At 71.3% G+C, this 55,162-nt stretch carries 57 protein-coding genes and 1 tRNA gene (1 of these 58 running past the window's edge); 27 read left to right on the top strand and 31 right to left on the bottom strand.

Annotated elements, in window-relative coordinates:
- The 4 genes from ABEB28_RS24330 to ABEB28_RS24345 all read left to right on the top strand — a co-directional run.
- Positions 1–349, top strand: a 349-nt coding sequence (locus ABEB28_RS24330; RefSeq protein WP_345730505.1) for an FMN-binding protein, incomplete at its 5' end; no start/stop codon positions are given.
- A gap of 122 nt (positions 350–471) precedes the next feature.
- Positions 472–1,197 (top strand): FAD:protein FMN transferase, encoded by a 726-nt coding sequence (locus tag ABEB28_RS24335; protein ID WP_345730506.1) that lies wholly within the window; start codon positions 472–474, stop codon positions 1,195–1,197.
- A gap of 85 nt (positions 1,198–1,282) precedes the next feature.
- Positions 1,283–2,530 carry a sensor histidine kinase gene (locus ABEB28_RS24340; RefSeq protein WP_345730507.1) on the top strand — a complete coding sequence of 416 codons (1,248 nt, stop codon included), beginning with the start codon at positions 1,283–1,285 and terminating at the stop codon, positions 2,528–2,530.
- Complete coding sequence (locus ABEB28_RS24345; RefSeq protein ID WP_345730508.1) at positions 2,527–3,210, top strand: response regulator; 684 nt, start codon at positions 2,527–2,529, stop codon at positions 3,208–3,210. The genes ABEB28_RS24340 and ABEB28_RS24345 overlap by 4 nt, the downstream gene beginning before the upstream one ends.
- A 9-nt stretch (positions 3,211–3,219) precedes the next feature.
- Here ABEB28_RS24345 and ABEB28_RS24350 read toward each other — a convergent pair whose 3' ends face one another.
- Positions 3,220–4,212 (bottom strand): helix-turn-helix transcriptional regulator, encoded by a 993-nt coding sequence (locus ABEB28_RS24350; protein WP_345730509.1) that lies wholly within the window; start codon positions 4,210–4,212, stop codon positions 3,220–3,222.
- Positions 4,213–4,286: 74 nt separating this feature from the next.
- Here ABEB28_RS24350 and ABEB28_RS24355 point away from each other — a divergent pair, with 74 nt between their 5' ends.
- Both ABEB28_RS24355 and ABEB28_RS24360 read left to right on the top strand, forming a co-directional pair.
- Positions 4,287–5,282, top strand: a complete 996-nt coding sequence (locus ABEB28_RS24355) for an ATP-binding cassette domain-containing protein (RefSeq protein ID WP_345730566.1) — start codon at positions 4,287–4,289, stop codon at positions 5,280–5,282.
- On the top strand, positions 5,279–6,031 hold the full coding sequence (locus ABEB28_RS24360; protein ID WP_345730510.1) for an ABC transporter permease: 753 nt from the start codon (positions 5,279–5,281) through the stop codon (positions 6,029–6,031). Before ABEB28_RS24355 ends, ABEB28_RS24360 begins: the two co-directional genes overlap by 4 nt.
- Before the next feature lie 50 nt (positions 6,032–6,081).
- On the opposite strand, the gene ABEB28_RS24365 is transcribed toward ABEB28_RS24360, so the two are convergent.
- The 4 genes from ABEB28_RS24365 to ABEB28_RS24380 form a co-directional block, all read right to left on the bottom strand.
- Positions 6,082–6,906: an SDR family oxidoreductase gene (locus ABEB28_RS24365; protein WP_345730511.1), complete on the bottom strand. Its 825-nt coding sequence runs from the start codon at positions 6,904–6,906 to the stop codon at positions 6,082–6,084.
- A gap of 130 nt (positions 6,907–7,036) precedes the next feature.
- Positions 7,037–7,945, bottom strand: a complete 909-nt coding sequence (locus ABEB28_RS24370) for a hypothetical protein (protein ID WP_345730512.1) — start codon at positions 7,943–7,945, stop codon at positions 7,037–7,039.
- Complete coding sequence (locus tag ABEB28_RS24375; protein WP_376980733.1) at positions 7,942–8,532, bottom strand: RNA polymerase sigma factor; 591 nt, start codon at positions 8,530–8,532, stop codon at positions 7,942–7,944. Before ABEB28_RS24375 ends, ABEB28_RS24370 begins: the two co-directional genes overlap by 4 nt.
- 43 nt (positions 8,533–8,575) lie before the next feature.
- A complete protein-coding gene (locus ABEB28_RS24380; RefSeq protein ID WP_345730513.1) occupies positions 8,576–10,486 on the bottom strand; it encodes a diguanylate cyclase domain-containing protein in 1,911 nt (636 codons plus the stop codon).
- Positions 10,487–10,760: 274 nt separating this feature from the next.
- On the opposite strand from ABEB28_RS24380, the gene ABEB28_RS24385 reads away from it, so the two are divergent.
- Positions 10,761–11,945, top strand: a complete 1,185-nt coding sequence (locus tag ABEB28_RS24385) for a zinc-dependent alcohol dehydrogenase (protein WP_345730514.1) — start codon at positions 10,761–10,763, stop codon at positions 11,943–11,945.
- Between the two features lie 78 nt (positions 11,946–12,023).
- Here the strand turns inward: ABEB28_RS24385 and ABEB28_RS24390 are convergent, their stop codons facing one another.
- Together ABEB28_RS24390 and ABEB28_RS24395 are read right to left on the bottom strand one after the other, a co-directional pair.
- Positions 12,024–12,836, bottom strand: a complete 813-nt coding sequence (locus ABEB28_RS24390; protein ID WP_345730515.1) for an SDR family NAD(P)-dependent oxidoreductase — start codon at positions 12,834–12,836, stop codon at positions 12,024–12,026.
- A gap of 82 nt (positions 12,837–12,918) precedes the next feature.
- A complete protein-coding gene (locus tag ABEB28_RS24395; protein WP_345730516.1) occupies positions 12,919–13,704 on the bottom strand; it encodes a CAP domain-containing protein in 786 nt (261 codons plus the stop codon).
- A 385-nt stretch (positions 13,705–14,089) separates the two neighbouring features.
- Here ABEB28_RS24395 and ABEB28_RS24400 point away from each other — a divergent pair, with 385 nt between their 5' ends.
- Genes ABEB28_RS24400 through ABEB28_RS24410 form a run of 3 tightly spaced genes read left to right on the top strand, consistent with a single transcriptional unit; the run spans position 14,090 to position 18,050 of the window.
- On the top strand, positions 14,090–15,097 hold the full coding sequence (locus ABEB28_RS24400) for a quaternary amine ABC transporter ATP-binding protein (RefSeq protein WP_345730568.1): 1,008 nt from the start codon (positions 14,090–14,092) through the stop codon (positions 15,095–15,097).
- Positions 15,094–17,067: an ABC transporter permease gene (locus tag ABEB28_RS24405; protein WP_376980731.1), complete on the top strand. Its 1,974-nt coding sequence runs from the start codon at positions 15,094–15,096 to the stop codon at positions 17,065–17,067. Before ABEB28_RS24400 ends, ABEB28_RS24405 begins: the two co-directional genes overlap by 4 nt.
- A gap of 56 nt (positions 17,068–17,123) precedes the next feature.
- Positions 17,124–18,050 carry an ABC transporter substrate-binding protein gene (locus ABEB28_RS24410; protein ID WP_345730517.1) on the top strand — a complete coding sequence of 309 codons (927 nt, stop codon included), beginning with the start codon at positions 17,124–17,126 and terminating at the stop codon, positions 18,048–18,050.
- A 46-nt stretch (positions 18,051–18,096) separates the two neighbouring features.
- Here ABEB28_RS24410 and ABEB28_RS24415 read toward each other — a convergent pair whose 3' ends face one another.
- Together ABEB28_RS24415 and ABEB28_RS24420 are read right to left on the bottom strand one after the other, a co-directional pair.
- Positions 18,097–18,729, bottom strand: coding sequence for a hypothetical protein (locus ABEB28_RS24415; protein WP_345730518.1), 633 nt, complete (start codon positions 18,727–18,729; stop codon positions 18,097–18,099).
- Positions 18,726–19,214: a MarR family winged helix-turn-helix transcriptional regulator gene (locus ABEB28_RS24420; RefSeq protein WP_345730519.1), complete on the bottom strand. Its 489-nt coding sequence runs from the start codon at positions 19,212–19,214 to the stop codon at positions 18,726–18,728. The genes ABEB28_RS24415 and ABEB28_RS24420 overlap by 4 nt, the downstream gene beginning before the upstream one ends.
- 114 nt (positions 19,215–19,328) lie before the next feature.
- Between ABEB28_RS24420 and ABEB28_RS24425 the strand changes: the two genes are divergently transcribed.
- Positions 19,329–20,168, top strand: a complete 840-nt coding sequence (locus ABEB28_RS24425; protein WP_345730520.1) for an SDR family oxidoreductase — start codon at positions 19,329–19,331, stop codon at positions 20,166–20,168.
- Positions 20,169–20,311: 143 nt separating this feature from the next.
- Here the strand turns inward: ABEB28_RS24425 and ABEB28_RS24430 are convergent, their stop codons facing one another.
- Positions 20,312–21,532 (bottom strand): amidohydrolase family protein, encoded by a 1,221-nt coding sequence (locus ABEB28_RS24430; RefSeq protein WP_345730521.1) that lies wholly within the window; start codon positions 21,530–21,532, stop codon positions 20,312–20,314.
- 77 nt (positions 21,533–21,609) lie between these two features.
- Between ABEB28_RS24430 and ABEB28_RS24435 the strand changes: the two genes are divergently transcribed.
- Positions 21,610–22,107 (top strand): MarR family winged helix-turn-helix transcriptional regulator, encoded by a 498-nt coding sequence (locus ABEB28_RS24435; RefSeq protein ID WP_345730522.1) that lies wholly within the window; start codon positions 21,610–21,612, stop codon positions 22,105–22,107.
- Between the two features lie 63 nt (positions 22,108–22,170).
- Here ABEB28_RS24435 and ABEB28_RS24440 read toward each other — a convergent pair whose 3' ends face one another.
- Together ABEB28_RS24440 and ABEB28_RS24445 are read right to left on the bottom strand one after the other, a co-directional pair.
- Positions 22,171–22,926 carry an SDR family NAD(P)-dependent oxidoreductase gene (locus ABEB28_RS24440; RefSeq protein ID WP_345730523.1) on the bottom strand — a complete coding sequence of 252 codons (756 nt, stop codon included), beginning with the start codon at positions 22,924–22,926 and terminating at the stop codon, positions 22,171–22,173.
- Between the two features lie 35 nt (positions 22,927–22,961).
- Positions 22,962–23,801, bottom strand: coding sequence for a helix-turn-helix transcriptional regulator (locus ABEB28_RS24445; protein ID WP_345730524.1), 840 nt, complete (start codon positions 23,799–23,801; stop codon positions 22,962–22,964).
- A 209-nt stretch (positions 23,802–24,010) separates the two neighbouring features.
- On the opposite strand from ABEB28_RS24445, the gene sigK reads away from it, so the two are divergent.
- The 4 genes from sigK to ABEB28_RS24465 are packed head-to-tail and all read left to right on the top strand — an operon-like array spanning position 24,011 to position 26,240.
- The gene (gene sigK, locus ABEB28_RS24450; RefSeq protein WP_345730570.1) at positions 24,011–24,616 is read left to right on the top strand and encodes an ECF RNA polymerase sigma factor SigK; all 606 of its coding nucleotides are present in this window, start codon (positions 24,011–24,013) and stop codon (positions 24,614–24,616) included.
- Positions 24,613–25,332 (top strand): anti-sigma factor, encoded by a 720-nt coding sequence (locus ABEB28_RS24455; protein ID WP_345730525.1) that lies wholly within the window; start codon positions 24,613–24,615, stop codon positions 25,330–25,332. The genes sigK and ABEB28_RS24455 overlap by 4 nt, the downstream gene beginning before the upstream one ends.
- On the top strand, positions 25,333–25,887 hold the full coding sequence (locus ABEB28_RS24460; protein WP_345730526.1) for a rhomboid family intramembrane serine protease: 555 nt from the start codon (positions 25,333–25,335) through the stop codon (positions 25,885–25,887).
- A complete protein-coding gene (locus ABEB28_RS24465; RefSeq protein ID WP_345730527.1) occupies positions 25,878–26,240 on the top strand; it encodes an MmcQ/YjbR family DNA-binding protein in 363 nt (120 codons plus the stop codon). Before ABEB28_RS24460 ends, ABEB28_RS24465 begins: the two co-directional genes overlap by 10 nt.
- A gap of 37 nt (positions 26,241–26,277) precedes the next feature.
- Here the strand turns inward: ABEB28_RS24465 and ABEB28_RS24470 are convergent, their stop codons facing one another.
- The 6 genes from ABEB28_RS24470 to ABEB28_RS24495 form a co-directional block, all read right to left on the bottom strand.
- The gene (locus ABEB28_RS24470; RefSeq protein WP_345730528.1) at positions 26,278–28,377 is read right to left on the bottom strand and encodes a xanthine dehydrogenase family protein molybdopterin-binding subunit; all 2,100 of its coding nucleotides are present in this window, start codon (positions 28,375–28,377) and stop codon (positions 26,278–26,280) included.
- The gene (locus ABEB28_RS24475) at positions 28,374–29,354 is read right to left on the bottom strand and encodes an FAD binding domain-containing protein (protein ID WP_345730529.1); all 981 of its coding nucleotides are present in this window, start codon (positions 29,352–29,354) and stop codon (positions 28,374–28,376) included. The genes ABEB28_RS24470 and ABEB28_RS24475 overlap by 4 nt, the downstream gene beginning before the upstream one ends.
- Positions 29,351–29,860, bottom strand: coding sequence for a 2Fe-2S iron-sulfur cluster-binding protein (locus ABEB28_RS24480; RefSeq protein ID WP_345730530.1), 510 nt, complete (start codon positions 29,858–29,860; stop codon positions 29,351–29,353). Before ABEB28_RS24480 ends, ABEB28_RS24475 begins: the two co-directional genes overlap by 4 nt.
- A 28-nt stretch (positions 29,861–29,888) precedes the next feature.
- Positions 29,889–30,722, bottom strand: a complete 834-nt coding sequence (gene ppk2, locus ABEB28_RS24485) for a polyphosphate kinase 2 (protein ID WP_345730531.1) — start codon at positions 30,720–30,722, stop codon at positions 29,889–29,891.
- A 76-nt stretch (positions 30,723–30,798) separates the two neighbouring features.
- Positions 30,799–31,767: a 2-hydroxyacid dehydrogenase gene (locus ABEB28_RS24490; protein WP_345730532.1), complete on the bottom strand. Its 969-nt coding sequence runs from the start codon at positions 31,765–31,767 to the stop codon at positions 30,799–30,801.
- A gap of 45 nt (positions 31,768–31,812) precedes the next feature.
- Positions 31,813–32,397: a TIGR03086 family metal-binding protein gene (locus ABEB28_RS24495; RefSeq protein ID WP_345730533.1), complete on the bottom strand. Its 585-nt coding sequence runs from the start codon at positions 32,395–32,397 to the stop codon at positions 31,813–31,815.
- A 77-nt stretch (positions 32,398–32,474) separates the two neighbouring features.
- On the opposite strand from ABEB28_RS24495, the gene ABEB28_RS24500 reads away from it, so the two are divergent.
- Positions 32,475–33,236 (top strand): AraC family transcriptional regulator, encoded by a 762-nt coding sequence (locus tag ABEB28_RS24500; RefSeq protein ID WP_345730534.1) that lies wholly within the window; start codon positions 32,475–32,477, stop codon positions 33,234–33,236.
- Here the strand turns inward: ABEB28_RS24500 and ABEB28_RS24505 are convergent.
- Positions 33,224–33,781 (bottom strand): flavoprotein, encoded by a 558-nt coding sequence (locus tag ABEB28_RS24505; RefSeq protein ID WP_345730535.1) that lies wholly within the window; start codon positions 33,779–33,781, stop codon positions 33,224–33,226. The genes ABEB28_RS24500 and ABEB28_RS24505 overlap by 13 nt on opposite strands.
- A gap of 44 nt (positions 33,782–33,825) precedes the next feature.
- Between ABEB28_RS24505 and ABEB28_RS24510 the strand changes: the two genes are divergently transcribed.
- Entirely contained in the window at positions 33,826–34,248 is a 423-nt protein-coding gene (locus ABEB28_RS24510) for a hypothetical protein (protein WP_345730536.1), read from the top strand.
- 9 nt (positions 34,249–34,257) lie between these two features.
- Here ABEB28_RS24510 and ABEB28_RS24515 read toward each other — a convergent pair whose 3' ends face one another.
- On the bottom strand, positions 34,258–34,491 hold the full coding sequence (locus tag ABEB28_RS24515; protein WP_345730537.1) for a hypothetical protein: 234 nt from the start codon (positions 34,489–34,491) through the stop codon (positions 34,258–34,260).
- Between the two features lie 181 nt (positions 34,492–34,672).
- On the opposite strand from ABEB28_RS24515, the gene ABEB28_RS24520 reads away from it, so the two are divergent.
- Positions 34,673–35,251, top strand: a complete 579-nt coding sequence (locus tag ABEB28_RS24520; protein WP_345730538.1) for a DUF4203 domain-containing protein — start codon at positions 34,673–34,675, stop codon at positions 35,249–35,251.
- A 6-nt stretch (positions 35,252–35,257) separates the two neighbouring features.
- Here ABEB28_RS24520 and ABEB28_RS24525 read toward each other — a convergent pair.
- Positions 35,258–35,330, bottom strand: a tRNA-Arg gene (locus tag ABEB28_RS24525).
- A gap of 201 nt (positions 35,331–35,531) precedes the next feature.
- The gene (locus ABEB28_RS24530; RefSeq protein ID WP_345730539.1) at positions 35,532–36,800 is read right to left on the bottom strand and encodes a multidrug effflux MFS transporter; all 1,269 of its coding nucleotides are present in this window, start codon (positions 36,798–36,800) and stop codon (positions 35,532–35,534) included.
- 104 nt (positions 36,801–36,904) lie between these two features.
- Between ABEB28_RS24530 and ABEB28_RS24535 the strand changes: the two genes are divergently transcribed.
- Entirely contained in the window at positions 36,905–37,342 is a 438-nt protein-coding gene (locus tag ABEB28_RS24535; protein WP_345730540.1) for a MarR family winged helix-turn-helix transcriptional regulator, read from the top strand.
- Here the strand turns inward: ABEB28_RS24535 and ABEB28_RS24540 are convergent.
- Entirely contained in the window at positions 37,286–37,921 is a 636-nt protein-coding gene (locus tag ABEB28_RS24540; RefSeq protein WP_345730541.1) for a hypothetical protein, read from the bottom strand. The two genes, ABEB28_RS24535 and ABEB28_RS24540, sit on opposite strands and share 57 nt — an antisense overlap.
- 161 nt (positions 37,922–38,082) lie before the next feature.
- Here ABEB28_RS24540 and ABEB28_RS24545 point away from each other — a divergent pair, with 161 nt between their 5' ends.
- The 4 genes from ABEB28_RS24545 to ABEB28_RS24560 all read left to right on the top strand — a co-directional run bounded on the left by ABEB28_RS24545 (position 38,083) and on the right by ABEB28_RS24560 (position 42,244).
- Positions 38,083–38,559, top strand: coding sequence for a MarR family winged helix-turn-helix transcriptional regulator (locus tag ABEB28_RS24545; protein ID WP_345730542.1), 477 nt, complete (start codon positions 38,083–38,085; stop codon positions 38,557–38,559).
- A 123-nt stretch (positions 38,560–38,682) separates the two neighbouring features.
- Positions 38,683–40,284, top strand: coding sequence for a phospholipase D family protein (locus ABEB28_RS24550; RefSeq protein ID WP_345730543.1), 1,602 nt, complete (start codon positions 38,683–38,685; stop codon positions 40,282–40,284).
- A 68-nt stretch (positions 40,285–40,352) separates the two neighbouring features.
- The gene (locus ABEB28_RS24555) at positions 40,353–41,483 is read left to right on the top strand and encodes a glycosyltransferase (RefSeq protein ID WP_345730544.1); all 1,131 of its coding nucleotides are present in this window, start codon (positions 40,353–40,355) and stop codon (positions 41,481–41,483) included.
- 5 nt (positions 41,484–41,488) lie between these two features.
- Positions 41,489–42,244 carry a class I SAM-dependent methyltransferase gene (locus ABEB28_RS24560; protein WP_345730545.1) on the top strand — a complete coding sequence of 252 codons (756 nt, stop codon included), beginning with the start codon at positions 41,489–41,491 and terminating at the stop codon, positions 42,242–42,244.
- A 187-nt stretch (positions 42,245–42,431) separates the two neighbouring features.
- Here the strand turns inward: ABEB28_RS24560 and ABEB28_RS24565 are convergent, their stop codons facing one another.
- The 5 genes from ABEB28_RS24565 to ABEB28_RS24585 all read right to left on the bottom strand — a co-directional run bounded on the left by ABEB28_RS24565 (position 42,432) and on the right by ABEB28_RS24585 (position 47,983).
- Positions 42,432–43,619 (bottom strand): lysylphosphatidylglycerol synthase transmembrane domain-containing protein, encoded by a 1,188-nt coding sequence (locus ABEB28_RS24565; protein WP_345730546.1) that lies wholly within the window; start codon positions 43,617–43,619, stop codon positions 42,432–42,434.
- 70 nt (positions 43,620–43,689) lie between these two features.
- The gene (locus ABEB28_RS24570) at positions 43,690–44,703 is read right to left on the bottom strand and encodes a glycosyltransferase family 2 protein (RefSeq protein ID WP_345730547.1); all 1,014 of its coding nucleotides are present in this window, start codon (positions 44,701–44,703) and stop codon (positions 43,690–43,692) included.
- A gap of 210 nt (positions 44,704–44,913) precedes the next feature.
- Positions 44,914–45,198, bottom strand: a complete 285-nt coding sequence (locus ABEB28_RS24575; RefSeq protein ID WP_345730548.1) for a hypothetical protein — start codon at positions 45,196–45,198, stop codon at positions 44,914–44,916.
- A gap of 219 nt (positions 45,199–45,417) precedes the next feature.
- A complete protein-coding gene (locus ABEB28_RS24580) occupies positions 45,418–46,740 on the bottom strand; it encodes a D-arabinono-1,4-lactone oxidase (protein WP_345730549.1) in 1,323 nt (440 codons plus the stop codon).
- 31 nt (positions 46,741–46,771) lie between these two features.
- On the bottom strand, positions 46,772–47,983 hold the full coding sequence (locus tag ABEB28_RS24585; protein ID WP_345730550.1) for an amino acid deaminase/aldolase: 1,212 nt from the start codon (positions 47,981–47,983) through the stop codon (positions 46,772–46,774).
- A 1,107-nt stretch (positions 47,984–49,090) separates the two neighbouring features.
- Between ABEB28_RS24585 and ABEB28_RS24590 the strand changes: the two genes are divergently transcribed.
- Positions 49,091–49,825 carry a TetR/AcrR family transcriptional regulator gene (locus tag ABEB28_RS24590; protein ID WP_345730551.1) on the top strand — a complete coding sequence of 245 codons (735 nt, stop codon included), beginning with the start codon at positions 49,091–49,093 and terminating at the stop codon, positions 49,823–49,825.
- A 159-nt stretch (positions 49,826–49,984) separates the two neighbouring features.
- Here the strand turns inward: ABEB28_RS24590 and ABEB28_RS24595 are convergent, their stop codons facing one another.
- Positions 49,985–50,986, bottom strand: coding sequence for an MBL fold metallo-hydrolase (locus ABEB28_RS24595; RefSeq protein ID WP_345730552.1), 1,002 nt, complete (start codon positions 50,984–50,986; stop codon positions 49,985–49,987).
- 196 nt (positions 50,987–51,182) lie between these two features.
- Between ABEB28_RS24595 and ABEB28_RS24600 the strand changes: the two genes are divergently transcribed.
- Both ABEB28_RS24600 and ABEB28_RS24605 read left to right on the top strand, forming a co-directional pair.
- Complete coding sequence (locus tag ABEB28_RS24600; RefSeq protein ID WP_345730553.1) at positions 51,183–53,837, top strand: penicillin acylase family protein; 2,655 nt, start codon at positions 51,183–51,185, stop codon at positions 53,835–53,837.
- 105 nt (positions 53,838–53,942) lie between these two features.
- Positions 53,943–54,113 carry a hypothetical protein gene (locus tag ABEB28_RS24605; protein ID WP_345730554.1) on the top strand — a complete coding sequence of 57 codons (171 nt, stop codon included), beginning with the start codon at positions 53,943–53,945 and terminating at the stop codon, positions 54,111–54,113.
- 186 nt (positions 54,114–54,299) lie between these two features.
- Here the strand turns inward: ABEB28_RS24605 and mscL are convergent, their stop codons facing one another.
- Both mscL and ABEB28_RS24615 read right to left on the bottom strand, forming a co-directional pair.
- Positions 54,300–54,701, bottom strand: coding sequence for a large conductance mechanosensitive channel protein MscL (gene mscL, locus ABEB28_RS24610; RefSeq protein ID WP_345730555.1), 402 nt, complete (start codon positions 54,699–54,701; stop codon positions 54,300–54,302).
- Positions 54,702–54,847: 146 nt separating this feature from the next.
- Positions 54,848–55,162, bottom strand: the end of a protein-coding gene (locus ABEB28_RS24615) for a hypothetical protein (RefSeq protein WP_345730556.1). Its footprint extends 396 nt past the window's final position; 315 of the gene's 711 nt are visible here — the last part of the coding sequence; its start codon lies off the right edge, out of view; it ends in the stop codon at positions 54,848–54,850.

A 55,162-nucleotide genomic window follows, 5' to 3' on the forward strand; every position in this document is an offset into this window, starting at 1 on the left:
GGGGGCCCCCCCCGACCCCACGGCCCCGGCCGACGCTCCCGCGGGCGACGCCCCGGCGGCCGACGCCGGCCCGGCGAAGACGGCGACCGGGAAGCTCGCCACCAACCAGTACGAGTCGCTCCAGGTCAAGGTCACGGTCTCCGGCACCAAGATCACCAAGGTCGAGATCGCCGCGCTGAACCCCAAGGACAAGAAGTCGGAGCAGATCGCGACCGGCGCGCTTCCCAAGCTCCAGCAGGCGACGCTCGATGCCAACAGCGCCGACGTCGACACGGTGTCCGGCGCGACGTACACGACGAAGAGTTACAAGGAGTCACTGCAGAGCGCCCTCGACGAGGCGGGCCTGTGATGCTCACCGCCGCCGCTCCCGCCAGCCCGGCCCTCCTGGCGACGCTGGCGCCGGCCGACCGACGGGGGATCCCCGCCGAAGGCGGCCAAGTCCCTTCTCCCGCGCGTCGCGTGGAGGAGTGCATGGGGACGGTGTTCTCGCTCGACGTCCGCGGGGCCGGCGTTCCGGCGCACGTGCTGGACGCCGCGATCGAGTGGCTGCACTGGGTCGACCGCACGTTCTCCACCTACCAGCCGGACAGCGTCGTCTCCCGGCTGAGCCGCGGCGAACTGACCGCCGACGAGTGCCCGGCCGAGGTGCGCGAGGTGCTCGGACTGGTGCGGGCAGCGTCGGCGGCCAGCGACGGCTACTTCTCCGAGGCGCCGCACGGATTCCTCGACCCCACCGGCATCGTCAAGGGCTGGGCCGTCGAGCGGGCCAGTGATCTGCTGGTCGCGGCCGGATCTACCAGCCACGTCGTGAACGGCGGCGGCGACGTCCAGGTGGTCGGCGAGGCCGCCGCCGGGCGTCCGTGGCGGGTCGGGGTCGCGCACCCGGTGCGTCCGCGCCAACTGGTCGCGGTGGTCAGCGCCCACGACGCCGCGGTCGCGACGTCGGGCACCGCCGAGCGCGGGCGGCACATCGTCGACCCGCTCCGGGGCGTGCCCGCCGACGGTCTGGCGAGCGTCACCGTGGTGGGTCCCCGGCTGGCCTGGGTCGACGCGGTGGCGACGGCGGCGTTCGCGATGGGGCTGGAGCGGGGCCTGGCTTGGGTGGAGCGCTTGCCCGACCTGGAGGCGCTCGCGGTCACCCCGAACGGTCGCACCCACCACACCAGTGGCTTCCTGCAGTGGGGCGCGCTCACCTAGCGTCTTGACCCGTCCGACGGGAGTGGGGGCGGACTTCGACCTTCGTCGGTATCGACGTGCCCGACCCCCGACCTAGCCTGACGCCATGACAGCCACCGACTGCGCCGACGTCGGCCACGCCTGGGGTCGCGGACGCGGCCCCGGACTACCGGTCGAAGCCACCATCGTCGTCGCGCTGACCCTCCTGGTCGGCGCGACGATCTACGGCCTCCCCACCGAGGCCCAGCAGCTACTCGTCCTCGACGTGCTCGTCGGCGTGCTCGGCTTGGCCTTGGTGCCGGTGCTGCTGCGCTGGCCGGTGCCGGCCGCGATCGCGCTGACCGTGCTGGCCGTGATCTCTCCGGCGGCGACGCCGACCGCGTCGGCCGCGGCGATGCACGTCGCTGAGTGCCGCCCGTTCCGGCTGGCCGCGTTGATCGGGACGGCGGGGGTCGCGGCGCAGGCGGTCCAGGGTGCGTGGCGCCCGCACGGGGGCCTCGGTTACCTGTGGTGGCTCGTGCTGATCACGGCCGCGTACGCCGCTCTGGTCGGCTGGGGAACGGTGGCGCGGATCCGCCGGGAGTTGGTGGCCTCGCTGCGCGAGCGGGCGCGGCGGGCCGAGGCCGACCAGGAGCGGCGGGTGGCGGAGGCCCGGCTGGCCGAGCGCACCCGGATCGCACGGGAGATGCACGACGTGCTCGCACACCGTCTCACGCTGCTGGCCACGTACGCCGGTGCGCTGGAGTACCGCCCGGATGCCGCACCGGAGAAGCTCTCGGCGGCGGCCGGGGTCGTCCGGGCCGGCGTCCACGAAGCCTTGGACGAACTGCGTCAGGTGATCACCGTGCTGCGCGACGACGATCCGGTCGGCGAGGTCGAGACCCGGCCGCAACCCGGCCTGCACGACCTCGACCGACTGGTCGACGAGTCCCGGGACGCCGGCACCCCGGTCGCCTTCGACAACCACCTCGGGGACGGCCGGCTGCCGGCGGCCACCGGCCGGACCGCCTACCGCATCGTCCAGGAAGGCCTGACGAACGCTCGGAAGCACGCGCCGGGAGCGCCGGTCACCGCCGTGCTCGACGGAGCGCCGGGGGAGGGGCTCCGGATCGAGCTGCGCAACCCGGTTCCGGTACGGACGCCCGCGGCGGCGCTGCCCGGCGCGGGGCAGGGGTTGCTCGGCTTGACCGAACGGGTCCACCTGGCCGGCGGCGAGCTGGAGCACGGCTCCGGCCCGGACGGGGACTTCCGGCTGCGGGTCTGGTTGCCGTGGCCGGTGAATTCTTTTCGACCGACCGCTGCGGACGGTGTTCGACCTGCGCGGATACCTGAGGTTGAAAAGAGTTCAGCGTGACGCCTACCGAGGCCTCGCGCCCTCCGGTCCGCGTCCTGATCGTGGACGACGACGCGATGGTCCGGGCCGGGCTGACGCTGATGCTCGACGGTGTCGCCCGGGAGGGCCGCACGATCGCCGTGGTCGGGGCGGTCGGGGACGGCGCCGACGTGCCGGAGGCGGTGAGCGCGCACTCGCCGGACGTCGTCCTGATGGACATCCGGATGCCGGGGGTGGACGGGGTGACCGCGACCCGGCGGCTGCGGCGTCGGCCGGAACCGCCGGAGGTGGTCGTGCTGACCACGTTCGACACCGACGAGCACGTGCTGCAAGCGCTCCGGGCGGGCGCCGGCGGCTTCCTGCTGAAGGACACCCCGCCCGATCAGCTGGTGGACGCCGTCCTCCGGGTCGCGGCCGGCGACCCGATGCTCTCCCCGCAGGTCACCCGCAAGTTGATCGACCGGGTCGCGGTCGAGGCCGGGGCGTTCGAACGGGCGCGGGCGGCGCTGGACGGGCTGAGTCCGCGCGAGCACGACATCGTGCTCGCGGTGGCGACCGGCAAGACGAACGCACAGATCGCGGCCGAGCTGTACGTCAGCGTGGCGACGGTGAAGTCGCACCTGACCCGGGTGCTGGTGAAGCTGGGCCTCGACAACCGAACCCAGGTAGCCCTGCTGGCCCACGACGCCGGCCTCGCCTGACGCCCTCCGCTACGCCGCCGGGCCGGCCGAACGGTTCGCCGTTGCGTTGGCCGACGCCGCCCGGGAGTAGCGCTCGCCGGTGGCGCGGAGCAAATCGACGAACTCGGGCGGGCCGAGCACCTCGAACTCGCCGCCGAGCCACCCCAGCGTCGCGACCGGCCACTCGAGGTAGTCGCTCCGGATCACGACCCGGCACGTCCCCGGCTCGACCTCCGTCACGTCGGCCTCGCGACCGAACGCCATCCGCACCGCGTCCTCCGGCGAGTGCACGACGACCTCGATCGTGTACCGGTGCGGCCGCTCGTTCAGCCGTCGCCGGACGAACGCCGCGGCGTCGTCGGCGGGCAGGTCACGCTGCCGGAACCGGGCGCCGGTCGGCCGTGGGTCGACCAGCCGGTCGACGCGGAACGTCCGCCAGTCGCCGCGCTCGGTGTCCCAGGCCACGAGGTACCAGCGGCGACCGAGCGAGACCAGCCGGTGCGGCTCCACCAGCCGGGTGGTGGGTTCTCGTCCGCGCGCGGTGTACTCGAACCGCAGCCGCTCGTCGTCCCGGCACGCGCTCGCGATCACCGCGAGCGCCTCCGCATCCACCACCGGTCCACCGGTGAAGACGCCCGGCACGGTGTACGAGCGCAGTGCCTCGACGCGGCGCCGGAGCCGGGGCGGCATCACCTGGATGACCTTCGTCAGCGCGCGGACCGATGTCTCCTCGATGCCCTCGACCGCACCTCCCGCCGCCGTCCGGAGCCCCACCGCGATCGCGACCGCCTCCTCGTCGTCGAGCAGCAGTGGTGGCATCGCGGTACCCGACCGCAGCTGGTAACCGCCGGCCACGCCCCGGCTCGCGTCGACGGGGTAGCCCAGCTCGCGCAGTCGGTCGACGTCGCGGCGCAAGGTGCGCTCGCTGACCCCCAGACGATCGGCCAGATCGCCGCCGGGCCAGTACCGATGCGTCTGGAGGAGGGACAGCAGCCGGAGGGTTCGCTCACTCGTGTTCGCCATGAATTTACGTTCCCTCGAATTGAGGTCAGAAACTGGCCGGAATCGTTTCTACCGTAGATCCCATGACGACGACGATGATCCAAACCAGCGATCTGACCAGGAACTTCGTGGTCAAGAAGCAGACGGTGGAAGCGGTCCGCGGCCTGAACCTGGAGGTTCGACCGGGTGAGCTCGTCGCGCTGCTCGGTCCGAACGGGGCCGGCAAGTCGACCACGCTCCGGATGCTCACCACGCTGCTCAGCCCGACCGCGGGTACCGCCGAGGTCGCCGGGTTCGACGTGGCGCGTCACCCCCGCGAGGTACGGAAGCGGATCGGATACATCGGCCAGGGCAACGGCGCCGGTCACAGCCAGCGCGGCCGGGACGAGCTGATCAGTCAGGGCCGCGCCTACGGACTCGACCGGGCCGCCGCACGGCGTCGTGCGAACGAGCTGGTCGAGACGCTCGGCCTGGAGGCGGTCGCCGACCGGGTCGTCTCCTCGCTCTCCGGCGGTCAGCGGCGCCGGCTCGACATCGCGATGGGGCTGATCCACACGCCGCCGCTGCTCTTCCTCGACGAGCCGTCCACCGGCCTCGACCCGCAGAACCGGGTGAACCTGCAGGAGCACATCCAGCGGCTGCACGACGAGCACGGGACGACGATGGTGCTCACCACGCATTACCTGGAAGAAGCCGACCAGCTGGCGGAGCGGATCGTGGTGATCGACCACGGGAAGCTGATCGCCGACGACACCCCGCAGCGGCTGAAGTCCGAGCACGTCGGTGACCGGATCGCGCTCACGTTCGACAGCGAGGCGTCGGCGACGCGCGGCGTCGAGCGGTGCGTGAGCCTCGTCGCCGGTGCCCGCATCGAGCGGGAGGGCGCGGACCTCACGATCCGCGTTCCGGAGGGCACGCACCTGGTGCCGAAGCTGCTGCGCTGCCTGGACGAGGCGGACGCACCGGTGATCAGCGTCGAGGTGAAGCGGCCGACGCTCGACGACGTCTTCCTCGAACTGACCGGACGAAGCCTGCGCGAGGGCACCGTCGCGACCGACACCACTTCGACCGAGCAGGAGGTCGTGGCATGAGCACGCTCGTCCGGGACACCACCGTTGTCTTCAGCCGCGAGCTGCGTCCGCAGTTGCGCAGCCCGTTCTCGCTCATCTTCACGATGGTCCAGCCGCTGTTCTTCCTGGCGCTGTTCGCGCCGTTGCTGCCCGACGTCGTCGGTGAAGGGTCGCCCCTGCAGTGGTTCGTGCCCGGCATCGTCGTGATGTCGTGCCTGTTCGGGACGTCGGTCACCGGGTCGAATCTGCAGCTGGAGATGCAGACCGGATCGCACGAGCGGATGCTGGTCTCGCCACTGAGCCGGTCGTCGCTGCTGATCGGGCGGGCGCTCAAGGAGATCGTCCCGATGCTGGCGCAGACCGTGGTGATCATTCTGGCGACGATTCCGTTCGGGTTCCGGCTGCACCCCGTCGGGGTCGTGGTCGGGCTGCTGATCCTGTCGGTGTTCTGCGTCGGGCTGGGGGCGCTCTCGTACTCGTTGGCTCTGATCAGCGAGGGCCAGGAGTGGATCTTCTGGACGGTGCAGCAGACGTTGCTCTTCCCGCTGCTGCTGATCGCCGGCATCCTGCTTCCGATCGACAACGGCCCGGGGTGGCTCAAGGCGCTCTCGCACGTGAACCCGCTGACCTACCTGGTCGACGCCGAGCGTGTGCTGTTCCAGGGCGAGGTCTGGAACAGCACGGTCGCGGCCGGGCTGGTCGCGGCGATCGTGACCGGCGTCTTCGGCCTCTGGGTCGGCGTCCGAACGGTCAACCGCAACGCGTCCTGATCCCCTACCTCGCTGCGCCCGCTACCTCCGGGTGGCGGGCGCAGCGTGCGTCAGCCCTGGGCGGCCTCGGAGATCGGCTGCCACTCGTTCCACTCGGCGAGGCGTGACTCGTAGTCCGCGGTCGCGATCGCCAGCGGCGCACTCCCGAAGAAGACCCGCAGCGGCGGCTTCGCCGCATCCACCACCCGGAGGATCGCGGACCGGCTCGCTTCCGGGTTGCCGCGCGACGCCTGCCGCTTGGCCCGGCTCGCCGCGGCCAGTTCCCGGACGCCGTCGTACGCCGGTAGCGGCGTGGCGTGGGCAGCGGACGTGCCGGCCCAGTCGGTGTCGTACGCGGCCGGCTCGACCAGGGTCACGTGGATGCCGAGCGGAGCCACCTCTTGGGCGAGCGCCTGGCTGAACCCCTCCAGCGCCCACTTCGACGCGTTGTAGATACCGATGTTCGCGAACGCCGAGATGCCGCCGATCGACGACACCTGGATGAGGTGGCCGCTGCCTTGTTCACGGAGGTACGGCAACGCGGCCTGGGTCACCCAGAGCGCACCGAAGACGTTCGTCTCGAACTGCGCCCGGGCCTCCGCCTCGGAGATCTCCTCGATCATCCCGAACTGCCCGTAGCCCGCGTTGTTGACGACGACGTCGAGGCGTCCGAAGTGGTGGTGCGCCTTCCGGACCGTCTCGAACGAGGCGTCCCGGTCGGTGACGTCCAGCGTGAGCGGCAGCACCGCGTCGCCGTACTTCGCGACGAGGTCGTCGAGCGACGATGCGTTCCGCGCTGTCGCCGCTACCCGATCGCCACGATCGAGCGCGGCGATGGCCCACTCGCGGCCGAAGCCGCGGGACGTGCCGGTGATGAACCAGACCTTCGACGCCATGCCGACGCCTCCTTCGCGAGCGATCCCGGTCGCTCCGACCGTATCCCCGCGCCGCGGTACCTGCCGATGACGGCAAGTGGACGCTACCGCCTCCGCCGTAGCGTCCACTTGCCGTCGTAGCGGTGACGGCCTACGGCCATGCCACCGCGGGGGCGCAGTTGGTCATGTCGCCGGGTAGGTCGCTGTTCTGGATGACCTGCCCGTCCGGCGTCTTGATGCACTCGGGGAAGTCGGGAGCCGGCAATTCCTTGCCGGCGGCGTCGTAGGCCCGCACCTTCGGCTGCGCCTCCCGGACCTGCCCCGGCGACGTCGGCTCCGCCGCGGGCTTGGGCTTGGTGTACTCGACCTGCGCCACGAACGTGCCGTTGGACAGTTGCGCCTCGGTGCTCGTTCCGGCGATCTCGACGACGATGCGCGTGACGTCCTTGGACATCCGCCCGGCGAGCGTGTGCTCGACCCTCCAGGAGCCGTCCGAGGCCCGACCACTCTCGCTCGCCTGCACGTCCAGCCGGTACGGCGACGGGATCCAGCGCATCGACGGCACCGGCCCGCCACCGGCGTTGTACGCCATCACGTCGCCACCGACGGTGCAGTAGAGGTAGAGCTCCTCGGTGTAGATCAGCGCGAACCCGTCGGAGGCGTCCCCGACCAGGTTGTAGAGCTTCGCACCCTTCACCCGGGCTTTCTCCTCCGGCGTACCGCCCAGCCCGTACGAGGCCACGCACCCCGGCACGATCGACTCCATGTTCCCGGTCGGCTTCTCCACCGATCGGGACGGTGAGGGGGTCGGCGAGACCTGCGACGGCGAGGCCGACGGCGCACTCGACCCGGCTGGGACGACCTCGTCCCGTTCGCCGCCCTGCAGAACCCCGACCACGACGCCGAGCGTCACGACCACGGCGGCGGCCGCCGCGACCGGGGCGAGCCACCGCCGCCGCGTGGCCTTGGCCCCGTTCACCACCTGCTCGACCAGCGCTGCCTCGATCTCACGAGCCCGGTACGGGGGGAGGTCCCGCTCCGGGGGAAGCTGAATACTCATCGTTCCTCCTGCACGGACGGGCGGACGTTGGTCACGGGGAAGTGGGCGGTGAGGCGGGCCCGGGCCCGGCTCACCCGGGCCCGGATGCTGCTCTCGGCCAGCCCCAGTGCTTGGGCGGCGTCCGCGTAGGAGACGCCGGACCAGAGACAGAGGGCCAGCGCTTCGCGCTCGGCGCGGGGCAGTCCGCGGACGACTTGGAGCACCTCGACCATCTGTCGCTCGTCGTCGAGGCGCGCGGCGACGTCGTCCGCGTGGTCGACCTCCGGCGGATCGGCGGACAGCCGTCCGGTCAGCGCCAGCCGGCGCCGGACCGAGCGTTGCTGGTGCTGGCTGACGTTCGTGGCGACGGCGAGCAGCCAGGGGAGCGCCGAGTCGCGGGCGAGCCGAACCTCGTCGCGGCGACGCCAGGCCGTCAGGAACGTGACCGAGGTGGCGTCCTCAGCCACCGACCACGACCCGGTGAGCCGGAAACAGTGGTTGTACACCGCCCGGGAGTGCCGCCGGAACAGCGCGCCGAAGGCCTCGCCGTCGCGCTGTGCGGCGTCCGCCCATAACTGGCGGTCCGTCCGTTCGTCGGAGATCGTCACACCCCGTCCGTCGCCGGCACCGCGGAGAGTGTTGCGTCCGCGATCAGTCTGGCCGTCGCCGGCCGCTCATGGTCAGGTCCGGTGGGCGGTCCCGGCGTTTCACCGCGTACATCTCCGCGTCCGCGAGCCGGAGGAGAGCCTCCGGGTCGCTGGCGCTGCCCACCGCCACGCCGATGCTGGCGCCGACGTTGAGCAGCAGCGACCCGACCGCGATCGGGTCGGCAAGCACCGAGCGGATCCGGCCGGCGAGACGCTGCGCCGCGTCCAGCGTCGCACCGGGCACGAGCACGGCGAATTCGTCCCCACCCAGCCGGGCGGCGGTATCGGTCGGGCGCACGCTGCGGCGGATCCGCTCGGCGACGGCCACCAGCACCGCGTCCCCGACGTGGTGGCCGTGCGTGTCGTTGATCGGTTTGAACCCGTCCAGGTCGATCGAGAGCAGCGCGATGCGGTCGCCGTCCGGTCCGGCGTCCGGACGCGCGGCCGCGGCCAGCCGCTCGGTGAACAGCCGCCGGTTCGCCAGCTGGGTGAGCACGTCGTGATCGGCCTGGTGCCGCAGCTGATCCTGCAGCTCGCGGGCCTCGGTGACGTCCCGGCAGTTCGAGACGATGCCGCGGATCGCGGGCACGTGCAGCAGGTTCGTGTTGACGCTGTCCAGCCACCGCCAACCCCGCTCGGCGGTCATCAGCCGGACCTGGATGGTCCAGGCCTTGCCGGGCGTCGCGCGCAGTTCCAACCAGCCCGGGCCGAGGCGCTGCATGTCGTCGGGGTGCATGTGGTCGCGGAGGCGCACCCCGATGAGCTCATCCGGACGCAGGCCCAGCACCCGTTCGGCCGCGGGTGAGGCGTACGTGATGACGTTCTGCTCGTCCATCACCAGCGTGAGGTCGGACGAGTGGGCCACCAGCGAGCTGAACCACTCCTTCTGCTGCCGCTGCTCCAGCAGGCTGTGGTCGAGCTCTTCGATCAGCCGCGCGTTCTCGCTGACCGACAACAGCTGGCGGACGACGACCAAGCCGGTGGTCAGCGCCGTCGCGACCAGCATTCCCCAGGCCCGCAGGTCCAGCTCGAAGTCGATCAGTAGGGCGGCGACCAGGAGGAGCTGGACGATGCCGACGACCGCGTACGGCAGCAGGCTGTACGGGCGGCGCCGCGTCTCCCGCCGGGACGCCGGGTCGAGGCCGAGCCGCAGCACCTCCAGCCGGGGACCGGCGGCGATCAGCAGGGTCGGCAGCAGCTGGAGCGCGAGCGAAGCCCGGTCGCTGAGCGACGCCGCGTAGATCGGCACCACCGCGGTCTGGCCGACCTGGACGATCCCCGCCGCGATCATCGTGGCCGCGGCCGGACGCGAGACCGGGCTGTGCCCGCTGAGCACCAGTTTGACCGCGAGGAACCCGACCAGCATGACGCCGGCCCCGATCACCAGGCCGCTCACCACACCGCTGCTGCTCGCGGACGCCGCCCGGGGGTCGGTGAGCAGGAACCAGACGATCGCGCCTGCCCCGGCGAAGACGATCGCGGCGTCCAGCAGGAATCGGCGCCGGGCGGCACCCGACCCGATCAGAGCCGGGAAGCCGACCAGTGCCACGACGATCGCGGTCTGGCCGAACGCGAAACACGTGAGCTGGACCAGCCCGGGCTCGGTCGTCTCCAGGCCGACCAGGCCCTGCAGCGTGCGCAGGACGTCCGCGGTCATGAACGCCGCGGCGGCCAGCGTGAAGAGGCGCCAGAACCGGTGCGCGAGCGCCTCGCCCCTGTTGTACCGGGCGAGATAGCGGGCGCTGAGGAAGAACAGCAGGTCACCCGGGAACTGCACGGCCCAGAACACGGTCGTGCGCCCGGGCTCCGCGGGCCGGCCGAAGATCAACCAGGCGGCGACCAGGAGGTACCCACCGACGAGCGCCAGCAGAGCGCGGTCCGTGCAGGCGGCCCTGAGCAACGCATGACGGTGCATGCCGCTCTCCTCCGCGAGCCGGATCCGGTTTCTTCCTGATCGGCATCCGGCCGAGCCTGCTGAGGGCCAGCGGCGTTCTGCTCAGCCGACGTGGTGACACCGATGGAACGAAGTGACGCTGGAACGGTACTCCGCGTAGTCGAGAGAACAACGGTGACGCGTGGGGCGAAGGTGCCGCGCTGCGCGGGTCGGCCGAGTGAGCGGGCATAGGTGGCACCGGAGCGGGCATCACCGCGTGGGTCCGAGATTCGACAGCGTCGCGGAAGGGGCAATAATGCGCGCTTTGACCTGGCAAGGCACCGAGAAGGTATCGGTGGAGACGGTCCCGGACCCCGAGATCCGCGAGCCGACGGACGCGATCGTCCGGATGACCTCCACCGCCATCTGCGGCTCCGACCTGCACCTTTACGACGTCCTCGGGATGTACATCGACTCGGGAGACATCCTCGGCCACGAACCGATGGGCATCGTCGAGGAGGTCGGCTCCGAGGTCACCCACATCAAGCCCGGCGACCGGGTCGTCATCCCGTTCAACATCTCCTGCGGGCACTGCTGGATGTGCAGCCGCGGTTTCTACGCCCAGTGCGAGACCACCCAGAACACCGAGCAGGGCAAGGGTGCCTCCCTGTTCGGCTACACCAAGCTCTACGGGCAGGTTCCCGGAGCGCAGGCCGAGTACCTCCGCGTGCCGCAGGCCCAGTTCGGTCCGATCAAGGTGCCGACCGAGCACCCGGACGAGCGGTTCCTCTACCTCTCCGACGTGCTCACGACGTCCTGGCAGGCCGTGCGGTACGCCGACACCAAGCCCGGCGACTCGATCGCGGTCATCGGGCTCGGACCGATCGGGCAGATGTCGGCCCGGGTCGCGCGCTACCTCGGTGCGCAGCAGGTCATCGCGGTGGACAGCGTCCCCGAGCGCTTGGAGATGGCACGCCGGCACGGTATCGAGGTGATCGACACCCGCGACTGCGACGACGTCCCGGCAGCGATCGCCGACCTCACCGACGGACGCGGAGCGGACGGCGTCATCGAAGCGGTGGGCATGGAGGCGCACGGCACGCCGTTCCAGGAGTTCGCGCAGCGTGCGGCCGGTCTGCTCCCGGACGCGCTGGCCAAGACGGCGATCGACAAGGCCGGCGTCGACCGGATGGCGGCGCTGCGGACGGCGTTCGCGAGCGTCCGACGCGCCGGCACGATCTCGATCATCGGCGTCTACGGGGGTCAGGCCGACCCGTTCCCGATGATGGACCTGTTCGACAAGGGCGTGACCATGCGGATGGGCCAGGCGCACGTCAAGCGCTGGGTCGACGAGATCATGCCCGCGCTGACCGGTGACGACGATCCGCTGGGCACCGAGGACCTGCGGACGCACGCGCTCCCGCTGGAGCAGGCCCCGCAGGCGTACGACATGTTCAAGGACAAGAAGGACGGCTGCATCAAGGTCGTCCTCAAGCCCTGACGGACGCGGAACGGCCCGGCCGCGAAGGCCGGGCCGTTCGTCGTGCGGGCCGTTCGTCGTGCGGGCCGTTCGTCGTGCTCAGTTCTCGGCGGAGCCGGGCTCGGCCATCCGGCGGTGCATCTCCGCCTTCAGCCGATCCGGCATGACCTTCGCCGCGGCTTCCTGAGCCTTGGTCGAGAGCGACGCCGCGACCACCCGCGGTTCGTCCTTCATCAGCGCCTCGAAGCCCTGCTTCGCGACGTCGGCGGGGTCGTCCTTGCTGTCGCTCGCGCCGACCCTGGTGTCCAGCATGTCGGCACGTTCGAAGAACTTCGTGTCGGTGGGCCCGGGCATCAGGGACGTGATCGTCACGCCGGTGTCGTTCAGCTCGGCCTGCAGCGCCTCCGCGAACGACTGCACGAATGACTTCGAGGCGTTGTACACCGCCTGGTACGTCCCCGGCATCGTCGAGGCGATCGAAGACGTGAACAGCACCCGGCCCTCGTTGCGTCGCACCATGTCGGGCAGGACCCGCTTGGCCAGGTGCACGGTCGAGCGGACGTTGACGTCGATGATCTCCAGCTCGTCCCGGAGATCGGTCTGCCGCACGAAGTCACCGCCGGCCCCGCGTCCGGCGTTCAGCGCGATGGCGTCCACCGGCCGGCCGGTGGCCTCGATCGCCTGGTAGAGCTGCTCGACGCCGGCCGCCGTGCCGAGGTCGACCTGGACCGCCTCCACCGTGTGGTGGGCATCCCGCCGCAGGTCGATCGCCGCGACCGCGATGTCCTCGTCCTCCGCGGCCAGCAGCAAGTCGAACCCGTGTGCGGCGAATTGTCTGGCCAGCTCGTATCCGATTCCGCTCGACGCGCCGGTCACCACGGCGAACGGGTTACCGCTGGGGGTTGTCGTCATCTGCGCTACCTCCTCGGCGACGACCGCGGACGTTCCCCACGGCGGTGCCCGGAGATCGGTGACCTATACCTCCGCGCCAGCGTCAGTTCGCGAAGTCGTGGGTCAACCAGACGGTGCCGTCGGCGTCCCGAATGACGTCGATGCCGATCCGGGACAGCGCCGGATTCAAGATGTTCTTCCGGTGACCGTCCTCCGGCGGGACCTCGGCCAGCATGCTGTTGGTCAAGCCGACCGCCATGTTCGCCTGGTCGCCCTCGTTGTCGCCGACCGGCCCGCCCATGCCGACGTTCTCCGCGACCGACGACCAGTTCACGCCCTGCGCGCTGATCCGGTCGCCGAGGCCGGCCTCTCCGCCGCACTGGTGCGAGAGCCCGCATCCGTCGGCCATCCGCAGGTTGTGCGCGTGGGCGGCGGCCACCAGCGGTGCGCTCATCCGTAACGGACCGGCGCCCACCTCGGCGCGGGCGGCGTTGATCCGGGCGAGAACCTGCTCCTCGGCCGCTCCGGTGTTCGCGGCCGGTGCGCTGGTCTTCCGGCGCGGCGACGGGGACGCGTTGCTCGGCTTCGGGCTGGACTGTCGTCCGCCGGCGGCCTGCGGGGAGCCGCCGGGTAAGCGGGGACGGGTGGACGCGTCCGGCTGGGCCGACGCCGAACTCGACGGGTCGGCCGAGGGCGTCGGGGCGGTAGGCGGCTCGAACGTCTCCGCAGCCGTGATCGCCGCGCTGTCACCGGTAGGGCCGGCCGCGCTCACCATGCCGGCGACGGCGACACCAGCGGTCGCGGTAGCGGCGATGACCACGACCCCACCCACCCAGAGTTGGAGACGGGCAGGGGCGGATCGACGGCGGCGCACGACCAACAGCCTCACGGGTCACAGGGGCCCCGTCAGCGTCGTTCATCCGCCTTTAAGACGACGTTGCGGCCCGCCTAATCCGGTGCGCAGATCGCCGCGCCGGAGGAGACGAGGGCTGGCGAAATACCCAGCCTGAAACGTTAGTGCCGTTAACTTTCTCTTTCGCCGTCCGGAGTCTTGACACCCGCCACCGCGGCGCAAGAACCTGTGTTGCACTCAGTGCGTTTTATTGCATGATGCGCAACGAGTTCCGCCGAGGTTCCATCGCACTGGTCAGCGTGGCCGCTGTACCGATCAGCGTGTGTACCGATCAGCGTGAGGAGCCAGAGACGTGACGGCATCCACGGCAGAAGCGTCCACGTCCCCGCCGGTCGCGGAGAGCGCCAGCACCGGGGCCGACATCAGCGTCCGGCACCTCTGGAAGGTATTCGGCCCGAAGGCCGAGCGGGTACCCGCGGACCCCGAGCTGGCCGCAATGCCGCGCGCCGAACTCAAGGAGAAGACCGGGTGCCTCGCCGCGGTCTGCGACCTCAGCTTCGACGTCGAACCCGGCCAGGTCTTCGTCGTGATGGGACTCTCCGGATCCGGCAAGTCGACGCTGGTCCGCTGCCTGACCCGGCTGATCGAGCCGACCGCGGGCGAGCTGCTGTTCCAGGGACAGAACCTGCGCGACGCCGACGACAAGGCGCTCCGCGAACTACGCCGGCACCGGGTGTCGATGGTGTTCCAGCACTTCGGGCTGTTGCCGCACCGACGCGTCATCGACAACGTCGCCTACGGCCTGGAGATCCGCGGTGAGAAGAAGGCGTCGCGGCTCGCCAGGGCGCAGGAGGTCATCGATCTGGTCGGCCTGACCGGCTTCGAGAAGTCGCTGCCGCGCCAGCTCTCCGGCGGAATGCAGCAGCGCGTCGGGCTGGCCAGGGCGCTCGCCGGGGACCCGAGCGTCCTGCTGTTCGACGAGCCGTTCTCCGCCCTCGACCCGTTGATCCGCCGGGACATGCAGAACGAGGTCATTCGCCTGCACCGCGAGGTCGGCAAGACGATGGTGTTCATCACCCACGACCTGTCCGAGGCGCTGAAGCTCGGCGACCGGATTTTGATCATGCGCGACGGCCGTCAGGTGCAGGTGGGAACCGGCGCGGAGCTGGTGGGGGAACCCGCCGACGACTACGTCCGCGACTTCGTCCAGGAAGTACCGAAGGCCAACGTCCTGACGCTGCGCTGGATCATGCGGTCACCGCACCCGGACGAGCCGCTCGACGGCCCCGAACTCGGGCCGGACGTTCTGGTCAAGGACGCGGTGCGAGCGGTGCTGGAGGCGTCGGCGCCGGTACAGGTCGTGGCGGACGGCGAGCTGGTCGGCGTCGTCGGCGACGCGGAGGTGCTCCGCGTGGTGGCCGAGTCGTGAGCGTCGCGTTACCCCGTTCCCGGGTGGCGGTGCGACTCAACCGCGGCTGGGCGACCGTCGGCATCCTCGCGGTCTGGCTGGTCGGCTACGGCCTGTTCCGCGGCGAGCAGACGCTTGCGCTGGCGCCGGCCGACGTCACCGACTTCCACACCCGGCTGAACGAGCTGAACGACTCGATCGGCGCCGACCGTAACTCGAACCCGCTGTTCCTCTACTTCTTCAACGAGATCAAGGTCGGCATCGACCAGATCGTCGTGTTCCTGCAGGGCCTGATCGCGCAGCCGGTCGGCGACCGCCCGCTGCCCTACCTCGGCTGGCTCGGCGTCGTCGCGCTCGGGACGTACGCGGCCTGGGCGTTCGGTCACTGGCGCGTGGCGCTGCTGACCCTGGTCGGCCTCCTGTTCCTCGGGACCCAGGGTCTCTGGCAGGAGGCCATGGACACCCTGGCCCTGACGATCACCGCGGTGCTGCTCGCGCTGCTGATCGGCATTCCGCTCGGCGTCTGGGCCGGTCTGTCCGACCGGTTCAACACCGCCGTCACGCCGGCGCTCGACCTGATGCAGACGATGCCGACGTTCGTCTACTTGGCGCCGCTGACCCTGCTGTTCCTGATCGGACCGGCCGCCGCCACGATCGCGACGCTGATCTACGCGGTGCCACCGGTGATCCGGCTGACCGCACACGGCATCCGCGAGGTCCCCACCGACAGCGTCGAAGCCGGCAAATCGCTCGGCTCCACGCGAGGGCAGCTACTGCGCAAGGTCCTGCTCCCGATGGCGAAGCCCACCATCGTCATCGGCATCAACCAGACGATCATGGCCGCGCTCTCGATGGTGACGATCGCCGCGCTGATCGACGCGCCGGGGCTGGGCCAGGTCGTCATCCGCGCGCTGCAGACGCTCGACGTCGGCACCGCGTTCAACGCCGGCCTGTCGATCGTCGTCCTGGCCGTGATCCTCGACCGGGTCACCACGGCGGCGAGCGTCCGGGTGGAGCAGCAGCGGGCGACCGGCCTGGAGCCGTCGCCGCTACGCCGGTACGGGCTGGTCGGCGGTGGGGTGGCCGCGGTGGTCTGCGCGTACCTCTCCTACACCTACCTGTGGGCGGCGGAGTTCCCGTCCAGCCCGGACTTCGGCGGTCCGATCAGCCGGACCGCCACCGCGGTGAGTGACTGGTGCCAGCTGCATCTGTCCGGGCTCACCGGTGCGGCGAAGGACGGATTCACCGTCGGGGTGATCGACCCTCTGGAGGCGTTGCTGTCCGGCTCGCCCTGGTGGCTGGTGGTTTTCGCGGTCACCGCGCTCGCGTACGTGCTGGGCACCTGGCGGACCGCGTTGCTCGCGCTGGTCCTGCTGGTCCTGCTGGTCGGTACCGGCGTCTGGTCGGACGCGATGGTGACGCTCGCCGCGACGTTGGTCGCCACCGTCGTCGTGACGCTGCTCGGATTGCTGGTCGGCATCTGGATGGCGCGGAGCGACCGGGCAGACGCGCTCATCCGGCCGGTGCTGGACGCCGCCCAGACCATGCCCGCGTTCGTCTACCTGGTCCCGTTCCTCGCGCTGTTCGCACCGAGCCGGTTCACCGCGATCGTGGCCGCGATCGTCTACGCCGCGCCGGTGACCATCAAGATCATCGCGGACAGCATCCGGGCCGTCTCGCCGACCACAGTGGAAGCGGCCACGGCGGTCGGGTCCAGCTCGTGGCAGACGATCACCAAGGTCCAGATCCCGATGGCGCGGCCCGGGATCACGCTCGCGGTCAACCAAGGGCTGATCTACGTGCTGGCGATGGTCGTCGTCGGTGGCCTGGTCGGCGCTGGGGCGCTGGGCTACGACGTCGTCGCCGGGTTCGTCCAAGTGAGCCTGTTCGGCAAGGGACTGGCCGCCGGCCTCGCGATCGTCCTGCTCGGCATCCTGCTCGATCGCATCACTCGAGCCGCGGCACGGGAACGCTCGTTACCAACCCCCTAGGAGCAGCAGTGACCTCATCCTCCAGAAGACTGAAATTCGTTGCTCCGCTCGTGGTGTTGCTGTTGGCTTCCGCGGCCTGCGGCGGTGCCAAGGTCGGTGAGGACTCCGATAGTGACGCCGGGAGCAGCGGCAAGTGCGGGACGGTCAACCTCGCGATCAACCCGTGGGTCGGCTACGAGGCGAACGCCGCCGTCGTCGCGTACGTCGCGGAGAACGAACTCGGCTGCAAGGTCGTCAAGAAGAACCTGCTGGAGCAGGTCTCCTGGCAAGGCTTCTCGACCGGCGTCGTCGACGTGATCATCGAGAACTGGGGCCACGACGACCTGGTCAAGAAGTACATCACCGACGAGAAGGTCGCGGTGGACGCCGGTCCGACCGGCAACAAGGGCGAGATCGGCTGGTACGTGCCGCCGTGGCTGGCGAAGGCGCACCCGGACGTCCTGGAGTGGAAGAACCTCAACAAGTACGCGTCGCAGTTCCGGACGTCGGAGTCCGGCGGCAAGGGTCAGCTGCTCGACGGTGACCCGTCCTACGTCACCAACGACGCCGCGCTCGTGCAGAACCTCAAGCTGAACTTCAAGGTGGTCTACTCCGGGTCGGAGACCGCCCTGATCACCGCTCTGCGCCAGGCGGAGCAGCAGAAGAAGTGGCTGCTGACGTACTTCTACTCCCCGCAGTGGTTCCTCAACGAGGTCCCGGCGGTGAAGGTGAAGCTGCCCCCGTACACGCCGGGTTGTGACGCCGACCCGAAGAAGGTCGCGTGCGACTACCCCTCGTACGACCTGAACAAGATCGTCGCGAAGAAGTTCGCCGACTCGGGGAGCCCGGCGTACACCCTGGTGAAGAACTTCACCTGGACGAACGAGGACCAGAACGAGGTCGCGAAGTCGATCGCGGTGGACAAGATGTCCGCCGAGGCCGCGGCGAAGGAGTGGGTGGAGGCCAACCAGGACAAGGTCGACGCCTGGCTCAAGGGCGTCTGACGCTCCCCTGATCGCCCCCCCGCCCCAGCCGGGGCGGGGCGGCGGGTCAGGAGATGGCGGCGTGGGCGGCGACGTGTTCCTTCGCGCGGGCGACGAGAGCGCGCGGGTCGTCAGTGAAGAAGCTGACCGCGACGATGTCGCGTTCGCCGCGGGGCGTCCGGACGCGGGTCGGACGGCGGAGGACGGCGTGCACGTTGGTTTCTCCGCCGACCCCGACTTGGAGGGCGGTGCCCCGCTCGGTCTCCGTCTCGTGCAGCGTGCGCATCGAAGACGGAAGCTCGGACTTGGTCACGGTGACGCGCTCGACGACGTCCCACGGCACGACCAGGTCGATCGAACCGCCGTGCCGCACCCGGAGCGCGGACGGCGTCAGCAGATGCGGGTACACCCGCATCCCACCCAGGAACCCGAGCATCCAGACCAGGCCCCAGAGGCCGAGAACGTCGGCGGCCAGCCTGATCCCCTCCCAGGGAAGCAGGAAGTGCACGACCACGGTCTCCACCGCGGACGCGACGATCCACAGCGACAGCACCGGCGTGATCAGCTGCGCGTAACCGAACGGCTCGATGCTCTCCCCGCGGACGTCCGGCCGCCGGAAGACCCACCGCGCGAGGTTGCGGTAGATCCGGACCTCGAACAGCACGGCTCGGCGGGCCAGCGAGAACAGTCGGTTCGTCATGGACGTCCTCCTTCGTCGGGAGAAGCCGTGGCGGTGGGTTCGGCGTCGGCCACGAGTGCGCGGAGTCGTTCGAGCACGCCGGACAGGCTCGTCAGGAACAGCGCCAACTCCTCCGCCGGCATGGGGCCGAACAGCTGATCGGCGAGCTCGTGCTGTCCCTGCTGGAACGCGTCGACGATCGCGGCGCCGTGCTCGGTGACCGTGACGAGCGTGGCGCGCCGGTCGTCTGGGTGCGGTGCGCGCGTCACGAACCCGGTGGCGACCAGCCCGTCGACCAGCCCGGTGATGTTCCGGGCGCTGACGTTCAGCGCCTCGGCCAGGCTGCGCTGCGTGCTGGGCCCCTGCTGTCCGAGGACCCACAGGAGGTGCGCGCGGGGCTCGGTCAGGTGGTCACGCGCGAGGCTCCGCGTCATGTCCTGGTTCAGCAGAACGGTGAGTTCCAGCACGAGGTCGAGCGCCGTGACGGTCGGTTTCGGGGGCGCCATATAGTGAATGTACTTCACTATTACCTGACTTCACAGAGTGGAGCCGTGCCGGGTTTAGGGCGGGACAGGTCGGGAAGCCGAACCCAACAGCCGGAACTCGACCCAGGAGCGGACATGAGCCAGCCACCGCAGCAGCAGGAAGTCCCCGGCACCCAGTCGGAGATGACACCCCGCCCGGACTGCGGGGAGACCAGCTACCGAGGTTCGGGCCGCTTGGTAGGCAAGGCCGCGATCATCACCGGTGCGGACAGCGGGATCGGCCGTGCGGTCGCGATCGCGTACGCGCGCGAAGGGGCCGACGTCCTCATCTCGTACTTGAACGAGCACGGCGACGCCGAGGAGACCGCGAAGTACGTCGAAGAGGCCGGCCGCAAGGCGGTGCTGATGCCCGGCGACGTGTCGCAGCCGCAGCACTGCCGGGACATCGTCGCCAAGGCCCTGCAGGAGTTCGGCGCCGTCGACATCCTGGTGAGCAACGCCGCGTACCAGATGACCCGCGAGTCGCTGGAGGAGATCCCGGACGAGGAGTGGGACTACACGCTGGCGACGAACCTGTCCGCGTTCTTCCACCTCGCCAAGGCCGCGGTGCCGCACATGAAGCCGGGTGCGTCGATCATCGGCAGCTCCTCGGTGAACTCCGACATGCCGAAGCCGACGCTCGCTCCGTACGCGGCGACGAAGGCCGCGATCGCGAACTTCTGCGCGAGCCTGGCCCAGATGCTCGGCGAGAAGGGCATCCGCGTGAACAGCGTCGCGCCCGGGCCGATCTGGACGCCGCTGATCCCGGCGACGATGCCGCCGGAGAAGGTGGCGGAGTTCGGGGAGAACACGCCGCTGGGACGGGCGGGGCAGCCGGTCGAGTTGGCGCCGGTGTACGTGCTGCTCGCGTCCGACGAGGGCAGCTACATCTCCGGCGCGCGCGTCGCCGTCACCGGCGGACGCCCCATCCTCTGAGCGCGCCCCGCCCCGCGCGATGGCGGCGCGGATTTTCGGGAAGACCACCTCTCAGCCGCGCCGGAGAGGTGGTCTTCCCGAAAACGTGCCCCAGCCCCGCCCGAGGCCCGCGCTCGCGCCGGGCGGCGAGCGCGGCGGGGGAGTCAGGCCAGGACGCGGCGGGCTATGGCGTCGCCGGCGGCGCGGAGCGTGGCCAGGTCGTGGTCGACCAGGGCCCCGTCCCGCTTGACGACCCGGCCGTCGACCAGCACCGTCTGCACGTTGGCCGGCCCCAGCGCGGTGACGACGGCCCCGGCCAGCGTTCCGGCGCCGGTCAGGTGTGACAACCCGTCGAGCAGAACCACGTCCGCACGCCGACCCACCGTCAGCGCGCCGACCTCATCGGCCAGCCCGATCGCCCGCGCGCTGTCCAGGGTGACGGCCGGGAGGAAGTCGGCCGCCGGTACCAGCGTGTGCGTCCGCATCCGCTCGGTGCGCAGCGTGTCCCGGAGCGGCTCGAACAGGTCAGGGGTGGCGTTCACGACGACGTCCGTACCGAGCCCGGCGCGGCCACCGGCGTCGCGGAACCGCCCGTACGGAGACGCGCCGTGCCCCATCGTGGCCTCCACGACCGGGGTGATCGTCACGCCGGCGCCCGACTCGACCAGCCGGGCGGCGTCCTCGTCGGTCATCGCGTTCAGGTGGACGAGGTTGAGGTCCGGGCCGAGTAACCCGGCGTCCGCGAGCCGCTCGACGGACCCGCCGGGCCCTCCCGAGGCGTGGAACGACACGGTGACGCCCAGCTCGCGCCCGAACGCCAGGTGGCGGACCGCGTCGTCCCAGTCGCCAGCCTCCGGCCCGAGGATCGCGAGCGCTCCGGTGACCCGGCCGGTGCTCTTCGCCAGCCGCCTGGCGTCGTCCTCGCGGTCGGGAGAGCCGGACGCCACGACCGCGCGGACGCCCGCGACGGTGAACGCGTCGACGACCGCATCGGTGTGTTCCGCGGTCACCAGCGTGTTGCTCCAGTCGAACAGCGTGGTGACGCCCGCGTCGAGTGCCTCCGCGGCGCCGAGCAGCGCGGCCGCGTGCGCGTCCTCCGGGCGGTACGCGGAGAGCGCCCGCCCCAGCACCGTGCGGAAGTAGTCGGCGAGCGTCATGTCGGCGCCGATGCCGCGCAGGGGCGCCTGCCACACGTGCCGGTGACCGTCGACCAAGCCCGGTATCGCGACCAGGCCGGAGGCGTCGATCACCTCGGCGTCCGGCGGGGGTCGGAGGCCGGGGCCGAGGGCGGTGATCACGCCGTCCTCGATCAGCAGGGTCGCCGTGGGCAGCTCGGGGCTGCCGTCGGCGGGGATCATGTGGGCGTCGACGAGGGCGATGCGCATATTTGCCTCCCTAGAAAGCTTTTCAAAAAGCTATCTGGAAAGCTTTTGGTGCGCAAGGTGGTCGATACGATGCCGACGTGGAGCGCGATCTGGTCGACGGCATCAGCGAGACGTGGCAGCGGGAGCTGCCGGGCGTCGTCGGCGACGAGTTGGCGCTGGCCAAGCGGGCCGCGCGGGTGTCCGGCCTGTTCGCCGAGCGGGTCGACGCCGAGCTGGCGCGACTGGGCCTCACCAAGGCGGAGTACGAGATCCTCGCGGTGCTCCGCGCGTCCGGAGAGCCGTATCGGCTACGCCCGTCCGATCTCTCCCAGCGGCTGATGCTGTCCTCCGGCGGAACCAGCAACCTGCTGCGTCGCCTCACCGCAGCGGAGCTGATCGAACGCGCGCCGGACCCGGGGGACGGGCGGAGTTCCTGGGTCGCGCTGACACCGCACGGGGTGAAGACCGCGGAAGAAGCCCTGAAAGCGGCGACCGCCGCGCAGGACGCGTTGCTCCGCGCCGTCCCCCCGGACGTCACCCGAAATGCGATCGACGCCCTGCGCGCCCTCCTGATCGCGCTCGGCGACTCGCCCTGACGGCGCGCGCTCGAAAGTGTGGTGTGGGCACCCGCCCACACCACACTTCGTGGTCGCCGGCGATCAGATCAGCGTGCCGCCGGACGCCTCGATGCGCTGGTTGGTCACGTACCCGTAGCGGTCGCTGAGCACCGCGGCGACGACCCCGCCGACGTCGTCGGGCTCGCCGACCCGGCCCAGCGCGGTCTCGCTCCCGAGACGGTCACGGAGCGCGGGAGTGTCCCGAACCATCCCGCCGGCGAAGTCGGTCGCGATCGCACCCGGCGCGACGACGTTCACCGTGATCCCGCGCGGCCCGAGCTCCTGCGCCAGGTAGTGCGTCAGCACCTCCACGGCGCCCTTCATCGACGCGTAAGCCGCGTAACCCGGGCGGGTGAACCGGGTGAGCCCGGTCGAGAGGTTGACGATCCGCCCGCCGTCGGCGATCAGCGGCGCGAGCGCCTGGGTCAGGAAGAACACTCCTCGGAAGTGGACGTTCAGCAGCGCGTCGAACGTTTCCAGCGGCGTCTCGGCGAACGAGCCGTAGAGGCCGACGCCGGCGTTGTTGACCAGGTGGTCGAACATGTCGCGTCCCCAGCGCTCGGCCAGCGCCGCGCGGACCTCGGTGACGAAGTCGGCGTGCGTCTCCACCGCGCCGACGTCGAGCCGGAGCGCCACGGCGGTGCGGCCGAGCTTCGTCGCGGCGTCGACGACGTCCTGTGCTTCCGCGGCGTTCGACCGGTACGTGAGGATCAGGTCGACGCCGTCCTCGGCGAGTTGGAGTGCGGTGTTCCGTCCGAGGCCACGGTTGGCGCCGGTGATGAGGGCGATTTTTGGCATGACTGTCTCCAGACACTGTGCTCGAAAGGGGAAACTCAGATGTCGACGCGGTCGCCGAGGACCGCGAGGAGCTGCAACTTCTCGTAGCTCTCGGTGCCCGGTGCCGCGGTGAAGACCAGCAGGGTCTGCGACTGATCCGGGTCCAGGAGCGTCTGGCACTGCAGCTCGAGGACGCCCAGCTCCGGGTGGCTGATGCGCTTGAAATCGGGGTGGGTGGAGGTGATGTCGTGCTCCGCCCAGACCGCCGCGAACTCCGGACTCGCGGCGAGCAGCGCGTCCACGATCGCGGCGGACCGGGAGCCCTTGCCCTCGATCAGGTAGGCGTCGCGCAGCTTCGCGGTGAACGCCCGCCCGTGGATCGGGTGATCCTCTTCCGGGTAGATGAGCCGCGACCGGGGATCGGTGTACCAGCGGTACACCGTGCTGCGGGCCATCCCGGTGAACCGCGTCTGGTCGCCGAGTAGCGCTTTGGCCATCCGGGTCTGGCGCAGCGCCTCGCCCAGGCGGGTGAGGACCATCGCCGGTGTGTCGTCGAGCCGGTCGAGGATCCGCATCATGCCGGGGTTGAGGTGCTCGGTGCGGAGCGACCGCTGCGGCGCGGTGAACCCGGCGATGCGGAACAGGTGGTCCCGCTCGTCGAGCGACAGGTGCAGGCCCCGGGCGATCGCGGCGAGCATCTGCTCGGACGGGTTCGGACCGCGCTGCTGCTCGATCCGGGTGTAGTAGTCGGCCGACATGCCGCAGAGCGCGGCGACCTCCTCCCGGCGGAGGCCACCGGTGCGGCGGCGCGGGCCGCGGGGCAGCCCGACGTCCTCCGGCTGGAGCGCTTCGCGCCGCGACCGGAGGAACTCGGCCAACTGCGCCCGGTCTGCCATGAGTGCTCCTCGATACGGATCCTCGGTACGGATCAAGGATGACTCGCGCCCCAGGGGACAGTAAGGACGCGTTGATCCAGGGATCTTTCGTCCCTGCCTCGGTGACGACGGTGCGCGGCGTGCGCAACGATGTGCCGCGCGACCAATCCGATCGGCGGGCGGATCCGAATGCCTTCGGAGCGCCGGTCACCGAGGAGGGCATCGCACGCATGGACCGCTGGAGACGAGCCCGCGCCACCGCGCCCCCACCCGACCGGGACGACACCGTGCGCGCCGACGCGCTGGGCCTCCTGCTCACCGAGGTGGCTCGCGGCAACGACGACGCGTTCGCGCGGCTCTACGACGAGGTGTCGCCACGGGTCTACGGGCTGGTGCTGCGAGTGGTCCGCGATCCGTCCCAGGCCGAGGAGGTCACCCAGGAGGTCCTCGTCGAGGTCTGGCGCACCGCCACCCGGTTCGATCCGGCGCGCGGTACGGCGTCCGGATGGATTTTGACGTTGGCGCATCGGCGGGCGGTCGACCGGGTCCGTACCGCACAGGCGGCGACCGACCGGGAGCGGCGGGCGTCGGTGCCGGAGGCACCGGCGTACGACGTGGTGGCCGACGAGGTCGCCGGACGGCTGGAGCACCAGCAGGTGCGGCGTTGCTTAGCCGGGCTGACGGACCTCCAGCGGGAGGCGATCACGTTGGCGTACTACGGGGGACGGACCTACCGCGAGGTGGCCGCCGCGCTCGACCTCGCGTTGCCGACCGTGAAGACCCGTATGCGGGACGGCCTGATCCGACTGCGTGACTGCCTGGGAGTAGGCGCATGAACGACCACCTGGACCTGCTGAACGGCGCCTACGCACTCGACGCTCTGGACGACGTCGAGCGCGCGGCGGTCGAGCGGCACCTGCGCACCTGCACGTCGTGTGCGGTCGAGGTGGCCGAGTTCGGCGAGGCCGCGGCCCGGCTCGGTGCGGCCGCGGCGGTGGCGCCACCGCCCGACCTACGCGCCCGGGTGCTCGCGGAGGCCAGAGCCACCAGGCAGGGCCCGGCCCGGATGCGGAAGCCGCCGCCGCGACCGCGTCGACTGGCGGTGGCGGCCGCCGCGGTGGCGGTGCTGGCCGGGACCGCCGGGACGACGTGGTGGGTCCAGGAGAACCGGGTCACCGACGAGCGAGCCCGGGTCGTCGCGGCCGAGCAGGAATCAGCCCGGATGCGGGCGGTGCTGGCGGCTCCGGACGCCACGCTGAAAACGTCCGAGAACTCCCGAGGCGGACGGTTCGCGGCGGTGTACTCGGCCGCCGAGGGAGCTGCCGTGCTGTCGTTCGACGGGCTCGGCGACGTGCCGTCGGGCAAGACGTACCAGCTCTGGCGGATCGTCGGGGGAATCCCGCGGTCGCTGGCGGTGCTGCCCCCGGACGCGCGCGGCGGAACCCGGGTGGTGGGCGACCTGGAGCCGGCCGACGAGTTGGCGGTGAGCGTCGAGGACGAAGGCGGTGCGCCGCAGCCCACCGACGTCTACGCGACCGTGGCGCTGAACTGAATGCGCGCTCGGCTGACCTGGATGGTGTTCGTCCTCACCGCGGTGTTCACGGCGGTCGGGTACGCCGAACCGGCGGTGGTCGACGCGCTGGGACGTGATCCCGCGGTCCACGACGGCGAGGTCTGGCGCCTGGTGACGCCGATCCTGGTGAACCCGCAAGGCTGGGGCCAGATCTTCAACAACGGCATCGGGCTGCTGATCCTGGGGGCGATCGCCGAGCGGGTCTACGGCCGGGTGCGGTGGGCCGTGCTGTACCTGACCGGCGGAGTCGTCGGCGAGGTCTACAGCTACGCGATCGACTACTACAGCGCGGGCTCGTCGGTGGCGGTCGCCGGGTTGCTGGGCGGCGTCGCGGTGTGGCTTCTCGTCGGTTCGGCCGGGCTGCCGTCGGCGATCCGGGCCGGTGCCGGGCTGCTGCTGGTGGGCGCGGCGGTCCTGGCCGCGTCCGGCGACAACCACGGCGCTCCGGTGCTGGCCGGTGCGGTGGTCGGCGCCGTCCTGATCGTCTGGGCCCGACGTAGGGGAGAGCCGCTTAGAGTTCCCTCATGGGAGTGACCGTGGCGGAGATGCGCGCGCTGGCGCTCGCGCTGCCCGAGGCCGTCGAGATCGAGACGTGGGGGCACCCCACGTTCCGCGTCCGCAATAAAATGTTCGCGTCCTGCGCCTCCGACGACACACCGGAGCCGACCGCCACGTTCAAGGCGACGCTCGACGAGCAGGCGGAGCTGCTCGCCGAGGACCCGGGTGTCTACGGCGTGCCCGCGTACGTCGGGCATGCCGGGTGGGTGCAGGTGCGTCTCGAGGCGATCGCCTCCGACGTCCTCCGCGAGCACCTGATGGACGCGTGGCGCCGCACCGCACCGAAGCGCGTCGTCGCCGCGTTCGACGCCACGCTCGACGACGCCTAAATGTGGTGTGGGCGCCCGCCCACACCACACTTGGACGTCAGAACGCCGGGTCGGTCAGGAGCTTGTCCAACCGCACCGGGAGGTCGCGCACGCGCACACCCGTCGCGTGATGGATCGCGTTGACGATCGCGGCCGGCGACCCGACGATCCCGATCTCCCCGATGCCCTTCACACCCAACGGGTTGACGGCCGGGTCGTCCTCGTCGATCCACGCCGCGTCGATCCACTCGACGTCGGCGTGCACCGGCACGTGGTACTCGGCCAGGTCGTGGTTGACCCAGTCGCCGGTGGACGGGTCGAGCACGCTCTCCTCGTGCAGCGCCATGCCCATCCCCATCGTCATGGCGCCGATGAACTGGCTCCGGGCCGTGCGCGGGTTGAGCACCCGGCCGACGGCGTAGGCCCCGAACAGCCGGGAGACCCGCACCTCGCCGGTGTCGGCGTCCACCCGTACCTCGGCGAAGTGCGCGCCGAACGCGTGTTTCCCGGCGTTCTCCCGTGCCTTCACCTGGGGCGTGGCGTCGAACGTCGCGGTCAGCCCCTCGGCAGGCACCGGCCCGGTCAGCCGGGACAGCTGCTCCCGCAGTGCCCGGCATGCTCCGTCGACGGCCCAGCCCCACGACGCGGCCCCGGACGACCCACCGGCGATCGACGCCTTCGGCAGCGCGCTGTCGCCGATCCGGACCGTGACCCGCTCGAGCGCGACGCCCAGGGCGTCCGCCGCGACCTGGTGCAGGATCGTGCGTGCCCCGGTTCCGATGTCGACGGCCGCGACGTCGACGGTGACGGCTCCGGTGGCGTCCATCGTCGCGGACGCCGTCGAGGGCAGCACCATCGACGGGTACGCCGCGCCCGCGACGCCGGTACCGATCCACCAGTTGCCCTCCCGACGCTGCCGGGGCCGGGGATCGCGGCCACCCCAGCCGAACCGCTCGGCGCCGAGGCGGAGACACTCCAGGTACTGCCGACTGCTGAACGGCGTGCCGTCCTCCGGCTCGACGTCCGGCTCGTTCCGCACCCGCAGCTCGATCGGGTCGATCTCCAGCGTCGCCGCGAGCTCGTCGATCGCGCACTCCAGCGCCAGCATCCCCGGCGCCTCGCCCGGCGCCCGCATCCAGCGCGGCGTCGGCATGTCCAGCCGGGTCAGCCGGTGCGACGTGCGGCGGTTCGGGGCTGCGTACATGTGCCGGGTGACTACCGCCGGCTGCTCGGCGTACTCGTACAGCGTCGACGTCTGCTCGACCACGTCGTGGGCGATCGCGGTCAGTACACCGTCGGCGGTCGCGCCGAGCCGGACCCGCTGGATCGTCGGAGTGCGGTGTCCGACCATCGAGAACAGCGCCTGCCGGGGGAGCGCGAGCCGCACCGGGATGTCGACGACCTGGGCAGCCATCGCAGCCAGGATCGTGTTGGGGCGGGTACTGCCCTTCGATCCGAACCCGCCGCCGACGTGTTCGGTGACCACGTGCACCTGGCCGACGTCCAGACCGAAGACCCGCGCCACCTGCTTCGCGATCGCGGACGGACCCTGGTTCGAGTCGTAGAGAACCAGGTCGTCGCCCACCCAGAACGCGGTCGTCGCGTGCGGCTCCATCGGGTTCGGGTGCAGCGCCGTCGTCGAGTACGTGACGTCCACGCTCGCCGCCGCGGCGGCGAGCGCGGCCTCCACGTCGCCCTGCGACGTGTCCGCCGGGTCTCCCGTGTTGAGCTTCTCCGGCGTGTAGAGGCCCGGATGGTCCGCGGTGAGCTCGGCGTCGTGCTCCTCTTCGGTAATGCTCAGTCGGACGCTCTGCGCGCCGCGTCGTGCGGCTTCCAGCGTTTCGGCGACGACCAGCGCGACCACTTGCCCCCGGTAGCTGATCCGCGACGACTGGAGTACCTGCAGCTCGGGGTCGTCGCTCCGGCGCAGTTTCGGCGCGTTGCCGTGCCAGAGCGTGGCCAGGACGTCGTCGTCGTCCGGGGTGTCGATCGCGGTGAGGACGCCCCGCGCCACCGGCGACTGCACCACCCACGCGTAGGCGACGTTCTCCATCGGGTACTCGACCGCGTAGCGGGCGGCGCCGGTGACCTTGAGCGGACCCTCGATCCGCGCGACCGGTGTCCCGATCGAGCCGGGGCGGGTGGGGGCCGTCGTCATCGCGGGCCTCCCTGGACGAGCTGCGTCAGCGTGGCGGCGACCAGGTTGCGGATCAGCGTCACCTTGAACGCGTTGTCTCGGAGCGGCTCGGCCGCGGCCAGCTCGGCGTCGGCCGCAGCCAGGAATTCCTCCCGGGTGGCCGGGCGCCCGCGCAGCTCCTCCTCGGCTCGGCGTGCCCGCCACGGCTTGTGCGCGATCGCGCCGAACGCGAGCCGGACGTCGTCCACGGTGCCGTCCGACCAGACCTTCACGGCTGCGGCCACCGAACCGACCGCGAATGCGTAGGACGCGCGGTCGCGGGCCTTGCGATAGGCGCTGGGGTAGTTGTCGGGCAGCGGTGGGAGGTCCACCGCGGTGATCAGCTCGCCGTCCGCCAGGACGGTGTCGCGCTGCGGCTCGTCGCCGGGCAGCCGGTGCAGCTGGTCGATCGGGATCGTGCGCTCGCCGTCCGGACCGGATACCCGGACGACGGCTTCCAGGGCGACCAGCGCGACCGCCATGTCGGAGGGGTGCGTGGCGACGCAGTGCTCCGAGGCGCCGAGGATCGCGAGGTTGCGGTGGTCACCCTCGCGCGCCGGACAGCCGCTGCCCGGCGTCCGCTTGTTGCAGTTCTTCGTCGGGTCCATGAAGTACCGGCAGCGGGTCCGCTGGAGCAGGTTCCCGCCGGTCGTGGCCATGTTCCGCAGCTGGCCGGACGCACCGGCGAGCAGCGCCTGGCTGAGCAGCGGGTAGTGCCGCCGGACGACCGGGTGCGCGGCCAGCTCGCTGTTGCGGACACACGAGCCGATCCGCAAGCCGCCGTCCGGCCGCCGGACGACGTCGTGCAGCGGCAGCTGGTTGATGTCGACGAGCGTGTCGGGGGTGGCGACCCCGAGCTTCATCAGGTCGACGAGGTTCGTGCCGCCGGCGAGGAAGGTGCCGCCGGTCGAGACAGCTTCGTCGATCTCCGTGACGGCGCGGTACTCGAACGTCTTCACCGGGCCGCCGCCAGGATCGCGTCGACGATGTTGGGGTAAGCCCCGCAGCGGCACAGGTTGCCGCTCATCCGTTCCCGGACTTCGTCCCGGTCGAGCTCCGGTTCGGTGCCGTCCGTGACCGCGCTGGGCCAGCCCTGCGCGACCTCGTCGAGCATCCCGACCGCCGAGCACACCTGGCCGGGCGTGCAGTAGCCGCACTGGTACCCGTCGTGCTCCAGCATCTCCCGCTGCACGGGGTGCAGATCGTCCGGCCTGCCGAGGCCCTCGATCGTCGTGATCCGGGCCGACTGCTGCGAGATCGCGAGGATCAGGCAGCTGTTGACCCGCCGCCCGTCGAGCAGCACCGTGCAGGCGCCGCACTGGCCGTGGTCGCAGCCCTTCTTGGCGCCGGTCAGCTCGAGGTGTTCGCGGAGCACGTCGAGCAGGGTGGTGCGCGGATCGACGGTCAGGTGGTGCGTGACGCCGTTGACGGTGAGCGGGAAGCTGACGCGGGGAGACTCGGGCATAACGCCGATCTACCCTGCTCGACGAGCGTTAATTCGTGAGCGACGCGGTGTGGTCCGGGACGAAGCGCTGGGCGTCGCGCGGCGGGCGCTTGTACCCGGAGGACTTCGGACGCTTCGGCAGCGCGAGGTTCGGTTCGCTGATCTGCTCGTACGGCACGGACGACAGCAGGTGGGCGATCATGTTCAGCCGCGCGGCGCGTTTGTCGTCGCTCTCCACGACGTGCCAGGGCGCCTCCGGGATGTCGGTGTGCACGAACATCTCGTCCTTGGCGCGGGAGTAGTCCTCCCAGCGGGCGATCGACTCGACGTCCATCGGCGAGAGCTTCCAGCGGCGCAGCGGGTCGGTGAGCCGCGACTCGAACCGCCGCTGCTGCTCGGCGTCGCTCACCGAGAACCAGTACTTGCGGACCAGGATGCCGTCCTCGACCAGCATCCGTTCGAACAGCGGGCACTGGTGCATGAAGCGCCGGTACTCGTCCTCGGTGCAGAAGCCCATCACCCGCTCGACGCCGGCCCGGTTGTACCAGGAGCGGTCGAACAGCACGGCCTCCCCGGCGGTCGGAAGGTGCTGGATGTAGCGCTGAAAGTACCACTGGCCGCGTTCCCGCTCGGTCGGAGCGGGCAGGGCGACGGTACGGGCGAATCGGGGATTGAGGTACTGGCTGACCCGGCTGATCGTGCCGCCCTTGCCGGCGGCGTCCCGCCCTTCGAAGAGGACGAGTAGCCGGTTGCCGGACTCGCGCAGCCAGGCCTGCATCGCCACCAGCTCGGTCTGGAGGCGGAGCAGCTCGTCCTCGTATGCCTTCTTGGGAATCCGCGCCGCTCGTGTTGCCTCGTCGATGTCCGGCGTCCGCTTGGCCATCCGGTGCTCCTCCCGGTGAACTTCCGTCGCCGCTACGTTCCGGCGTCGGTGTTCACTTTCCCGCAAACCGCCGTGCTCACGCGGGGACGGGGTTCGGGGGTGGGTCGCCGGCCAGCACCGCGAGGATGTTGTCGACCGCCATCGCCGTCATGGCCGCGCGGGTCTTCGCGGTCGCGCTTCCCACGTGCGGTGTCAGCACGACGCGCGGACCGCACGCGAGCAGGTCCGGATGGACGTCGGGCTCGTTCTCGAACACGTCCAGCCCCGCGCCCGCGATCCGCCCGGCTCGCAGCGCCGCCGCCAGGTCGACCTCGCTCACCAGCCCGCCCCGGCCGGTGTTGACGAGGATCGCGCCCGGGCGCATCAGGGCCAGCGTCTCCCGGTTGATCAGGTGCCGCGTCTCGTCGGTCAGTGGAGCGTGCAGGCTCACGACGTCGGATTCGGCGAGCAGTTGCTCGAGCGGGAGCCGCTCGGCGGCGAACCGCTCCTCAGCGGCCGGGTGCGCGCTGCGGGCGGTGTAGCGGATCGTCATCCCGAATCCGAAGTGGGCGCGCTGCGCGACCGCCTCGCCGATTCGCCCCAGCCCGACGATGCCGAGCGTCGCGCCGGAGATGTCGATGCCCATCGGTTCGTGCAGCAGCCGGAACGGCCCGGTGCTGCCCGAGCGGACGGTCGCGTCGGATTCGGGGATGTGCCGGGCGACCGCGAGCATCAGCGTCATCGCGAGGTCAGCCGTCGCGTCGGTGAGGACGTCCGGCGTGTGGGTGACGACGACGTCGGCCTCGGACGCCGCCCGGACGTCGATGTTGTCGTAGCCGGTCGCGATCGTGGCGACGATCCTCAGCGACGTCTCCTCGAACACCTCGGCGGTGATCCGGTCGCTGAGCTGGCTCAGCAACGCGTCGGCGCCGTCGGTCGCGGCTCGGACCTCCTCGGCGGTGAGCCCCCGTGGGGAGTCGAGCACGACGACGTCGTGCCCGGCGGCTCGGAGCCGGTCGAGCCCTTCGGCGTGGACGGGTTGGGTGACGACGATGCGCGAGGCCATACCGTCTGGATATCAGGCTCCCTGGTTTTCGGCCGCTCGCCGTGGCTACTGGGCCTCAGGCGTCCACCGGGGGTCGCGGCCGGTGAGGCCGAGGAGCCGATCGAGCACCGGCGCATCGGCGGGAACCGGCACCTCGGGCCCGTACACCCCCATCTCCCTGCCCTGGTCCGCGGTCGCCGCTACCCCTTCGTACACGGCCTGCACCACGTCGTCGTCCCAGCGCGGCGACTGACCGGTGGCGCGGGCCAGGTCCCACCCGTGCACGACCAGCTCACCCAGGGCCATCCCGCCGATCATCGACGCGGGCATCTTCATCGGCCCGCCCATCCGGGTGGTGCCCTGCCAGGCGTCCGGCTCGCTCCACGCCTTCGCCAGTTCGTCGAGGTGAGCCTCGAGCGCCTTGGCCCAGTCGCCGTCGGTCAGGTCGACGTCCTGCTCGTTCGGGGCCGGCGGCGCGACTGCCTCCTTGCGGGCCGCGCCGACCAGCGACGGACCCCAGAACAGCAGGTGGTTCAGCAGCGCACGCACGTCGTATTCGCTGCAGGGTGTCGGCGCGGCGAGGTGCTCGGCGCGGAGCCCTCGGACGACGTCGACGGTGGGCTGCGCGGTCGCCGTGACCAGCGTGTACATGTGATTTCTCCTTCCGGCGGTGCGATTTCACGCTAGCGGCGCTGTCTTGAAGAAAAGCGACGCCGTAGGCTCCGGCCATGGACGCGCGGGGGCTGCGTGGCCGGTGGTCGGACTTCCAGCGGCACTGGTTCGAGGAGCCGTCGGCGGACCTCGCGCCGTTCGTCCAGCACTACTGGGCGGTCCACTGGGACCTCCGAGACCAGGCTCCCTACCGGCAGCTCCTCCCGCCGGGCGTCAACGTGCACCTGTCTTTCGTCGACGACGAGCCGGGCACGGTGCGCGGGCCGATGCGCTCGTACTCCCATCGGACGCTGGAGGGCACCGGCCGGGTGTTCGGCGTGGCGTTCCGGCCCGGGCGCTTCCGGCCGTTTCTCGCCGGCCCGGTGTCCGAGCTCGCCGACCGGGCGGTGCCCGCGTCCGTGGTCTTCCGCCGCGAGCTGCGGCTCTCCTCGGAAGAAACACTGGTGGACGAGGTGGAGCGGTTCCTCCGGGCTGATCTCCCGCCCGACGACCCGGCGGCGGATGCGGCTCGTGCCGCGGTCGAGCTGATCGCGGCGGAGCCGTCGCTGACCCGCGTGGATCTCCTCGCCGACCGGCTCGGCGTCGGCATCCGGCAGTTGCAGCGGCTGTTCGTCGAGTACGTCGGGGTGGGGCCGAAGTGGTGCATCCGCCGGTCCCGGATCGCCGAGGCGACGTCGCGGCTGGCCGCCGGGGAGGCGGTCGACTGGGCGCGGCTGGCGGCGGAGCTGGGCTACGCCGACCAGGCGCACTTCAGCCGGGACTTCACCGCGATCCTCGGCGAGCCGCCGACCCGCTACGCGCAGCGCTACCCCGGGTAGCTCCCCGGGCGGCCGACGACTTCGGCGAGCCAGGACGGGTCGAAAACCGCGGCGAGGTCGTCGCCGGTACCGGCGTCCACCGGCTCTGGTTCACCCGCTCGACCGGAGCGGACGTCGACGAACGTGACGCCGGTGCGCTGCAGCGTCGTCAGGTGACCGGCCCACGCCGGGTGGCCCCACAGCGCGTCGCTCACCATCGGGACGAGCGTCAACGGGGTGCGGCTGGCCAGCGCCTCGCAGACCAGGCCGGCGGCGTAGTTGTCCATCAATCCGGTGGCGAGCTTGTTGACCGAGTTGAACGTCGCCGGGCAGACGACGACGTGCCCCGGCGTCGGAAAGCGTTTCGGCTCGCCAGGACGCCGCTGCTCGACCAGGGGCGCTTCGCCGGTGACCCGTTCCACCGCATCGGCGTCCACCCAGTTCGTGGCCGCAGCGGTCGCCACGACGCGGACGCGCCAGCCCTGGGCCTTCATCGCGGCCGCCACGTCGTGGACGCGCGCGGCCAGCGGTGCGCCACACGCGACCAGCGCCAGGTACTCACTCACGGCGAGGAGGCTAGCCGACGCCCGGCTCCGGGTACGGTTCGGCGGTGCAGCGGACGGTGACCGCCGAGAACCTCGGCGCCTGGGTGCTGAAGGGCAACGCCGACCGGGTGGATCTGGCCGGCCGATTCGCCGACGAGCCGCGCGTCGGCCAGTGGTGCGTCCGACCGGGCTACCGCGCCCGGCTGATGCGAGCCGGGCAGCCGGTGGTGTTCTGGGCCAGCGGATCGCGGGCCGGCGTCTGGGGCGTCGGTCGCCTGACCGGGCCGGCGGAGCTTCTGGATGACGGCGGCTGGCACGTGCCGCTCGACCTGGCGATCGCGCCGGAGCCGCTACGGGTGCCGCGGTCGGTGCTACGGGACGACGCGCGGCTCGCCGACATCGAGGTGTTCCGTCAGCCGCAGGCGTCCAACCCGTCGTTCCTCACCGTCGAGCAGTTCGCGGCGCTGCGCTCGCACTGGGTGCGGTAACCGTTGCGCCTACTCGGATAAGTTGCCGTCCAGGAAGTGCTCGGCGAGGTCGGGCCTGCTCTGAAGGCAGTGGATGCTGGTCAGCCTCCGCAGCAGGAGCTCCGCCTCGAACGGCAGGCCTTCGCAGCTCTGGTTGCGTGCGGCAGCCAGGAGCGTGAGCTGGGTCCCCTGGATGGCGTTGTTCCACTCTTCGTGGAACTGCTCGGCGAGCCTGACGATCTCGAGAGTCAGGGCGTAGTCCATCTCTGCTCCTCGGTTCGCAGCACGTGTGGGGCTACCGAGACAGAGCGCGTCGCACGCCGACTGATACGCCGCGCGTTTGCCGGAATCGGGCGCGATCTCATCCGGAACGGACGAGGCGTCGGGGCGCCGCGAGCGGCGAGACTGCGCGAGTCGTCGCACCAGGAAGAGGAGATGAGGCATCGTGGACAGCGCCGGACTCGTCGTGCTCGCCCTCGGCCTGCTGCTCTGCTTCGCCGGCGTGAGGTCGATCAACCTGGCGATCCTGGCCTGCGGATTCGCCGTCGGGTGGCTGCTGACCGAACCGTTCGACGCGTCCGTCTGGACGGCGTTGATCATCGCGCTAGCCGCGGCCATCGGCGTCTGGGTGGTCGCACACCTCGTCTTCCGGGTCGCCCTGTTCTTCGTCGGCGGACTCGCTGGTGCGGTGATCGGGGCCAAGCTCTTCGGGCTTCTTCAGCCGAGCGGGGGCAGCGTGGTGCTGGCCGTGCTGTTCGTCGCGGCCAGCGGCTTCATCGGGGGGATCCTCACCCAGCGGTTCCGGCAGAGCGCGCTCGCCGTCGCTTGTGCGCTCGGCGGCGCCGGGCTGGTGCTGAGCGGCCTCGCCCGCATCGACCCGGACGTCTTCGGGTTCCTACGCGCCCCGGACGCGACGTGGGAGGTGACGCTCGCGACGGCGCTGTGGCTCGGCCTCGCCCTACTGGGGTGGGTGGTCCAGCGGCAGCAGCTCCGTGGACGGCGAGCCCGGGTTCTGGCCGACTGAACAACGTGCCCTCGGGCAGATTCGAACTGCCGACACCCGCTTTAGGAGAGCGGTGCTCTATCCCCTGAGCTACGAGGGCCCGGCCCGGCGTCGCCGCCGACCGCGTGCGGAGCCGCACGGCTTGCGCCGCTCGGATCCGGCCCCAGCGTATCGGTAACCGGCCCGCTCGCGTTCCGACTATCCCGCCTTCCGGCGCGACCTGCGCCGATTCACGCCGAATCGGCCTCCACGGTGCCCGTGGAAGCCGATTCGGCGTGAATCCGCGTCGACCCGCCTGCGTTCACCGCGCAGCGGCGGACACCTCGGACGCTGTGCCGCGGGTCAGGGTCGCCAGCGCTAGCACCGCGATCGCCGCGGATACCACCATCACGATCGCCATCGGCACCGCCGTGCCCTCTCCGCCGAGGCCCACCAGCGGCGAGACGACCGCCGCCAGGGCGAACTGCGACGCGCCGATCACCGCCGAGCCGGTACCGGCCGCGGACGGCGTCTGGGCGATCGCGAGCGACGTCGCGTTGCCCATCACGAAACCCACCGACGTAACGCACAGCCAGAGCAACACGAGCACCGCGACCGTGGTCAGCGCGCCGGTGAGCGTCAACGCCGCGAGGACGGACGTCCAGACGAGCAGCGAACCCACCCCGAAGATCAGCAACCGTCGCGGGCCGAAGCGGCTGACGATCCGGGCGCTGGTCAGGCTGCCGAGCGTGAGTCCCACCGCGTTCGCCGCGAACGCTACCGAGAACCAGCCGGACGACAGGCCGAACACGGTCTGCAGCACGAACGGCGACGCGGAGATGTACCCGAACAGCGCTCCGAACGTGAAGACGAACGTCAGCGTGTAGCCGACGTATCGGCGGTTGCCGAGCACGGTCCGGGCGCCGCGCAGCGTCGCACCGAGGCCGCCGCCCTGCCGCTGGGCGGGCGGCAGTGTCTCGCGGAGCACGAAGAACGACCCGAGCAGCATCAGGACCGCCGCTCCGGTGAGGACGCCGAAGACGCCGCGCCAACCGACCGGGCCGAGCAGCGCACCACCGATCAGCGGCGCCACCACCGGCGCGATCCCGCCGATCGTCATGAGCACGGAGAAGATGCGCGCGGCGGACGCGCCGCGGACGGTGTCGGCCACGATCGCCCGGCCGAGAACTACGCCGGCGGCGCCGGCGAAGCCCTGCAGGAACCGGAATGCGATCAGTGCTCCGACGTTCGGCGCTGCCGCGCACAACGCGGACGCCAGGATGCAGACCGCCGCGCCGACGAGTAGCGGACGCCGCCGGCCCCAGCGATCGGAGAGCGGGCCGATCACCAGCTGCCCGATCGCCAACCCGGCCATGAACGTGGTGAGCGTGAGCTGCACGCTCGACGCGTCCGTGCGGAGTTCGTCCGCCATCGTCGGGAAGCCCGGCAGGTACATGTCGGTCGCCAGCGGCGCGATCGCCGAGAGCAGCGCCAGCGTCAGGACCGCGAGCACCGGAAGCGCCGCATGAGCCGGGGCGCCCTCAGCGGAGCCGGTGCGCGCGTCCAGGGACGGGTGGGTGGCCGATGACATCAAGTCTGCGCTCCAGTGCTCGCTCCGCTTCCACGCCGAAGCTTATGTATTCATACATAAGCTAGTATCGGCGTGTGTCCGGGGAGAAGACAGCGCCCGAGGCTGTGGCGCTCCTCTCAGGCGAGCTCGCGGCGCTGCTCCACGACGTCTCGCGGCAGCTCCGCACGGCCGCGCACGCCGAGGTCAACCTCGTGCCGCTGCCCGACTCCGAGCGCGACGTCCTGCGCTACGTCGGCAGGCACCCCGGCATCGGTGTCGGTGTCGTCGCGCGTGAGCTGCGCATGAAGAGCAGCAACGTCAGCGCGGCGGTGCGCAACCTGGTCGGGCGGGACCTGATGGTCCGCGAAGCGGATCCGAACGATCGCCGGATCGCGCGCCTCACGCTCACCGACCAGGCCTACCGCAACCTCGAGCGCCTTCAGCGCAGCTGGGACACGCACCTCGGCGCGGCGCTCGGCCGGTTGGTGCCGGAGGATCGGGAGAAGCTAGAGAGTGCGGTGCCCGCTCTGCGCGCTCTGGTCCGGGTGCTCCGCGACCGGTAGGGGGTCGGCCGGGCGGAGCGCTACGTACCGGCGAGCCCGGCCCAGTGCCATCAGCCCTTGGGTGCCGCCCCATCCGAAGAACACGATCGCGGCCAGCCGGGCCCAGAACAGCAGCGGGTTGTCGTCGACCTCGGACCGGTCCATCACCAGCCAAAGGCCTTGGAGCGCGACGTTTGCGAACAACACGCCCGGTAGCAGCAGGCCGAACCGGACGATTCGTTCGGCTTCACTGCTCGCCAGCGCGTGGTCCTGGCCCGTCAGCAGTTCGCCGCGCCGGAGGCCGACGTGGACCCGCCGCCGGGTGGCCCGGTCGGCGCCCCACAGGGGTGACGGTCCGAGCACGCCGCGCCGCCGGAGCACCCACCAGCTCACGCCCAGTACCGCGCCGAGCAGCAACCCAACGACCAGGAGCGCGATCACCGCGAGGACGATCAGCGTCAGGGTGTCCGCGCCGGCGGCAGCCGCCGTCACCAACGCGCCGCAGAGCACCAGTGCGACCGCGATCGCAGTCGCACTGGTGGACACGATGAGGGCCCATCGCCATCGCTGCTGGGCGCGCGCCTCTACTCGCGGATCCATGCACTGCCTCCGGGGCGCCGGGACGACCGCTGTCAGAGTCCTCCTTTGTGTGATGCTTGGCGGCGATTTGATGAGAAAAGTGGGTAGTGGTGGCGCAGCCCACGTGCCGGTTGGGCCGCCAAGCGGTATGGTTGGTTAGAGCAACTATTGAGGAGGCGACGATGGCGTCGCAGGAGGCCTGTGCCCGGCTGCTCGACCAACTCCCCGCGATCGGCGAGATCAAGCGTCAGTTCCATCGGGTGGTGCCGCCGGTCGGTAGCAAGAACGTCGGCGCGGCCGGTGCCATCCCCACGCTCGCGATCCTGGCCACGGCGGGGGAGCAGCGCGCCAGCGATCTGGCCGAGCGTCTGCGGGTCGACCTGTCGGTGATCAGTCGGCAGGTCACAGCCCTGATCGAAGCCGGTTTGGTGGCGCGAGCGACCGACCCGTCCGACCGGCGGGTGCACCGCCTCGCGATCACCGACGCCGGTCTGGAGACGCTGCGTCAGCACCGGGAGCAGATGGTCGAGCTGATCTCACGCGGCCTGGACGACTGGTCCGACGCGGACGTGGTGGCGTTCGCGCAGCTCCTGCGCCGGTTCGCCGACTCGGTAGCGGGCGCGGTCACGACGCCCCGCCCCACGCCGGTCGCGGTCTGACGTCGGCCCTGATCCTGGGCGTTGTGCATTACGGCGGGTCATAGCTCGCCGAAGTGCACACCGCTCCGGCGCTTCCGCAGACCTCGGGTGTGGCGACCGGCCCGGAATGGGTAACGCGAGGACATGCCCCTCGACGACTGGTTCCTCACCGCGGACGAGCGCGGCAACCCGGCTACCCGGATCGACTCCCGGCACCCCGACGGCGCCGCGTGGACGACCGGGAACGAGGTTAGGCCGCTGATCCACGGCGCCACGTACTTCACCGACCTGCTGAAAGAGATCGACGCCGCCCAAGCCGACGACATCCTGTTCTTCACCGACTGGCGCGGCGACCCCGACCAACTCCTCGGCGAGCCCGACCGCACCGTCCACTCGGTGCTCGCCGAGGCCATCGCCCGCGGCGTCGTCGTCAAGGGCCTGATGTGGCGTTCCCACCTCGACAAGCTCCAGTTCAGCGCCGAGGAGAACCGCCACCTCGGCGTCGAGGTCGAGGAGGCCGGTGGCGAGGTACTGCTCGACATGCGGGTCCGCACCGGAGGCTCGCACCACCAGAAGTTCGTCGTGATCCGGCATCCCGGGGAACCGGCACAGGACATCGCCTACCTCGGTGGCATCGACCTCGGGCACAGCCGCCGGGACGACGCCGACCACCACGGTGACCCGCAGGCCCAGCCGATGCCGGAGGTCTACGGGCCGCGGCCGCCGTGGCACGACGTCCAGGTCGCGGTGCGTGGGCCGGCGGTGGGCGACGTCGACATGGTCTTCCGGGAGCGCTGGGAGGACCCGAGTCCGCTCTCCAACAACCCCGCGCGCGTCGTCCGCGACCTGCTGAGCCGCCGCGACATCAGCGCGGACCCGCTCCCCGACCAGCCGCCGGACCCCGAGCCGTGCGGCACCCAGGCCGTCCAGATCCTGCGCACGTACCCGCACCGGCGGCGCAACAGTTACCCGTTCGCGCCCGACGGCGAGCGCAGCATCGCCCGCGCCTATCTCAAGGCGCTCAAGCGCGCCCGCAAGCTGATCTACCTCGAGGATCAGTACCTCTGGTCGTCGGACGTGGCGGCGTGCTTCGCCGAAGCGCTGAAGACGAATCCCGACCTTCACCTGATCGCGGTCGTCCCGTCCTATCCCGACCAGGGCGGCCTCTCGACGACCGGCGAGAACCTCGGACGCAACCGGGCGCTGGAGAAGTTCCGGGCGGTGGCGCCGGATCGAGTCGCGGTCTACGGCCCGGAGAACCGCGACGGCACGCCGGTCTACGTCCACGCGAAGGTCTGCGTCATCGACGACGTCTGGGCCGTGGTCGGCTCGGACAACCTCAATCGCCGGTCGTGGACGTACGACTCCGAGCTGTCCTGCGCGGTGATCGACGAGGAACGTGACCGCCGTGAGCCCGTCGACCCGGCCGGGCTCGGCGACGGCGCGCGGGTCTACGCGCGTGACCTGCGGCTCGCGCTCGCCGCCGAACATCTCGAACTGCGGCCCGACGAACTGGACGCGCTGGCCGACCCGAAGGCGGCGTTCCACGCGTTCAAGGAGTCCGCCGAGGCGCTCGACGCCTGGCACCAGGGCGGCAAATCGGGGCCGCGGCCGCCCGGGCGGCTGCGGCCGTACTCGCCGGCGAAGCTGAAACCGCTGGCGGGGATATGGGCGGATCCGCTCTACAAGTACCTGCTCGACCCCGACGGTCGCCCACGGAAGCTGCGGCGCGCGGACGACTTCTGACCGGCGCATTCGGGGTTCCCCCGCCGGTGCATTCGGGATTCCGGGACCCCGCCCGGTAGCCTGGCGCGGTGCGCTGGCTGGCTTTCGGCACTTACGACGTGCAACGGCACCCCCGGGTGGCCGTCCTGATCGACGGGCTGCGCGAGTCCGGCGACGAGGTCGTCGAGGTCAACGACCCGCTGCCGCTCGACACGGCCGGGCGGGTGCAGATGCTGCGCCAGCCGTGGCGGCTGCCGGTGCTTGCGTGGCAACTCGGCCGGTGCTGGTCCCGCCTGATCGCCGGTGCCCGGCGTGCCCGGCGCACGGGTGACGTGGACGCGGTGCTCGTCGGGTACCTCGGCCACTTCGACGTCCGGCTGGCGCGGTTCCTGTTCCGGAAGACGCCGATCGTCCTCGACCACCTGGTCTCCGCCGCAGGCACCGCGACCGACCGAGGCCTCGCCGGCTCCGGTGGTGCCAAGCAGAAGCTGCTGCGCTGGATCGACCGCAAGGCGCTGGACAGCGCCGACGTCGTCGTCGTCGATACGCCCGAGCACCTCGACGCTCTGCCCGCCGACGTGACGTCGCGGACGGTTGTGACGCCGGTCGGTGCCACCCGGACCTGGTTCGCGGCGCAGCGTCCCGATCGGGCGGATACCGAGCCGCTGCGGGTCGTCTTCGTCGGGCTGTTCACCCCGCTGCACGGCACCGCGGTGATCGGCGACGCGCTGGCGCTGCTGGCCGACGAGCCCGGCATCACGGTGACGATGGTCGGCAAGGGCCAGGACCACGCCGACTGCCGGCGCCGGGCCGCGTCCAACAGCAACGTCGAGTGGGTCGACTGGGTCGCCGGGCCCGAGTTGCCTGCGTTCGTCGCGTCCTACGACGTCAGCCTCGGCATCTTCGGTACCACCGCGAAGGCCCAGAACGTCGTCCCGACGAAGGTGTACCAGGGCGCCGCGGCTGGCTGCGCGATCCTCACGTCCGACACCCCGCCGCAGCGGGAGATGGTCGGTGACGCCGCACTGTTCGTGCCGCCCGGCGATGCCGCCGCGCTCGCCGAGGCGCTCCGTGGCCTGGCGTCCGACCGGACCGCGTTGAAGCGCGCGAAGGACACCGCCCGCCAACGCGCCGAAGAGCACTTCTACCCGGCCCGGGTCGTGGCGGCGCTGCGCGACCGAGTTCCTGCTCCAGCAGAATCCGTTCCCACGCGAGGTTGACCGATATGTCTGCACCGATCACCCCTCCGCTGACCGCGCGGGCGAACCTGCGCTGGGCCGTGGTCCGGCCGACGCTGGAGCGCTTGGCGCCGAAGGACATCCTGGAGCTCGGCTGCGGCCAGGGCGCGGTGGGTGCCCGGCTCGCGCAGCTCGCGTCGTACACCGGCGTCGAGCCGGACGAGGCGTCGTGGAAGGTCGCGACCGAGCGGGTGACGCCGAACGGTGGCACCGTCCTGCACGGTGACCACCACAAGGTGCCCGAGGGTGCGGAGTTCGACCTGGTCTGCGCGTTCGAGGTGCTGGAGCACATCGCCGACGACCGGGGCAACCTCGCCGACTGGGTGCAGTTCATCCGGCCGGGCGGAAAGCTGATGGTGTCGGTGCCGGCCGACCAGCACCGGTTCGGGCCGTCGGACGAACTCGTCGGGCACTACCGCCGGTACAGCCCCGAGCAGCTGACCGACCTGCTCGCCTCGGTGGGCTGCACGGACATCGCGGTGCGCCGGTACGGATGGCCGGTCGGGTACGCGCTGGAGGCGGTCAGCAACCGGGTCTCGGCGAAGAAGCTCGCGGAGCCGGCCGCGCCGGTGTCCGAGGTGGCGGAGGAGCGCAGCGCGACGTCCGGTCGCTACCTGCAGCCGCAGAAGAAGGTGGCCGGCCAGGTGCTGCGGCTCGGCATGGCGCCGTTCACGCTGATCCAGGAGCTGGCCCCCAAGCGCGGGATCGGCCTCCTCGCAGTAGCCACCGGCCCCAAGGGATAGCGGCCCGCTGAGAACGACGCTGACAGGCCAGCGCGCCTCCTCGGGGCGGGCAGCCCAAGGCCACGACGTCGGCGCGCTCGACTGCCAGCGCCGCTCTCAGTGGGCTCCAGGTTCGAGCAACTGCGCGCGCCTGGCGGCGCTTTACACGCAACTGCCTGTTGGGGACGTCAGGCGCGCGCGGGGTGGGTCAGGGCTTCTTGCGCCGGACGAACGCCAGGAAGCCGCAGCCGAGGGCCAGGTCCACGACTGTGAGCGCCACCCGGGACAGCACCGCGACGAGCAGCGCCTCCGGGCCGGTCACCACGGACGCCAACGCCGCGACCAGCACGACGTCACGGACACCGGCCCCGGCGGGAAGCGGGATCGCCAGCAGGCCCAGCGCGTAGGCCAGCGCGTACCCGCCGATCGCGGCGAACAGCGCGCGGCCGGTCGGGGCGCCGAGGCCGACCAGCAGGATCCACGCGTGCAGGCCGAAGCACACCGACACGAGCACCTGCCATCCGGCGGCCCGTGCCATTCCGCGGGTGCTCGGCAACTTCGGTAGCGGTGGCTGGCGGATCAACCGGAAACCGAAGTTCACCAGCGGCCCCAGTACGGCCGGGTGCAGCACCGCCAGCAGCGCCGGAATCGCCAGCAGCCCCCACCAGTACCGGCCCAGGACGTCCGGGGCCGCTACCGGCAGCGTGACCGCGGCCAACGGCAGCCCCACGGCGGCGGTGAGCACCAGTGCGAGCACGCCTACCGCGAACCCGACCCGCCGCGGCACCTTATACTCCCGGCCGAGCTCCATCTGGGTGGCGATCGACCAGACGGAGCCGGGCAAGTACTTGCCGAGCTGGCTGATGAAGAAGATCCGCGCCGCAGGCCGGGCCGGTATCGGCGCACCGAGGTCGGACAGCAGCGAGCGCCAGACCTGCATCGCGCACAGCATCGCGAGCACGACCGGCGGCACCGAGACGAGCGCGACCCACAAGTCCAACTGGCGCAGGGCCTCGGAGACCTCGTCCCAGTTCTGGGCGAGGGCGTAGCCGGCGAACCCGATCATCGCCAGCAGCAGCGCAGCCTTGGCGCCGGTGATCAGCGCCTGCCGTACCCGCCGCTTGCCCGGCGCGGCCGGTGCCGACTCGGCCGGTCCGTGCTCCAGGTGGTGCCCACCGGAGGCGATCTCGGCGGACTCGAGCGCGTCGTCCGCGTCGGCGTCGTCCGCGTCGGCGTCGGCGTCGTCCGCGTCGGCGTCGTCTGCCGAGCGGCTCGCGGTCTCGGCGGCGTCCGCGGGCCGGTGGGGTAGCGGACCACGGGCGGGCGGCGCTCCGGGTGCGGCGGCGCGCTCGGCGTCGCCCCCATCAGGAGCAGCACCGGACGACGCGTCGGTCACCGACACACCATCGGTGACCTTCGCGGCGTCAGGGACAGCAGTGGAACCACCCTGCGTGGGCACGGACCGGTCAATCCGCCCGGGACCGGACGATCAAGTCCGCTAGCAGTGCCACCGAGGCGATCAACAGACCCGTGACGATCAACAGCAGCGAGTTGGTCGTGATGCGGAAGAAGTAGATGACGACGTCGACGATCGCCTTCACGAACCCGACGCTCAGCAGCACCAACGCCAGCGGCATCAGCACCTTGATCGGGTTGAAGTACATGACCATCCGCAGCACCTGCAAGATGTAGCGGTACGCGTCCCGGACGAAGTGGAACTTCGACGTGCCGGCGCGCTTCGCGTAGTCGATCGGCAGGTAGTCGACCGTGTGCTGGTTCGACAGGAACGACAGCGTGATCGTCGTCACGCAGCTGAAGCCGGGAGGCAGCAGCCGGAGGTACGGCAGCGAGACGTCGCGGCGGAACGCACGCAGACCCGAGTTCAGGTCGGGGATCTTCGTCCCGGCGAGCGTCTCGGCGACCTTCCGGATGACCCACTTGGCCGGCACGCGGAGGAACTTGTGCGTGCCCTGCTCGGTGGTGCGGGCGCCGACGACCTGGTCGGTCTCCGGGTGGTCGACCAGGTACTGGATGAACTCCGGGATGCGGTCGTTCGGGTAGGTCATGTCGGCGTCGGTCCAGACGACGATGCGCCCGTAGGCCTCCGCGCTACCGATCCGCCGCGCGGTGCCCGAGCCACCGTTGCGCTGGAACGGCATCAGCCGCATGCGCGGGAAGCGAGGAAGCGCCTCCTGCAGCACCTGCAGCGTGTCGTCCGTCGACTTGTCGTCGATCACCAGCAGCTCGTAGCGGAAGCCGCTGGCGTCCATCGCCTTGGTGATCCGCTCCAGCTCGAGCAGGACGTGCGGGCCCTCGTTGTAGCAGGGCAGCACGATCGTCGCGTCGAGCGTGTTCGGCCCGTGGTCGAGCGCGTTGAGAGCACCCTGCGGGTCGCTCGGGTCACCACCGCTGACGCTGGCGTGACGGGCGTGCGGGGTGGCGGCGGCCTCGGTGAGAGTGGTCGTCGGGTCGGCGTTCATGGCCTCTCGCGGGGGTTCGATGCGGCTGCCGGGCGTCACGGCTGGTCCGGCGATGCGACTGGGTCCGGGCGGACGAGCATCAGGTTAGTCGGAGCGTGCGACAGCTTAACCGGTCACCATGGGTCGCCAAGAAAATACGAGGTCAACAACGCGAAGATCGGCTACTCGGACGATGTGTTCCCGGCAACTCGGCGGGCAGGCAAAACTTTGTCAGGCCGCGTGGTGCCGGCGGTACTCGGCGCGCCGGACTCGCATGCCGGTGCCTTTGCAACTGCGGCAGTCGACCTCCTCCTCGCAGTCGGGCCGATCGTCGAGGAGTTCGGCCAGCTCGGCGGACGTGTCGAACGCCTCGAGTGAACCGTGCTCGGCGATCCAGCTGGCCTCCGCGTCGTCGCGCCGGGAGAGCCAGATCTCCCACTGGTTGGCGCAGACCAGGCCGCCCCGGCAGTCGGGGCAGCGTTCGTCCTGGTAGCGGGTGGTGCTGGCGGCTCGCATCTCCACCTCCGGGGCTCATCGGTAGGAACTACACCGATGTAACCATTCCCCCCGACAAAATCGTGCACGGCCCGCCGAGTACGACGCTGACGGCCGCTCCACCCGACTTGAGTATGGCCAATACGAGGCGTCGAGTGGCGCGGACGCCGGCCCGCGCTCGACGGGCTCCAGGTCAGAACTTTCGGAGGCGGGCGCGGTGAGGACCCTGGCCGGTGGTCGTTATGACCCCAGGATCCGGTCGAGGTGGGGGTTGGTGAAGCGACGCTCCGGATCGACCCGGTTCCGCACCGCGAGGAAGTCGCCGAACTTCGGGTAGCGACCGCTCAGCGCAGCAGCGTCCAGGTAGTGGATCTTGCCCCAGTGCGGGCGGCCGTCCAGGTCGAGCATGATGTCCTGCACCGCCCGGAAATACTCCTCGTGCGGTGTCCGGTGGTACTGGTGCACCGCGATGTAGGCGGAGTCGCGTCCGTGCGCCGTCGAGAGCCACAGATCGTCGGCTGCCGCGACGCGCACCTCCACCGGGAACGAGATCCGCCACCCGCGTCGGTCGATCATCCGCTGGATCGCGGTGATCGCCTCACCGAGCGCCGCTCGCGGCACCGACCACTCCGCCTCGCGGAACCGCACCCGGCGCTGGGTGGTGAACACCTGCGGCGACAGGTCGACGTACTCCCGGGCGCCGAGCGCCCGCGCCGACATCACCGCCAACGGCCGGACCGCAGCCGGGGCGGCCCGCCCGAGTTCGCACGCCCAGGCGAAGACGGTGTTCGAGAGGAACTCGTCGTCCCACCAGGCTCGTCCGCGGGAGAGCGGCTGTCGCTGGGCGTCGCCGGGAAGGCGGGTGTTCTGCTTGTAGAGGGTGCCCGTCGTGTGCGGAAACCAGTAGAACTCGACGTGATCGTGCGCGTCCGCCCGCTCGTCGAACGTGGCGAGCATCTCCGGGAGGGGCACCGGCCGCTCGACCGCATGCAGCAGGAACGCCGGCTCGCACTGCAGCGTGACCGCGGCGATCACCCCGACGGCCCCCAGGCCCAACCGTGCGGCCTCGAACAGCGCCGGCTCTCGGGTCGCATCGCAGTCGACCACCGAGCCGTCGGCGAGCACCAGCGTCAGTCCTCGCACCTGGGTCGCGATACCGCCGAACTTCGCGCCGGTGCCGTGCGTCCCGGTCGAGATCGCGCCGGCGATCGACTGCGAGTCGATGTCGCCGAGGTTGGTCATCGCGAGCCTGTAGGGAGCCAGCAACCGCGGGATGTCGTGCAGCCGGGTCCCGCCGCGCAGCGTCACCAGGCCGCTCGCGGTGTCCGCGCGCACGATCCCGGCCAGCGCGTCCAGGCTGACCTGGACACCGTCGGTCGCCGCGATCGCGGTGAACGAATGTCCGGCCCCGATCGGCTTGACCCGCAAACCGCGCTCCCGCGCGTCCTGCACGGTGGCGGCGAGGTCGTCGACGCTGGCTGGTGTGGCCACGTCGGCCGGCGTCCAGGTCTCGTTGCGGCCCCAGTTGGCACAGCTGGCCGTGGCCGGGGACAGCACCGTCATCGGCAGCTCCGCAGTGTCGTCGAGGTCATGCTCAGAATGCCTTTCCTTCGCCCCGATAGGTGGGAACGACGTCCACGATCCGGTCTCCGTCGACGACGTGCAGCACGTCGACGTGTTCGCACAGCTCACCGGCCTTGGCGTGGCGGAACCAGACGCGGTCGCCGAGCTTCATCTCGTCGGCGGCGTCGCCCTGGAGCGGAGTCTGCACCTCGCCGGCCATCTCGGTCGGCGACATCCGCAAGCCGGGCGGGAAGACCGCGGTCGGCAGGCGGTCCGGGCCGGGCGGCCCGGACGCGATCCAGCCGCCGCCCGCCGCAGTGACCCAGCCGCGCGCCGGTCGCCGGACGACCTGCACCGCGAACATCGCCGCCGGACGGGGCGTGAACGCGCGGTAGGCGTCGAACAGCGTCGGCCCGTAGAGGCCGGAACCCGCCGCGACCTCGGTGACCACCGGGTCGGCCGCGGTCTTCTCGACGCTGCCGGTGCCACCGGCGTTGACGAACCGCAGCGGTCCGGAGCCCACTTGCTGCAGCGAGTGCTGTACCGCGTCGACCACCTTCGCGCGACGCTCCAGCAGCTCGGCCCAGGAACGGCGCTGCATCCAGCGGACCGCCAGCGCGCGCAGGAACCGGCCGGGCGGCGCGTCGCCGACGCCGGCGATCTGCGCCTCGTACGACATCAGCCCCGCGATCCGGAAGCCCGGCCGAAGCGCGACGCGACGAGCCAGCACCGCAGCGTCGGCCGGCGTATGCACCGGTGACCGCCGTACACCGATGTGCATCCGGTCGCCGCCCAGTCTCAGCGAGGAGTCGAGGTCGAGGCAGACCTGGATCTCGGCGCGTTTGCCCGGCGGCGCGATCTGGTCGATCAGGTCGAGTTGGTCGACCGAGTCGATCATCAGCGTCACCCGCTCGGCGAGCCGCTCGGACGCCGCGAGCTGGGCCAACGCGGTCCGGTTCGCGCTCGGGTAGCCGACCACGACGTCGCTGAACGCGCTCGCGCCCTCGCCGCCCGCGAGCCACAGCGCCTCCGGCAGCGTGTAAGCCAGTACGCCGGCGAAGCCGTCCAGCGACAGCGCCTCGATCAGCGCGGTGCGACAACGCAGTGACTTGCTCGCGAGCCGGATCGGTGTACCGGCGGCACGCCGGGTCAGCGCCACCGCGTTCGCCCGGAACGCGGTCCGGTCGAGAACCGCGAACGGCGGCTCGAGGTGAGCGGTGGCGGCCTCCAGCCGGGCGAACACGGCTTCCGGCGCGAGGTGGGTGGGTGAACGCAGCCCGCTGCGGTCCGGCTCGACGTCCGGTTCAGGGTCAGCCGGCCGGTCCGCTGCGCGGAGGCCGAACCAACGGCGACGGCCCGTGCCCTGCTGCCCGGTTCGGTCCTCGTGGCGGACGCTCGACGCGTGGCCGCCGCGCGTCGGTGGGCGGCTTGGCGCGGCCGGGGACGGGCCCGGGGAGGGGGACGGAGTGCGTGCCGGGTGGGCCGGTCGTGGTTCGGTCGGTTCCCCGTGCGGTCCGTGCGGTCGGGGCGTTCGCTGGGGGTGGCGCGGGTCGCCGGGAGGCGCGTCGTCGGCGGGCGGCGCCGGACGGCGCGAGGGGGTGCCGTCGGCGGGGAGCGGTCGGGTGCGCTCGGCAGGCTCGGTGGCGGCTCCGGCCGAGCCGGGGCGCGCGCGGAGCGGTCGGGTCGGGCCGTCGGACGCGACCGGCCGGCTGGAGCGGCGGCGGTCGGCCGGGAGCGGCTGCGTGGGGGCATCCGGTGCGGCGGGTCGAGACCGCGCGGGGTCGGCCGCGAGTGGTTGCGTGGGGGCATCCGGTGCGGCGGGTCGAGACCGCGCGGGGTCGGCCGCGAGCGGTTGCGTGGGGGCGTCCGACGGGAACGGCCGGGACCGCGCGGGGGCGGGGCCAGGTGGCTCGGTCGGAGCGCCGTTCGGCGTGCCGAGGTCGCGGCGCGCCGCGCTCGGGCGTTGCGGGGGAGGAGATGTCGACTGCCCTTCCCCGGTGATTCGCGGAGCCTCGGACGGGGCCGCCGCGCCATCGTCTGTTGCCTCCCGTGCTGCGGGAGACCCCTTGTGACCAGGCGAATCGTCGGCGGGACTGCCGGGCCGTGCCATCCGGCGCCTCCAGTTGTCGTCGCAGGGGTCCGGATCGGGCCGGTGGACAGCCTATGACCGGCCATGCACCTCTGAAGCGACTTCGCAAGAGATACTCAGTCCGTGACCACAGTCCGACAGACGTCGCAGATCCCCGGAAAGCCGTCAAGGGCACTCGGAACCCGCGCGGGAGCCCGGCCGGGGACGAGACGTGGACCCGGTAATGGCCCGGGTCGTGACGGAACGCGGGAGGGTCGAACCGTGCCCGACGCCTGGCTCGCGGAGCACTCCGCGACGGAGCCGCTCCGGCGGCTGCCCAGCCAGCAGCGGAGCCGCCAGCGGGTCGAACGGATTCTCGACGCGGCCGGCGAGCTGGTGGCCGAACGTGGCTACGAGGCCACGACCACGAGCCTCATCGCGCGTCGGGCGCGCGTCTCGCCGGGGTCGTTCTACCAGTTCTTCGCGGACAAGCGAGCCGCGGTCAAGGCGCTCTCGGCGCGGAACCTCGCCGTGTTCGCGGAGCGGTTGGACGCCGCCGTGGTCGAAGCCGACTTCACGCACTGGTACGACGCCGTCGACGTGGCCTTCGACATCTACGTCGATCTGTGCCGGCACCATCCCGGGTTCCGCGCGGTGCGGTTCGGGGACATCGTCGACACCCACCTGCTGGACCCGACGCAGGACAACGACTCGGTGGTGGCCGGTCGGGTCGCGAATCTGCTGTACGCGCGGTTCGGGGTGCTCGACACGCCGGCGCTGCGGCTCGCGCTGCTGACCACGACGAAGGTCGCTGACGCGCTGATCAAGTTCGCGTTCAGCCGCGATCCGCAGGGCGACGAGGAGGTGCTCCTGCAAGGCCGTCGGATGCTCCGGATCCACCTCGAGGGGTACGTCCAGCTCGGTGGCGCCGGAGCCGAGACCGAGCCGGTCGCGCCCGGCGGATCCGTCGACCCGGCGGGCGTCGGTGGGGCGGCCGGGGGCGCCGGCCGCCGGTAGCACCGGGCGGCGTGGTCGAATTCCACGCCGCGACTCGCGCCCTGTGCAGCCTGACCTGCGCGGGTTGACGCCGAATCCGCCTCCACGGGGCCGGTGGAGGCGGATTCGGCGTGAATCGGCGTCGAGGCCCGCCTCGGGGTGGGGAGGCGGTGCCTCTGGTCAGCGGGGCAGGGCGCGGGACTCGCCGATGGCCAGGTCCCAGAGATCTTCGCGGCGACGACCGGCCGCCGCCCACGCGCGCTGGGCTCGCTCGCGGGGCTCGGTGAGCGGCTCGCCGGTGAGTACGAACGTTCCCCAGTGCATCGTTGCCATGCGGGCCGCACCCAGGTCCCCGCAGGCCTGCACGGCCTCCTCCGGGTCGAGATGCACGGTCTGCATGAACCAGCGCGGGTGGTAGGCCCCGACCGGCAGCAGCGCCACGTCGATGCCCGGGTAGCGGCTCCTGATCTCACCGAACCAGTGCCCGGAGCCGGTGTCGCCGGCGAAGTAGATCCGCTGCCCGTTGTCGTCGGTCAGCACCCACCCGCCCCAGAGCGTCTTGCAGGTGTCGGTGAGCGACCGCCGACTCCAGTGATGTGAGGGCACGAAGTCGAAGGTGACCCCGGCCAGCGTCGTCGACTCCCACCAGTCGAACTCGCTGACCGCGGTGAATCCCCGCCGGGTGAACCACTCGCCCAGCGCGGCCGGCACGAACACCGGAGTGTCCCGCGGCAACCGGCGGATCGTCGGTGCGTCCAGGTGGTCGTAGTGGTTGTGGCTGATCAACACCGCGTCGATCGGCGGGAGCTCGGCCCAGGCGATGCCGGGCGGCGTCACACGGCGGCTCACGCCGGGCATCGCGTCCGACCAGATCGGGTCGGTGAGCACGGTGAGCCCGCCCATCTGGAGCGCGAACGTGGCGTGCCCGACCCAGGTGACGACGGTCTGGTCCTGACCGGTGGCCCGGAGCAGGCCGGACCGGTCGATCGGGATGCGCACCGCGTCCGTGCGGTCGACCCGTGGCCGGCCGCGGCGGAGTAGCTGCCACTGCTCCCTTGGGCCGGGAAGCGGGCTGGTCAGTCGGTCGGCGAACGACTCCGGCCAGATCCGCTCGCCGCGCCGGCGGCGATCGGCGTTCAACCGGGTACGACGGGCCCGGGCGAGCCGGTCGGCGTCCAACATGGGCCACCTCTCTTCGCGAGCGCTCCGGATGACGCCGGAGCGCGCGCCGGCGACGCTGTCGGCGCTGAGCTCCTGAGTACTTCCAGGCTAACCAGGCCCGGCGAGTCCTCTGCCGTTGTCCACAGCCCGGCTCGTTGTTCACAGGACCCGATCGCGCTGACGACTCCGTCGGAGGGAGGCCTTAAGGTCGCCGGTTGTGAACGCGGTAAGGGTTCTGCGGCGGATCGGTCTGTCCCTCCTCGTCGTGCTGGTCGTCCTGGCCTGCGTCGCGGGGACGACCGTCTACTTCACGATCCGCGCATCCCTGCCCGACTACACCGGCACCGTGCGGGTACCGGGCCTCGATTCGTCCGTCCAGGTCTACCGCGACGCGCAGGGCATCCCGCAGGTCTACGCGGACAACGCCGACGACCTCTTCCGGGCCGAGGGCTACCTGCACGCGGTCGACCGGTTCTGGGAGATGGACTTCCGGCGGCACGTCACCTCCGGCCGGCTCGCCGAGCTGTTCGGGCCGTCCCAGGTCGCGACCGACCGGTACATCCGGACGATGGGGTGGCGGCGGGTCGCCGAGCAGGAGCTGCCGCTGCTCTCCGCCGACGCCCGGCGCTGGCTCCAGTCGTACGCCGACGGTGTCAACGCCTGGATCGACGAGCACTCCGGGAGCTCGGCGGGGCTCGAGTACGCCGTGCTGAAGCTGCAGAACTCGGGCTACGAGATCGAGCCCTGGACGCCGGTCGACAGCCTCTCCTGGCTGAAGGCGATGGCGTGGGACCTCCGGAGCAACATGGGCGACGAGCTGGAGCGGGCGCAGCTGCTCGCGTCCGGGTTCGATTGGCAACAGATCAACCAGCTTTTCCCGCAGTACCCGTACGCGGAGCACCCGCCGATCCTGCCCTCCGGCGCGGTGGTGGACGGCACCTTCCAGCCGGGCGCGACCGTGCGCCCGGAAGGTGCTCGGTCGACGTCGAACCCGGCGGCGGCGCGTACCACGGGCGGCGGTGGCGGCGGACCGGAGACCGCCGACCAGGTCGCCGTCCGCGCTGCGCTCACCGGGATGGGCAGTCGGCTCGGCACCCTCGGAACGGCCCTCGACCGGCTGCCCGAGCTGCTGGGGACGAACGGGGACGGGATCGGCTCGAACTCCTGGGTCGTCGGCGGCGGCCGGACGACGACCGGGAAACCGCTGCTGGCCAACGATCCGCACCTGGGCCCGGTCATGCCGTCGATCTGGTACCAGGTGGGCTTGCACTGCACGACGGTCAGCGCCGCCTGCCCGTTCGACGTCACCGGCTTCGGCTTCTCCGGCATGCCCGGCGTGGTGATCGGCCACAACTCGAAGGTCGCCTGGGGCTTCACGAACCTGGGGCCCGACGTCGCCGACCTCTTCCTGGAGCGGGTGCGGGGCGACAAGTACGAGCGGGACGGCGAGATGGTGCCGCTGGTCCGGCGCACCGAGCGGATCAAGGTCGCCGGCGGGGACGACGTCACGCTGACCGTCCGGAGCACGATCCACGGGCCACTCCTGTCGGAGGAGGACGCCGACCTCCGGGAGATCGGCGCGACACCGGGGGTCGACCAGGCAGGGGTGCCGACGCAGGAGGCCCGCCCGGCGGATCCGGCCTACGCGGTCGCGCTGAGCTGGACGGCACTGCAGCCGGGCCGCACCGCGGACGCGCTGTTCGCCCTCAACCGAGCGGGAAACTTCGCCGAGTTCCGCGCTGCTGCCGCGCTGTTCGCCGCACCGGCGCAGAACATGATCTACGCGGACGTCGAGGGCAACATCGGCTACCAGGCGCCGGGAACGATTCCGGTGCGCGGCAGCGGCGACGGGCTCTATCCGGCGCCGGGCTGGAACCCCAGTTACGACTGGACGGGCGCGGTGCCGTTCGCGCAGATGCCGTACGCGTACAACCCGCCCGCCGGGTACGTCGTCACGGCGAACCAGGCACCGGTGCGCGAAGGCGCCGGTCCGATGCTCGGGTACGACTGGGATTACGGCTACCGCAGCGCCCGCATCGATGCGCTGCTGCAGGCGGACTTCGCGGCGGGCAAGGTCGACACCGACGACCTGAGCGCGATCCAGCTCGACGCCTGGAGCGGGCTGGCGCCGGAGCTGGTCCCAGCGCTGACCCAGGTGAAACTCGCCGGAGACGTCCCGCCACGGATGCAGCGGGCACGTGAGCTGCTCACCCGGTGGGATTACCACCAGTCGGAGAGCTCGGCCGCGGCGGCGTACTTCAACGCGGTCTGGCGGCACCTCCTCCTGCGCACGTTCGACGAGCTGCCCGACGATCAGCCGCCGGACGGCGGCAGCCGCTGGTTCGAGGTCGTCACCGGCCTCCTGCGAACTCCGGATTCACCGTGGTGGGACGAGCGAGGCACCGGCCCGGTCGAGCGACGCGACGACGTCCTCCGCGCGGCGCTGCGGGACGCGTCGGACGAGCTGACCGAGCGGCTCGGCGACGACCCGTCCGACTGGCGCTGGGGCGACCTGCACACGCTGACGATTCGGAACCAGTCGCTGGGGGAGTCGGGCATCGGAATGGTCGAGGCGTTGTTCAACCGGGGGCCCTACCCGGTGGCCGGCGGGAGCAGCCTGGTCAACGCGACGGGGTGGGATCTGGCCGAGGGATACGAGGTGACGTGGGTGCCGTCGATGCGGATGGTGGTCGACCTGGCCGACCTCGACCGGTCACGGTGGGTGAACTTGACCGGCGAGTCCGGCCACGCGTTCTCCGATCACTACACCGACCAGGTTGAACTGTGGCGGAACGGCGGAACAACGGCCATGCGATGGCGGCCGGAAACGATCCGCCGGGAGGCTCGGTATGCCCAGAAACTGGTGCCGTGAGCGGGATCCGGCTTCGCGACGCGCCGCGTAGGGTTGTCGACGGCCACACCGCGCCGCGACCCGTGGCGCGCAGGCCGGAACAAGCACGAAGGGGGAACGACGAGCATGGCGTCGGACGACGAGCGTGAGGTCCCGATGATCGACGACACCGACATCGTCGTTCTTCCCGACCAGACCGCTGACGACATCGACACCGACTGGCGGGACCGGGAAGCAGCGTCGCGCAAGCTGCGGGACCTGGAGCTTCTGGAGAACCGCCCCCCGCACTGGGACTGAGCGGCCCGCCCTCGAGGGAGGACCCCCGAGAGCGAGCCCGGCAGACGAGTGCGCCTCCCCGCGGGGGCACGGCGAGGGCCGCGGCGGTGGCGCGCACGGATCCAATCGCGTGCGCGCTCCATAGCCCCGCTCGTCCTCGGTGGGCTTGCACGCCCCAGCGTCGGCTGAGCATGCGCCCGGCATCGATCAGAAGCGGCGGTTGCTGCTGCTACTGCTCTCCCGCAGGGCGTCGCGGATCTCGGTGAGGAGGACGACCTCCTCGCTCGGGGCGGCGGGCTCCGGCTCCTGGCCACGGCGACGCAGCTCGTTGAGGCGGTTCATCGGCGCGACCACGACGAAGTACAGCGCCGCGGCGGTCAGCGCGAACACGATCAGCGCGGTGATGAACGCGCCGTAGTCGAACTCCACCTTCCGGATCTCGAACGTCCCGCCCACCTTCTCGCCGCCGGTGAGCACCTGGATGAGGGGCTTCAGGAACGAGTTGCCGAACTGGGTGACCAGGCCGGTGAACGCGGCGCCGATGACCACACCAACGGCCAGGTCGACGACGTTGCCGCGGCGGATGAATTCGCGGAATCCCTTGAGCATCGCGCTGTCCTCTTGCTTTCCGTACGGAGGGGGTTATGGCGCCGTGCCGAGACGCGGCATCACCTCCGCACCGCCGGACGACCCCAGTGCTGTGTGCCTCGTCGGGACCGGTTCGAAGCATCGAAGTGGCACCACGATCGCAGCCGTCAGCCGGGGGACCGCACTGTAACGGAGACCTGGGCGTCCGGACCGATCGCCGCCAGGACTGTGGCCTGGGCCGGGGACACCGCGAGGTAGAGGACGCCGTCCGGCCCAGCGGCGGTGCCGACGCTGCGCAGCACCGGCAAGTCGGCCGCGACGACGTGCGCGGTGCCACCCTCCGCGCGGACCAGGACGTCGACCCGCTCGCCCGGGTGGACGACCGCCAGCACGGCCGGGTCGGTCAGCCGTAACGGGAAGCCCACGGTTCCGGGCGGCGGCGCCACCCCGCGCGGATCGCCCCCGGACGCCTCCGGCCCGTC

Origin of the sequence: Cryptosporangium minutisporangium, assembly GCF_039536245.1 — a bacterium.
Classification (GTDB): Bacteria; Actinomycetota; Actinomycetes; order Mycobacteriales; family Cryptosporangiaceae; genus Cryptosporangium; species Cryptosporangium minutisporangium.

Coding starts and splice junctions, on each gene's coding strand:
- ABEB28_RS24335 (WP_345730506.1), top strand. CDS start 472: ATGGGGACGGTGTTCTCGCTCGACGTCCGCGGGGCCGGCGTTCCGGCG.
- ABEB28_RS24340 (WP_345730507.1), top strand. CDS start 1,283: ATGACAGCCACCGACTGCGCCGACGTCGGCCACGCCTGGGGTCGCGGA.
- ABEB28_RS24350 (WP_345730509.1), bottom strand. CDS start 4,212: ATGGCGAACACGAGTGAGCGAACCCTCCGGCTGCTGTCCCTCCTCCAG.
- ABEB28_RS24355 (WP_345730566.1), top strand. CDS start 4,287: ATGATCCAAACCAGCGATCTGACCAGGAACTTCGTGGTCAAGAAGCAG.
- ABEB28_RS24360 (WP_345730510.1), top strand. CDS start 5,279: ATGAGCACGCTCGTCCGGGACACCACCGTTGTCTTCAGCCGCGAGCTG.
- ABEB28_RS24365 (WP_345730511.1), bottom strand. CDS start 6,906: ATGGCGTCGAAGGTCTGGTTCATCACCGGCACGTCCCGCGGCTTCGGC.
- ABEB28_RS24370 (WP_345730512.1), bottom strand. CDS start 7,945: ATGAGTATTCAGCTTCCCCCGGAGCGGGACCTCCCCCCGTACCGGGCT.
- ABEB28_RS24380 (WP_345730513.1), bottom strand. CDS start 10,486: ATGCACCGTCATGCGTTGCTCAGGGCCGCCTGCACGGACCGCGCTCTG.
- ABEB28_RS24385 (WP_345730514.1), top strand. CDS start 10,761: ATGCGCGCTTTGACCTGGCAAGGCACCGAGAAGGTATCGGTGGAGACG.
- ABEB28_RS24390 (WP_345730515.1), bottom strand. CDS start 12,836: ATGACGACAACCCCCAGCGGTAACCCGTTCGCCGTGGTGACCGGCGCG.
- ABEB28_RS24415 (WP_345730518.1), bottom strand. CDS start 18,729: ATGACGAACCGACTGTTCTCGCTGGCCCGCCGAGCCGTGCTGTTCGAG.
- ABEB28_RS24420 (WP_345730519.1), bottom strand. CDS start 19,214: ATGGCGCCCCCGAAACCGACCGTCACGGCGCTCGACCTCGTGCTGGAA.
- ABEB28_RS24425 (WP_345730520.1), top strand. CDS start 19,329: ATGAGCCAGCCACCGCAGCAGCAGGAAGTCCCCGGCACCCAGTCGGAG.
- ABEB28_RS24430 (WP_345730521.1), bottom strand. CDS start 21,532: ATGCGCATCGCCCTCGTCGACGCCCACATGATCCCCGCCGACGGCAGC.
- ABEB28_RS24440 (WP_345730523.1), bottom strand. CDS start 22,926: ATGCCAAAAATCGCCCTCATCACCGGCGCCAACCGTGGCCTCGGACGG.
- ABEB28_RS24445 (WP_345730524.1), bottom strand. CDS start 23,801: ATGGCAGACCGGGCGCAGTTGGCCGAGTTCCTCCGGTCGCGGCGCGAA.
- sigK (WP_345730570.1), top strand. CDS start 24,011: ATGGACCGCTGGAGACGAGCCCGCGCCACCGCGCCCCCACCCGACCGG.
- ABEB28_RS24455 (WP_345730525.1), top strand. CDS start 24,613: ATGAACGACCACCTGGACCTGCTGAACGGCGCCTACGCACTCGACGCT.
- ABEB28_RS24460 (WP_345730526.1), top strand. CDS start 25,333: ATGCGCGCTCGGCTGACCTGGATGGTGTTCGTCCTCACCGCGGTGTTC.
- ABEB28_RS24465 (WP_345730527.1), top strand. CDS start 25,878: ATGGGAGTGACCGTGGCGGAGATGCGCGCGCTGGCGCTCGCGCTGCCC.
- ABEB28_RS24470 (WP_345730528.1), bottom strand. CDS start 28,377: ATGACGACGGCCCCCACCCGCCCCGGCTCGATCGGGACACCGGTCGCG.
- ABEB28_RS24480 (WP_345730530.1), bottom strand. CDS start 29,860: ATGCCCGAGTCTCCCCGCGTCAGCTTCCCGCTCACCGTCAACGGCGTC.
- ppk2 (WP_345730531.1), bottom strand. CDS start 30,722: ATGGCCAAGCGGACGCCGGACATCGACGAGGCAACACGAGCGGCGCGG.
- ABEB28_RS24490 (WP_345730532.1), bottom strand. CDS start 31,767: ATGGCCTCGCGCATCGTCGTCACCCAACCCGTCCACGCCGAAGGGCTC.
- ABEB28_RS24495 (WP_345730533.1), bottom strand. CDS start 32,397: ATGTACACGCTGGTCACGGCGACCGCGCAGCCCACCGTCGACGTCGTC.
- ABEB28_RS24500 (WP_345730534.1), top strand. CDS start 32,475: ATGGACGCGCGGGGGCTGCGTGGCCGGTGGTCGGACTTCCAGCGGCAC.
- ABEB28_RS24515 (WP_345730537.1), bottom strand. CDS start 34,491: ATGGACTACGCCCTGACTCTCGAGATCGTCAGGCTCGCCGAGCAGTTC.
- ABEB28_RS24530 (WP_345730539.1), bottom strand. CDS start 36,800: ATGTCATCGGCCACCCACCCGTCCCTGGACGCGCGCACCGGCTCCGCT.
- ABEB28_RS24540 (WP_345730541.1), bottom strand. CDS start 37,921: ATGGATCCGCGAGTAGAGGCGCGCGCCCAGCAGCGATGGCGATGGGCC.
- ABEB28_RS24545 (WP_345730542.1), top strand. CDS start 38,083: ATGGCGTCGCAGGAGGCCTGTGCCCGGCTGCTCGACCAACTCCCCGCG.
- ABEB28_RS24550 (WP_345730543.1), top strand. CDS start 38,683: ATGCCCCTCGACGACTGGTTCCTCACCGCGGACGAGCGCGGCAACCCG.
- ABEB28_RS24560 (WP_345730545.1), top strand. CDS start 41,489: ATGTCTGCACCGATCACCCCTCCGCTGACCGCGCGGGCGAACCTGCGC.
- ABEB28_RS24570 (WP_345730547.1), bottom strand. CDS start 44,703: ATGAACGCCGACCCGACGACCACTCTCACCGAGGCCGCCGCCACCCCG.
- ABEB28_RS24575 (WP_345730548.1), bottom strand. CDS start 45,198: ATGCGAGCCGCCAGCACCACCCGCTACCAGGACGAACGCTGCCCCGAC.
- ABEB28_RS24580 (WP_345730549.1), bottom strand. CDS start 46,740: ATGACGGTGCTGTCCCCGGCCACGGCCAGCTGTGCCAACTGGGGCCGC.
- ABEB28_RS24595 (WP_345730552.1), bottom strand. CDS start 50,986: ATGTTGGACGCCGACCGGCTCGCCCGGGCCCGTCGTACCCGGTTGAAC.
- ABEB28_RS24605 (WP_345730554.1), top strand. CDS start 53,943: ATGGCGTCGGACGACGAGCGTGAGGTCCCGATGATCGACGACACCGAC.
- mscL (WP_345730555.1), bottom strand. CDS start 54,701: ATGCTCAAGGGATTCCGCGAATTCATCCGCCGCGGCAACGTCGTCGAC.